This is a genomic window from Paenibacillus rhizovicinus (genome assembly GCF_010365285.1).
GTDB classification, from domain to species: Bacteria; Bacillota; Bacilli; order Paenibacillales; family Paenibacillaceae; genus Paenibacillus_Z; species Paenibacillus_Z rhizovicinus.
Genome location: NZ_CP048286.1, coordinates 6,125,067 through 6,182,737, shown reverse-complemented (window position 1 = coordinate 6,182,737; position 57,671 = coordinate 6,125,067). Strand labels below are relative to the sequence as shown.

At 54.6% G+C, this 57,671-nt stretch carries 51 protein-coding genes and 1 other annotated feature (1 of these 52 only partly in view); of the genes, 3 read left to right on the top strand and 48 right to left on the bottom strand.

Translation table 11 applies throughout. The features are described from left to right. From GZH47_RS27575 to GZH47_RS27475, 21 genes are all read right to left on the bottom strand, one after another. Positions 1-100 carry the 5' portion of a homoserine dehydrogenase gene (locus tag GZH47_RS27575; protein WP_162644179.1) on the bottom strand. The gene continues 1,187 nt to the left of window position 1, outside the view, so only the first 100 of its 1,287 coding nucleotides appear in the window; its start codon is at positions 98-100; the stop codon falls past the left edge of the window. Between the two features lie 23 nt (positions 101-123). Continuing rightward, complete coding sequence (locus tag GZH47_RS27570; RefSeq protein ID WP_162644178.1) at positions 124-561, bottom strand: ACT domain-containing protein; 438 nt, start codon at positions 559-561, stop codon at positions 124-126. Between the two features lie 173 nt (positions 562-734). Next, positions 735-2,063, bottom strand: a complete 1,329-nt coding sequence (gene obgE, locus GZH47_RS27565; RefSeq protein ID WP_162644177.1) for a GTPase ObgE — start codon at positions 2,061-2,063, stop codon at positions 735-737. 16 nt (positions 2,064-2,079) lie between these two features. Next, positions 2,080-2,811 carry a Spo0B domain-containing protein gene (locus tag GZH47_RS27560; RefSeq protein ID WP_162644176.1) on the bottom strand — a complete coding sequence of 244 codons (732 nt, stop codon included), beginning with the start codon at positions 2,809-2,811 and terminating at the stop codon, positions 2,080-2,082. A 187-nt stretch (positions 2,812-2,998) separates the two neighbouring features. Then, complete coding sequence (rpmA, locus tag GZH47_RS27555) at positions 2,999-3,304, bottom strand: 50S ribosomal protein L27 (protein WP_162644175.1); 306 nt, start codon at positions 3,302-3,304, stop codon at positions 2,999-3,001. A 14-nt stretch (positions 3,305-3,318) separates the two neighbouring features. Beyond that, the gene (locus GZH47_RS27550; protein WP_162644174.1) at positions 3,319-3,663 is read right to left on the bottom strand and encodes a ribosomal-processing cysteine protease Prp; all 345 of its coding nucleotides are present in this window, start codon (positions 3,661-3,663) and stop codon (positions 3,319-3,321) included. 11 nt (positions 3,664-3,674) lie between these two features. Continuing rightward, a complete protein-coding gene (gene rplU / locus GZH47_RS27545) occupies positions 3,675-3,986 on the bottom strand; it encodes a 50S ribosomal protein L21 (protein ID WP_162644173.1) in 312 nt (103 codons plus the stop codon). Between the two features lie 217 nt (positions 3,987-4,203). Then, entirely contained in the window at positions 4,204-5,427 is a 1,224-nt protein-coding gene (locus GZH47_RS27540) for an Rne/Rng family ribonuclease (RefSeq protein WP_162644172.1), read from the bottom strand. Positions 5,428-5,587: 160 nt separating this feature from the next. Then, positions 5,588-6,475 (bottom strand): M50 family metallopeptidase, encoded by an 888-nt coding sequence (locus tag GZH47_RS27535; protein ID WP_162644171.1) that lies wholly within the window; start codon positions 6,473-6,475, stop codon positions 5,588-5,590. Beyond that, positions 6,468-7,520 carry a M23 family metallopeptidase gene (locus GZH47_RS27530; protein ID WP_162644170.1) on the bottom strand — a complete coding sequence of 351 codons (1,053 nt, stop codon included), beginning with the start codon at positions 7,518-7,520 and terminating at the stop codon, positions 6,468-6,470. Before GZH47_RS27530 ends, GZH47_RS27535 begins: the two co-directional genes overlap by 8 nt. Positions 7,521-7,602: 82 nt before the next feature. After that, complete coding sequence (locus tag GZH47_RS27525; protein ID WP_162644169.1) at positions 7,603-8,391, bottom strand: hypothetical protein; 789 nt, start codon at positions 8,389-8,391, stop codon at positions 7,603-7,605. Between the two features lie 159 nt (positions 8,392-8,550). Further along, positions 8,551-9,699, bottom strand: coding sequence for an FtsW/RodA/SpoVE family cell cycle protein (locus GZH47_RS27520; RefSeq protein WP_162644168.1), 1,149 nt, complete (start codon positions 9,697-9,699; stop codon positions 8,551-8,553). Between the two features lie 6 nt (positions 9,700-9,705). Continuing rightward, positions 9,706-10,497, bottom strand: coding sequence for a septum site-determining protein MinD (gene minD, locus GZH47_RS27515; protein WP_162644167.1), 792 nt, complete (start codon positions 10,495-10,497; stop codon positions 9,706-9,708). Between the two features lie 17 nt (positions 10,498-10,514). After that, entirely contained in the window at positions 10,515-11,174 is a 660-nt protein-coding gene (gene minC, locus GZH47_RS27510; protein ID WP_162644166.1) for a septum site-determining protein MinC, read from the bottom strand. Between the two features lie 64 nt (positions 11,175-11,238). Then, positions 11,239-11,763: a rod shape-determining protein MreD gene (gene mreD / locus GZH47_RS27505; protein ID WP_162644165.1), complete on the bottom strand. Its 525-nt coding sequence runs from the start codon at positions 11,761-11,763 to the stop codon at positions 11,239-11,241. Continuing rightward, a complete protein-coding gene (gene mreC, locus GZH47_RS27500) occupies positions 11,760-12,617 on the bottom strand; it encodes a rod shape-determining protein MreC (RefSeq protein ID WP_225446593.1) in 858 nt (285 codons plus the stop codon). The genes mreD and mreC overlap by 4 nt, the downstream gene beginning before the upstream one ends. 131 nt (positions 12,618-12,748) lie before the next feature. Further along, a complete protein-coding gene (locus GZH47_RS27495; RefSeq protein ID WP_162644164.1) occupies positions 12,749-13,780 on the bottom strand; it encodes a rod shape-determining protein in 1,032 nt (343 codons plus the stop codon). A 44-nt stretch (positions 13,781-13,824) separates the two neighbouring features. Next, positions 13,825-14,517 carry a RadC family protein gene (gene radC / locus GZH47_RS27490; protein WP_162644163.1) on the bottom strand — a complete coding sequence of 231 codons (693 nt, stop codon included), beginning with the start codon at positions 14,515-14,517 and terminating at the stop codon, positions 13,825-13,827. A gap of 163 nt (positions 14,518-14,680) precedes the next feature. Further along, positions 14,681-15,310 (bottom strand): Maf family protein, encoded by a 630-nt coding sequence (locus tag GZH47_RS27485; protein ID WP_162644162.1) that lies wholly within the window; start codon positions 15,308-15,310, stop codon positions 14,681-14,683. A gap of 37 nt (positions 15,311-15,347) precedes the next feature. After that, entirely contained in the window at positions 15,348-15,590 is a 243-nt protein-coding gene (locus GZH47_RS27480; protein ID WP_162644161.1) for a DUF4321 domain-containing protein, read from the bottom strand. Between the two features lie 62 nt (positions 15,591-15,652). Further along, on the bottom strand, positions 15,653-17,098 hold the full coding sequence (locus GZH47_RS27475; protein WP_162644160.1) for an SPOR domain-containing protein: 1,446 nt from the start codon (positions 17,096-17,098) through the stop codon (positions 15,653-15,655). 148 nt (positions 17,099-17,246) lie between these two features. On the opposite strand from GZH47_RS27475, the gene GZH47_RS27470 reads away from it, so the two are divergent. Both GZH47_RS27470 and GZH47_RS27465 read left to right on the top strand, forming a co-directional pair. After that, on the top strand, positions 17,247-17,579 hold the full coding sequence (locus tag GZH47_RS27470) for an ArsR/SmtB family transcription factor (RefSeq protein WP_162644159.1): 333 nt from the start codon (positions 17,247-17,249) through the stop codon (positions 17,577-17,579). A 54-nt stretch (positions 17,580-17,633) separates the two neighbouring features. Continuing rightward, positions 17,634-18,137, top strand: coding sequence for an SRPBCC domain-containing protein (locus GZH47_RS27465; RefSeq protein ID WP_162644158.1), 504 nt, complete (start codon positions 17,634-17,636; stop codon positions 18,135-18,137). A gap of 148 nt (positions 18,138-18,285) precedes the next feature. Here GZH47_RS27465 and GZH47_RS27460 read toward each other — a convergent pair whose 3' ends face one another. From GZH47_RS27460 to GZH47_RS27435, 6 genes are all read right to left on the bottom strand, one after another. After that, positions 18,286-20,475: a two-component system response regulator gene (locus GZH47_RS27460; protein WP_162644157.1), complete on the bottom strand. Its 2,190-nt coding sequence runs from the start codon at positions 20,473-20,475 to the stop codon at positions 18,286-18,288. Continuing rightward, positions 20,468-23,029, bottom strand: a complete 2,562-nt coding sequence (locus tag GZH47_RS27455) for a chemotaxis protein CheW (protein WP_162644156.1) — start codon at positions 23,027-23,029, stop codon at positions 20,468-20,470. The genes GZH47_RS27460 and GZH47_RS27455 overlap by 8 nt, the downstream gene beginning before the upstream one ends. After that, positions 23,029-23,454: a chemotaxis protein CheW gene (locus tag GZH47_RS27450; protein WP_162644155.1), complete on the bottom strand. Its 426-nt coding sequence runs from the start codon at positions 23,452-23,454 to the stop codon at positions 23,029-23,031. The genes GZH47_RS27455 and GZH47_RS27450 overlap by 1 nt, the downstream gene beginning before the upstream one ends. 12 nt (positions 23,455-23,466) lie before the next feature. Then, positions 23,467-25,029 (bottom strand): methyl-accepting chemotaxis protein, encoded by a 1,563-nt coding sequence (locus tag GZH47_RS27445; protein WP_162644154.1) that lies wholly within the window; start codon positions 25,027-25,029, stop codon positions 23,467-23,469. Between the two features lie 16 nt (positions 25,030-25,045). Further along, entirely contained in the window at positions 25,046-25,495 is a 450-nt protein-coding gene (locus GZH47_RS27440; protein ID WP_162644153.1) for a hypothetical protein, read from the bottom strand. A 211-nt stretch (positions 25,496-25,706) separates the two neighbouring features. Continuing rightward, complete coding sequence (locus GZH47_RS27435) at positions 25,707-28,145, bottom strand: ATP-binding protein (protein WP_162644152.1); 2,439 nt, start codon at positions 28,143-28,145, stop codon at positions 25,707-25,709. A gap of 410 nt (positions 28,146-28,555) precedes the next feature. Here GZH47_RS27435 and GZH47_RS27430 point away from each other — a divergent pair, with 410 nt between their 5' ends. After that, complete coding sequence (locus tag GZH47_RS27430; protein ID WP_162644151.1) at positions 28,556-29,467, top strand: peptidoglycan-binding domain-containing protein; 912 nt, start codon at positions 28,556-28,558, stop codon at positions 29,465-29,467. 135 nt (positions 29,468-29,602) lie between these two features. On the opposite strand, the gene murC is transcribed toward GZH47_RS27430, so the two are convergent. The 21 genes from murC to tig form a co-directional block, all read right to left on the bottom strand. Further along, positions 29,603-30,997, bottom strand: coding sequence for a UDP-N-acetylmuramate--L-alanine ligase (gene murC, locus GZH47_RS27425; protein ID WP_162644150.1), 1,395 nt, complete (start codon positions 30,995-30,997; stop codon positions 29,603-29,605). A 7-nt stretch (positions 30,998-31,004) separates the two neighbouring features. Then, a complete protein-coding gene (locus GZH47_RS27420) occupies positions 31,005-32,381 on the bottom strand; it encodes a bifunctional folylpolyglutamate synthase/dihydrofolate synthase (protein ID WP_162644149.1) in 1,377 nt (458 codons plus the stop codon). A 4-nt stretch (positions 32,382-32,385) separates the two neighbouring features. Then, positions 32,386-35,046: a valine--tRNA ligase gene (locus GZH47_RS27415; protein WP_225446242.1), complete on the bottom strand. Its 2,661-nt coding sequence runs from the start codon at positions 35,044-35,046 to the stop codon at positions 32,386-32,388. Between the two features lie 131 nt (positions 35,047-35,177). Next, positions 35,178-35,417: a binding site (T-box leader), on the bottom strand. 205 nt (positions 35,418-35,622) lie between these two features. Further along, positions 35,623-37,053: a LysM peptidoglycan-binding domain-containing protein gene (locus tag GZH47_RS27410; RefSeq protein ID WP_162644147.1), complete on the bottom strand. Its 1,431-nt coding sequence runs from the start codon at positions 37,051-37,053 to the stop codon at positions 35,623-35,625. A gap of 193 nt (positions 37,054-37,246) precedes the next feature. Beyond that, the gene (locus GZH47_RS27405; protein ID WP_162644146.1) at positions 37,247-38,329 is read right to left on the bottom strand and encodes an RluA family pseudouridine synthase; all 1,083 of its coding nucleotides are present in this window, start codon (positions 38,327-38,329) and stop codon (positions 37,247-37,249) included. 46 nt (positions 38,330-38,375) lie between these two features. After that, on the bottom strand, positions 38,376-39,677 hold the full coding sequence (hemL, locus tag GZH47_RS27400) for a glutamate-1-semialdehyde 2,1-aminomutase (RefSeq protein ID WP_192043548.1): 1,302 nt from the start codon (positions 39,675-39,677) through the stop codon (positions 38,376-38,378). A 66-nt stretch (positions 39,678-39,743) separates the two neighbouring features. Next, entirely contained in the window at positions 39,744-40,739 is a 996-nt protein-coding gene (hemB, locus tag GZH47_RS27395; RefSeq protein ID WP_162644145.1) for a porphobilinogen synthase, read from the bottom strand. 3 nt (positions 40,740-40,742) lie between these two features. Then, a complete protein-coding gene (gene cobA, locus GZH47_RS27390) occupies positions 40,743-42,326 on the bottom strand; it encodes a uroporphyrinogen-III C-methyltransferase (RefSeq protein WP_162644144.1) in 1,584 nt (527 codons plus the stop codon). Beyond that, positions 42,323-43,294, bottom strand: coding sequence for a hydroxymethylbilane synthase (gene hemC, locus GZH47_RS27385; protein WP_162644143.1), 972 nt, complete (start codon positions 43,292-43,294; stop codon positions 42,323-42,325). The genes cobA and hemC overlap by 4 nt, the downstream gene beginning before the upstream one ends. A gap of 3 nt (positions 43,295-43,297) precedes the next feature. After that, positions 43,298-43,984 carry a precorrin-2 dehydrogenase/sirohydrochlorin ferrochelatase family protein gene (locus tag GZH47_RS27380; protein WP_162644142.1) on the bottom strand — a complete coding sequence of 229 codons (687 nt, stop codon included), beginning with the start codon at positions 43,982-43,984 and terminating at the stop codon, positions 43,298-43,300. 33 nt (positions 43,985-44,017) lie between these two features. After that, complete coding sequence (gene ccsA, locus GZH47_RS27375) at positions 44,018-44,836, bottom strand: cytochrome c biogenesis protein CcsA (RefSeq protein WP_162644141.1); 819 nt, start codon at positions 44,834-44,836, stop codon at positions 44,018-44,020. Between the two features lie 93 nt (positions 44,837-44,929). Next, the gene (gene hemA / locus GZH47_RS27370) at positions 44,930-46,315 is read right to left on the bottom strand and encodes a glutamyl-tRNA reductase (RefSeq protein ID WP_162644140.1); all 1,386 of its coding nucleotides are present in this window, start codon (positions 46,313-46,315) and stop codon (positions 44,930-44,932) included. Between the two features lie 180 nt (positions 46,316-46,495). Further along, a complete protein-coding gene (gene speD / locus GZH47_RS27365; protein ID WP_162644139.1) occupies positions 46,496-46,894 on the bottom strand; it encodes an adenosylmethionine decarboxylase in 399 nt (132 codons plus the stop codon). 335 nt (positions 46,895-47,229) lie between these two features. Further along, on the bottom strand, positions 47,230-47,820 hold the full coding sequence (locus GZH47_RS27360; protein ID WP_162644138.1) for a non-ribosomal peptide synthetase module: 591 nt from the start codon (positions 47,818-47,820) through the stop codon (positions 47,230-47,232). Positions 47,821-47,987: 167 nt separating this feature from the next. Further along, on the bottom strand, positions 47,988-48,617 hold the full coding sequence (gene yihA / locus GZH47_RS27355) for a ribosome biogenesis GTP-binding protein YihA/YsxC (RefSeq protein ID WP_162644137.1): 630 nt from the start codon (positions 48,615-48,617) through the stop codon (positions 47,988-47,990). 18 nt (positions 48,618-48,635) lie between these two features. Beyond that, positions 48,636-50,990, bottom strand: a complete 2,355-nt coding sequence (lon, locus tag GZH47_RS27350) for an endopeptidase La (RefSeq protein WP_162644136.1) — start codon at positions 50,988-50,990, stop codon at positions 48,636-48,638. An 87-nt stretch (positions 50,991-51,077) separates the two neighbouring features. Next, complete coding sequence (lonB, locus tag GZH47_RS27345; protein ID WP_162644135.1) at positions 51,078-52,784, bottom strand: ATP-dependent protease LonB; 1,707 nt, start codon at positions 52,782-52,784, stop codon at positions 51,078-51,080. 194 nt (positions 52,785-52,978) lie between these two features. Further along, a complete protein-coding gene (gene ispG / locus GZH47_RS27340) occupies positions 52,979-54,100 on the bottom strand; it encodes a flavodoxin-dependent (E)-4-hydroxy-3-methylbut-2-enyl-diphosphate synthase (RefSeq protein WP_162644134.1) in 1,122 nt (373 codons plus the stop codon). Positions 54,101-54,201: 101 nt separating this feature from the next. Next, the gene (gene clpX / locus GZH47_RS27335; RefSeq protein WP_162644133.1) at positions 54,202-55,458 is read right to left on the bottom strand and encodes an ATP-dependent protease ATP-binding subunit ClpX; all 1,257 of its coding nucleotides are present in this window, start codon (positions 55,456-55,458) and stop codon (positions 54,202-54,204) included. A 43-nt stretch (positions 55,459-55,501) separates the two neighbouring features. Then, positions 55,502-56,083 (bottom strand): ATP-dependent Clp endopeptidase proteolytic subunit ClpP, encoded by a 582-nt coding sequence (gene clpP, locus GZH47_RS27330; RefSeq protein ID WP_161744682.1) that lies wholly within the window; start codon positions 56,081-56,083, stop codon positions 55,502-55,504. A 281-nt stretch (positions 56,084-56,364) separates the two neighbouring features. Then, complete coding sequence (gene tig / locus GZH47_RS27325; RefSeq protein WP_162644132.1) at positions 56,365-57,666, bottom strand: trigger factor; 1,302 nt, start codon at positions 57,664-57,666, stop codon at positions 56,365-56,367. Positions 57,667-57,671: the final 5 nt, after the last annotated feature.

Here is a 57,671-nt window from a genome sequence, read left to right as displayed (position 1 = left end):
CCACTTGACTTTGAAGGTCCGGCTGATGACCTTCCACGATGCGAACGACACCCGTTCCTACAGTGCCAAGTCCTAGCAATCCTACTTTAATCGGTTTCATTCCGTATACCTCCAGTTATAGTTCTATCCTTGTCCGATGATGGACGCCTTTCGGACGCCGTCCTGCCTGCGGAGCGCATCCATGAATTCGGACATTGCCCCGCCCATAGTTGAAGTATCAACGGAAATCACAACATTAGCTAATCCTTGCAGCGGTATCGTTTGATGGATCGTCAGCACGTTGCCTTCTAAACCGGCTACGAGCCCGAGCACTTTGGAAAGCACGCCTGACCGATGATCCAGATCCATCGAAATCGTCACGATCGTTTCCCGTTTGAGTTGATTCTGCGTATAAACACCGTCTTTGTACTTATAGAAGGCGCTCCGGCTCAGACCTACCCGCTCGGCAGCTTCGTGAACGGTAGCCGCTTCGCCGCGGCGGAGCATCTCCTTGACCTGAATGGTCTTCACGATTGCTTCCGGCAGCATATCCTCGCGAACGACATAATATCGTTCCTCCACTGGACGTCCTCCCATCAAAGACACATGTTCTCTCATAGAGGACATTATATCTAAAAAACAGACCTGCGGCAATAGTCATTTCCACGAACTTGTCTCATTCATCATGAAAAAAGCTGCCGTCAGCCGCATCTGCAGTCAACCTGCAAACACTGCTCCGGCAGCTGTCCGTAACGCTATTCGTGGTAGTAGAAGTCGCTTCCCTCGAAGAACTCGAAGGAGAAATCCGCGATTCGAACGATATCTCCGTCTTTCGCCCCGATCTTCCGAAGCTCCGCGTCGACACCCATCATCCGCAGCGTTCTTGCGAACCGCATGATCGCATCGTAGGAATTGTTCAAGTTTACCCGCTTCATGAACTTCTCGATATACGCGCTCTCGACGTAGAAGCCTTCGTTCTCCTTGCCGACCTTGAACGATCTGTCCTCTTCCTTGTCCAGCGTGTACACTTTGCGTTCCGCCACATCGCGCACTTCTTCAATCAGACGCGTTTCCGGAACGGTTTCCAGCAGGTCTGCCGCTTTGTACAGCAGCTCCTGCACGCCCTTCTTGGTTAAGGAAGACATGGCTACGACCTTATGCTCGATCTCATCGCCGCGGGCTTCCAGCTGCTCACGGAACAAGGCGAGGTTGTCCTCGGATTCCGGCATATCCATCTTGTTCGCCACGATAATTTGCGGACGCTCAGCCAGCACCGGATTGTACAGTTCCAGTTCCTGATTAATCGTTACCCAATCCTCGTAAGGATCGCGTCCCTCCGAGCCCGACATGTCGAGCACGTGCAGGATGATGCGCGTACGTTCCACATGTCGCAGGAAATCGTGTCCGAGGCCAACGCCTTCATGCGCGCCCTCGATTAGTCCCGGTAAATCCGCCATGACAAAACTGCGGCCGTCGCCGACGTCGACTACGCCGAGGTTCGGCGAAATCGTCGTGAAATGATAAGCGCCGATCTTCGGCTGCGCCGCCGATACGATCGACAGCAGCGTCGATTTACCGACGCTCGGGAAACCGACCAAACCGACATCCGCCATGACTTTCAGTTCCAGGATGATCCAGCGTTCTTCGCCATCTTCGCCATTCTCGGCGAAGTCCGGAGCCGGATTGCTGGCCGTTGCAAACCGGCAGTTGCCTCGTCCGCCGCGTCCGCCTTTGGCAACGATGATTTCCGAGCCGTTCTGCGTCATGTCGGCAATGATTTCCCCGGAATCGTCATCGAGAATGACCGTCCCCGGCGGGATACGGATAACCGTGTCTTCCGCGTTCGCGCCATGCATCGTTTTCACTTTGCCGCGCTCGCCGCGTTCGCCTTTGAAATGCTTCTGATAGCGGAAATCCATCAATGTCCGCAGACCGCTGTCAACGCGGAAAATGACGTTGCCGCCTTTACCGCCGTCTCCGCCTGCCGGACCGCCATTCGGCACGTATTTCTCCCGACGGTACGATACGATGCCGTTCCCGCCGTCTCCGCCTTTTACGAATATTTTCGCCTTATCGACAAACATGCTTTATGTCCTCCGTTTACTTCCCAATCTGCGCTTCCAGCATTAGCATTCCTTTGCCCTCGTCCACTCCCGCTGCTTTAAGCGGCGAGCGCTGAAGCGCTTGATCGCAATTCGTCTTCCATTCGCTGCCCGGCCTGAGTTCGCCGTCTAAATGAAACGCCAAGTGCAGCTTCTCCTCATCCGCGGATACGTCCATCAGCAGCTTGGCCGCATTGCCGCTGCCCGATACCGCCGCATAACGGTACGCCTGAATAAGCTCTATGATCGTATTGGCCACCTGATCCTTCGAACCCGGAAACAGCTCGGCCAAATTCAATTCGCCATCGATCTCCAAGTCGATTACCATCGCATTGGTCAGCGTCCGGAATGACTGCAGAAACAGCACGAGTGACGGTATGCCAAGCTTCGCGAGCTTGCTCTCCGTCATCATCCGTTCCTTTATCTGTTCCACGCACTGAATCGTCTTATCCGTCTTCCCCATACGAGAATAGCCGTAAATAATCTGCAGGTCATTCATCCAATCATGTCGGTGATGATTAAGCGTTGCAATCGCCGTCTGCTGCATCGTGAGTTCCAGCTGTTCGATCTGCCAAGCCTGTTCGCGCGCGAGTGAGCGGTTCCACAGTACCGCCGCTGCCAAGGTCCATATCAGGAATATAACCAGCAACCACTGCTGCGTCGGCCATATGAGGACAGCCACCGCCGGCAAGATGACAGAAACAGCCGCATAATATCGGATGCGATTCATGATCGAGCCTACTTTCCTATTCTTTCCTAGCCTTAAACAGTATAGCATAAGAAGAACATTCATTCTATAAGGTCAAGGCGGACGGAGACGCCGTATCTATTCAGGTTTGAAATTAATCCTGCCGTTGACGAGAAAAGCCGCTAAAAAAAATAAAACCCCGGTCTGCATGCAGACCGGGGATTGTTGCTTATTCTGCTGCAGCTACAGCAGCAACTGCAACCGGGTAAACGCTGACTTTCTTACGGTCGCGTCCCCAACGCTCGTATTTCACGACGCCTTCCACTTTCGCGAAGAGCGTATCGTCTTTACCGATACCAACGTTGTTGCCCGGATGAACTTTCGTTCCGCGTTGACGAACCAGGATGCTTCCTGCCGTTACCGTTTGGCCGTCAGCACGTTTAGCGCCGAGACGTTTCGATTGGCTATCGCGTCCGTTCTTTGTGGAACCTACACCTTTCTTCGAAGCGAAGAGCTGGAGATTCAGTTTCAACATGGATGTTCCCTCCTTTATTCACGAAATAGTTGACGAATGACGACATACTTACCGTACGAGGCTGCAATCGAATCCAGCATGACGATCATACTTTCCAGGAGAAGCTGCGTTTTCGCATCCGAATCTGCAGTATGTTCTCCAGCGGGGATTTCTGATCGCAGCCAGCCGCTCTTCATCGAAGCCGGGAGCTCGACGCCCGCCAATGCTTCGATTGCATTCACCGTGCCGACCGATACGGCCGACACACCGGCGCAGACGATGTCTTTGCCGGGATTGGCGAACTTGGCATGTCCCTCAATTGCAAACGATACGATTCGGGAATCAGCAGCGGACTGCCGCGTTATGCTCACCGTAATCATAGGTTATCCTCTTAAGCTTGAATCTTGCCAATCGTAACTTTGGAGTACGGTTGACGGTGACCTTGCTTACGGCGGTAGTTTTTCTTCGCTTTATATTTATAAACGATGATTTTTTGACCTCTGCCGTGTTTTTCAACAGTCGCCGTTACTGTAGCGCCGGAAACAACCGGTGTACCTGTAACGAGCTCTGCGCCTTTGGAAACAGCCAATACGCGGTCGAATGTTACGTTCTCGCCTTCAGCAGCATCCAGTTTCTCGATGTAAAGAACGTCGCCTTCTTGCACTTTGTATTGCTTTCCGCCAGTTTCAATGATCGCGAACATGTGTGTTGCACCTCCTTATATCGAAGACTCGCCTGATTCAGGTGCCGCGTAAGCCAAGCTGACCCGGACTTATGTACCTGTTCTGCGCGGTAATTCGGACTGCAATTATCTCTCTCAATCGCAGACACCATAACATCTTAGCATACATACGTATGGATAGCAATTAATAATTTAGGCATTTGACATCATTCTTAGTCGCGCAGCTTCCGGCAACTCTCTAATCCCGATTGCCAGATGTCTCTCTCGAAGGCAGAATCTTCTGTTCGCGTACTTTTTTACGGGTCATTTCAAGCAATCCGAGCCTTGTCCAGCCGACAACCTGGCATTTCGTCCGGTCGGTCCGGACCAAACGTTCCAGCAGCTGCATGACTTGCTCGCGATGCTGTTCTTCGTCCATGTCGATGAAATCCACAATAATGATGCCGCCGATATCCCGGAGCCGCAGCAGCCGGGCAATCTGTTCTGCCGCCTCTAAATTCGTGCGGAACACGGTGTCCTCCAGATCGGAGGTGCCGACGAACCGGCCCGTATTCACGTCGATGACCGTGAGCGCTTCCGTCTGGTCCCAGACGAGATCGCCGCCGGATTTCAACCGGTACCGCCGCTGGAAAGCTTCTTGGAGCTGCTCGTGAATATGATCCTGCTGGAAGAGCGAAGCGCCGCCGATTAGCGGTTCGAATAACTGCAGGCGCGGAAGCATGGCCGGGGCGAGGCGTTTCATCATCGCCTTCGTCTTCCGGAAGACTGAACCGTCGTCGATCCATATCTGGTCGATCTCCGTCGTCAGCAGGTCCCTGACGAGCCGATGCACGAGATCCGCGTCCCGATGAAGCAGCGTCGGGGCCGAGGCCGTTTCTCCCCGATGATGGATTTCCTGCCAATGCTCCCGCAGAAACTGCACATCCTGCTGAAGCGACGCCAAGCTCTCGCCTTCGGCGGCCGTGCGCATGATTACGCCTTCTCCAGGAAGCCGGATTTTCTCGCCTACGGCGCGCATGCGCGACCGTTCCGCTTCGGTGCTGACTTTCTTGGAGACGCCTATGTAATCCGCAATGGGCATATAAACAAGAAACCGGCCGGGCAGCGAGAAATGGGTCGTGACACGCGCGCCTTTGCCTCCGAGCGGTTCTTTCATGACTTGCACGAGAAGCTCCTGACCAGGCTGAAGCAGGGAGTTGATCTGCGGTTTTTCCTTCGGTTGACGTTCTAAATGCGGGTGAAGTACATCATCAATATAAAGGAACGCATTCTTCGGCAATCCGATATCGACGAATGCCGCCTGCATGCCAGGCAGGACATTCGCGACGCGCGCTTTGAAGATGCTTCCGACCAGCTGACCCGCGTTTTCCGTTTTTTCCATGTAATACTCATACAGCGAATTGTCACTCACGATAGCAATTTGAAGCATGTCCTTCTGACCGTGAACCAGCATTTTTTTCATTCTTTTGCCCTCCTGCCTCAGACGGTCTCCACGGATATTTATTTTACCACATAAGAATTTAAAGTTTCCAAGTTTATTGGAAAAACGAATTCATATTGGCAAAAAAACAAACCTCTGCACGAGATCGCCCATTCTCGAATGGCCGAAAGCAGAGGTGTTTTCACATGAATAGCTCCAAGACTGCACGGTCTGCTTTTCCATCCGATAGAAAACCGCTGACAAGGCGCTGTTCCGGCAGTACGGCCAGCACATCCCCTTTTTCCTCCATCACGACGATCAAATGATAGCTGTCCCGCTTAAAGAGGCGCAGCGCGGCAAGCACCGTATACCCCTTCGGCACGATAATCGGAAACGCCCACGTCCCCCGCGCTACCGATTTGGAAGCCGACATGGCACGATTCGTCAGAAAACGGAGAAACAGAAAGGGAATATTGCGATAGGCTGTCCAATTGGTCAGCAGCAGAAACAGGCCGACGGCGATCAGATTCAAGTTCAAGTGGACGGCATTCTTGCTCAGCACGGCTGGCACGATGGCAAACACGACCATTAGCGCGCTGAAGAAAAGACTGATCCTGGCCCCCCAAATCAGCATGCCGTGGAACGTCAGCGTCCGGCTAAGCCCTGCCTGCATCAGTTTTCCGCCATCAAGCGGGAGAATCGGCAGCAGATTGAACAGGCCGATCATGATATTGGCCTGACAGACGTAGTCAGCCCATTCCGGCTGCCACAAGCCCAGCTGTCCGAGCAACCACGCCAAGCCTGCCATCCAAACGTTCTGCAGCGGACCTGCAATCGCGACGATCGCTTCTTCGCTTGCCGGCAGCCCGCTCCCGTCTTCGACTTCCGCCACCCCGCCGAAAGGCAGCAGCTTCACCTCCCGAACCGTCCAGCCAAAGCCCCTTGCGGCGATGACATGACCAAGTTCGTGAACGAGTACGATCGCAAACAGCGTCAACAGCTCCACGAAGGACCCCGTAAAGACGGATGCGAGCATAATGAGCACGAAGAGCGGATGAACGGACCACCGGATGCCGCCAATCTTAATCAATCGGAACGACGTCCGCAGGGTCGACGTATCGGCCTTTCTCCTTCACTGCAAAGAACAACAAACTCTGTCCATTCTCGTCCGCCTTCGCCGAAGCCAGCTTCCCTAGCGTCTTGCCCGCTTCTACCCAATCGTTCGCCGCGACGATAACGTTGAACAAGTGGCTGTAAATGGTCACGCGCTCGTTGGCATGCTGAACGACGACCGTTGCTCCATCCTCGCTGTCTTCCGTAACGAGCGTGACCCGCCCCGTCTCCGCGGCCAGCACCGTCTGGTCCGGCGTGCCGGCAATTTCGACACCGCTCAGCGTCTCCGCGAATGTCTGTACGACCGAACCTTCCGGCAGCGGCGACACGATCGGCAGCGTGACCGATCCCTCGGCAAACCGGGACTCCTCGTCCCCTTTTGCGCCGAAGAACGGGATGAAGGACGGAGCGCCGGCGAACCATTTTTGATATAGCGACGACGCCGCATGAAAGTCCATATTCTCGGTCAAGGCCGCCGTTACCGCTTCTTGGCCTTTCTTGGCGGCGGGCTGCTGCACGTTGAACATCAAATAGACGATAGCGAATACCGCAGCCGCAATGACCGATTGGATAAACAACCCCCGTACGATAAACCGGGCGTCGTTCTTCGGCGGATCTGGAGGAGGACCTCCCTGCTTGCTGGCCCGGACGTCCTTGCTCGGAAGCGGCGCGATATTCCAGCCTGCGGTCTGCCAAGGATTGGGATTCGCTTTCCACAACCGTTCCGGATCTTCCTCGCGCTGCACGGCCGGCTGAACGAATTGCCCCTGTTTGCTTTCACGAGGATCGCGCGCCGAAGCAGGAAGCAGCAGCCCCTGCTGTTCCGGCTGATGGGGCTGTTGCTGCTGATGATGTTGCGGCGCCTGTTGCTGCATGGACAACCTAGGTTGCTGTTGGTGCTGTTGGTGCTGCTCGTACTGCTGTGCACGTTGCTCGGCATGCGCCGTCTGTTTCGCATTATGCTCAATAATCCGGCGAATGCGTTCCTGCCTGCGTTCACGGATGCTGTTTCGGGTATCCATCGCCAATCCCTCCGCCTTTATACAGCTTGTTCACTCCAGTATATGAAGGCGTTGGACGGGTTATGAGAGTTGGCCGAAACGATTAAAGCACGCCGAGAATCCACCCTTCGAGCGGTACGACCGCGGCCAATCGGCCGCGGTCGAGCGTCACCAGGCTCATATAATGGCGAAGCGTTCCGCCGTTATCCTGCTCCTGCAGCCACTTGGCGATCGCATAAGCATCCTTCTCGTCCCGTTTCGTCAGTTCGGGCGGATAGTCGAATCGATGATGCAGCATCGAAGGATACACCTCGGCAATAACGCTCATCCCCGCTTCAGGAACGAGTCCGTCATAGGGCCATACATGGAGCACATCCGCATATTCGTTGCGAAGTTCGTAGATCCATGGGAGGCCGGCATGCGTCGAGAAGGCGACCGATATCAAGGTGGGATTCAAGTTCAGGACGCTCTTGGCCGCAGGCGTGAACTTCTCCGTCAGCCGCAGCTCCGTCGGATTGGCATAGGGCAGCGTCGGTGCCTGAACGGATGACACGGATTCCGTCTTGACGCCCTGCCACATGTCGTGGAAATGGGCCAGGAACGAAATCCAGGAATGGAATTCCGGCTTGGACGGCGATGCTTCCCGGAAATACGAGAGCGGAAACGACAGCCCATGGTCCATGCCGACGATCATCGGCTCCAGGCTTCCGGCCCGCTGCGCTTCCAACCGTTCCGCTAAATAACGATAGACCCCTTGGCGTGACCAGCTGCTCTTGTCCTGCGCCCGAACGGGCATTGGGCCAGCGGACGCCTCGAAGACTTGGATCGCTGTATGCCGCTGGCTGGGCAGCCCCTTGCCGGAATAATCAATGCCGATATAATGCGAGAACATAGGTTTCTCCTTCTTCTTCTTACTTTTTTCTTCTTACTTTTTTCTTCTTACTTTTTTCTTCTTACTTTTTTCTTCTTACTTTTTTCTACTTTCTTCTTTCTTCTTCATCCTTTCAAACGGCTCTGAACGAAGAGAAAACCGTCCGGCAGAGCCGGACGGTTAGGTAGCCAATTCGTATTTTTCCTGGTGGACTTTCACGCTGAACACGATGCCGATGCAAAGCATATTCAGCAGCAGCGACGTCCCGCCGTAGCTGATGAACGGAAGCGTGATGCCCGTAATCGGCATCAGACCGATCATCATGCCGATGTTCTGGAAGACTTGGAAGACGTACATCGATACGATTCCGATCACGATGAATGATCCTCGCAAGTCATAACACTGGAAGGCAATAATAATCATCCGGTAAATCAGCAGGAAGTATAGCATCAACAAGATTGCCGCGCCTTGGAACCCGAACTCTTCACCCACGACGACGAAAATCGCATCCGAATACGGATAGGGAATGAATTTGCGGTTCTTGGACTCGCCCTTCATGTAACCGTCGCCCGTAAGGCCGCCGGAACCGATGGCGATTTTGGCTTTGTTCGCTTGGTATACTTCTTTCTCGGAAGCCGTTTCCGGATTAATGAAGCCGTTGATCCGTTCATACCAGTGGAGTTTACTATGATCCTCCATGTAATCGTGAATCTGTTTATTGTAGGTATTGAACAAGAACATGAACAGGATGATACCGCCCACCACGATCGTAAGGCCGAGAAGCACATGCGTGTAGCGAACGTTGCCAATCCAGAGCATGCCCAGCACGATCACGAGATAAATGATGGCATTGCCCAAATCCGGCTGAATCATGACAAGCGCAAACGGCACGAACGAGAAGAAGGCGACGACGAACAAGTCCTGTCTGACCCGGAGCGGATCGCCCTGTCTGCGGCCCATCAAGTATGCGACCGTGATGATCAGAATGATCTTGACCATCTCCGCCGGTTGAAATTGAAGTCCCCCGGGAAGCGGAAACCAGCTCTTCGCTCCATTGATCTCCGGCGCTGTCAAATATACAACAACGAGCAGCACGAGCCCGATACCGTACAACACGTACCAAGCCTTCAAATAGACACGATAATCGATCATGGCCGCGACCAATGCAACGAAGAAACCCAGACCGAAGAAAATAACCGTTTTGACGTCATAATTGGCATACTCCGGGTTGCCGTACGTCGCGCTGCGCACAAGCATCGCACTGACAACCGTGAAGGCCAGCAAAATGATAATGATGCCGACGTCGATTTTTTTCAGTTTATTCAACACTCACAATCATCCTATTCCAAGAAACTTGCGGAAGCGTTTCATGACGCCCGCTTTCTCTTCCAGCGGCATAAGGGGAACCATATCGCCCAGCATCCTTCTGGAGATATTGCGGTAAGCGATCGCGGCGCGGGAGGACGGATCCATGACGGTCGGCTCTCCGGCGTTCGCGGAACGAATGACCTTCTCGTCATCAGGCACGATACCAAGCAAATCAATCGCAAGCACTTGGCAAATCTCGTCGATATCGAGCATTTCACCCGAACGCACCATATTCGCGCGGATACGGTTGATGACGAGACGCGCAGGAACCTGAGACTGCTCGAGCAGACCGATTACCCGGTCGGCATCGCGTACGGCCGCATTCTCCGGCGTCGTCACGACGATCGCGCGATCGGCCCCCGCAATGGCGTTCCGGAACCCCTGCTCGATGCCCGCAGGACAGTCGATAATGACATAATCGAACTCTTTCTTAAGCTCCAGTATCATTTCCTTGACCTGCTCGGGCGTGATCGCGCTCTTGTCCTTCGTTTGGGCAGCCGGCAGCATGTACAGTTCTTCGAACCGCTTATCCTTTACCAGCGCCTGGTTCAGTCTGCAGCGTCCTTCCGCGACATCGATCAAATCATAAATGATGCGGTTCTCCAAACCCATGACCACGTCCAGATTGCGCAATCCGATATCCGTATCTACCATGCAAACCTTCTTGCCAAGCAAAGCAAGCGCAGTGCCGATATTGGCTGAAGTCGTCGTTTTGCCGACTCCGCCTTTACCTGATGTAACTACAATCGCTTCTCCCATGACCTCACACTCCCCGCTCAAGCTCTAAACACGACAGGCAGCTTCCGCAGACGCTGCAGCTGCGTCATTTTATCGATTTTCATTACGCCGTCGCTCAAAAACGCATACTCCATCAGCGCGTCCCCCGTCATCCATTCATCCGGCGGACGGCTGATGACCTCATCGATGCGAAGCTGCGTCGGTCTCAGCAAAGAAGCGGCGATGATGGCTTCTCTCTGCCCTTTGAATCCCGCATGGGCTAATCCGCGGAGCGCGCCGAGCACGTAAATATCGCCCGTGCAGTACACGGTGCCTCCGGGATTAACGTCGCCCAGCAGCAGCAGATTCCCATCATGTTCCAACGTTTGGCCCGAGCGGACGATCCCTGTCACTACTTTTAAATTATTGCCGTCTTCAAGCTTCGCTTCCGCTTTCACTTCGCTCTCGACAGACTGCACGAGCAAATTGCCCTGCTGCCTGATCGCTGCCTTGATCCGTTCCTTGTCATCCTCGTCCACTTGACGGGTGCCGAGCTTCACTTGCACGTGAACAATGGGACCTGTCAGCAGCTGTTGATGCGACTTTTCCAATTTGTACTTCAGCTCGTCCAACAACGTGGAAAACTCGCAATTGTCGTCAAGAAGGAAGATCAATCCATCCTTGACGCCTTTTATCGTAATATGCTGCTTCTCGGTCACGCTCGCACCACCCCTCTTAATACGATTCTTTCATTCACGCGCGTATTCCTGCAACGGAACCGGGTTAATCTTCTTCGTCTTCGGTCTTAGGCGTCTTGCTTCCCTCGAACCAACGTCTTGCGGGTACGTACATCGCCAAAGCGAATAATAGCTGAAGAATGAGGCTCGGGATAATATGGTGCGAAAGCGCCCATTCATAAGGCTGGCCCGTAAGCCGGAACACCCGGTAAATGAAATAGACGACCGTATCGTAGACGAGAGTGGACAGCCCGATCATGGAGAGCGCCATCATCAGCGTGCTGCGCTTGCGCTCGAGCATAAGTCCCGTCATATAGCCGACAAGGCCCATAGAGAAAGAATGGACGCCGATGATCCGGCCATAGAAGGCCAGATCCTGCAGCAATCCAAACGACAAGCCGAGCAGGAGCGCCGCATGGCGTCCCCTGTAGAGAGCGGCGAACAGCACGAAGGCCAGCGTAAAATGAGGAACGATGCGGCCAACCAGGCTATCCGGCAGCAGCCAATAGAATATCGTTCCTTCCGAAAGGAAGAAGAGCAGCATGACGCCGATTATGCGCTGCAGTCTCATGGCGAGATATCTCCCGTATCCCCGAGATCAGGCGTTTGAACGACGAACACTTCGGTCAGATGGTTGAAATCCGCCGCAGGGGTAATCGTTGCCGTATACGTGAGACCGAAGTCGCCGACTTGCGTGCTGTCGACCGTACCGATGACGATCCCGCGCGGGAATACGTTTCCTTTGCCGGAAGTGATGATCGTGTCGCCTTTCTTGATCGGATCATGCTCGGAAATCTTCGACATGGACAGCTTGCCCGTCTCGGCATCGTAATTATCGACAATACCGAATGATTCGCTCTCCTTGCCGAACACGGTTGCAGCAATCAGTTTGGTATCTATCGAATTTACGTTTAACTTGGTGATCGGCATGACGGACGAGAAGAACGGATCCACTCTGGTGACCAAGCCGACAAGCCCTTTGTTCGTCACGACGACCATGTTGAGCTTAATGCCGTCTTTGGAGCCTAAATTAATGCGAATCGTCTCATCGTACGGATCCGTGCTGACAGCGACGACCTGCGCGATGAGATAATTATAGTTATCCAGCGATTTCTGGCGTTCCGTAAACTTCAATTCTTCCTCAAGCGTCTTCAATTTCGTTTCCATCGAATTGTACTTGATGCTGTCGCGCGCATAGGCGGCGGCCGCGATGCGCAGCTGCTCGTTTTCCTTGTATACCTCCCGCATGTGGGAGAGATCGTGAACGAGGCCCGATACATATCCGGCCGGCCTATATAGCCATTGCTGGAAAAAGCCCGACGTATCGAGCGCGAAATTTTCCGGCCATGTCAGCTTCTTCCGGTCGCCGATGGTGAAACCCATAACGGCGACGAAGAGAATAAATACGATCATGAGCACAAACATCCGTCTGTTGCGCATCCAATTAAACACTTCGCTTCACCCGCCCATTCCGTGCCGATGGGTTCGAACGGCCCTCGGGCTCGTCCAAACCGATCAGCGTCGCTCATCCGTTTTCCCCACGCATCCAGCCCGGATTACTTCTTGGAACGGGATACCGGGCCTCCGCGTGTTTTGAACAGGTCGATGTTATCGAGCGCTCTGCCTGTTCCGATGGCAACGCAATCCAGCGGGTTCTCCGCCACGATGACTGGCATACCCGTTTCGCGGGCAAGCAGCTTGTCCAGGTTCTTAAGCAGCGCGCCGCCGCCGGTCAGGACAATGCCGCGGTCCATAATATCCGCAGACAACTCCGGCGGACATTTCTCGAGCGTGACTTTGACGGCGTCGACGATAGCGTTGACCGTATCCGTCAAGGCGTCGCAAATTTCGTCGGATGAAATCGGGAGCGTCTTCGGCAATCCGGAAACAAGGTCGCGGCCGCGGATTTCAATCGTTTCCTGCTGCTCCAAAGCCAGCGCCGAACCGATTTCCATCTTCAATTGCTCCGATGTCCGTTCCCCGATCATCAGATTGTACATGCGTTTGATATACTGCATGATCGCTTCGTCCATTTCATCGCCGGCGATGCGGATGGAACGGCTCGTTACGATGCCGCCGAGCGAAATAACAGCGACTTCCGTCGTTCCGCCGCCGATGTCGACGACCATGCTGCCCGTCGGTTCCCAAACCGGCAGGTTTGCGCCGATTGCTGCCGCGAACGGCTCTTCGATCGTAAACGCTTCGCGCGCGCCTGCCTGCACGGTCGCGTCCTTGACGGCGCGCTGTTCAACGGCCGTTATGCCCGACGGCACGCAAACCATGACGTTCGGATGACGCGGGAACAAAGAACGGCTCTTCTGAGCCTGACGAATGAAATATTTGATCATCGTCGAAGTCGTGTCGAAATCCGCGATAACGCCGTCTTTCATCGGACGAATGGCGCGAATGTTGCCGGGCGTACGTCCGATCATCTTCTTAGCGTGCTCACCGACGGCTTCGATTTTCTTTGTATCGGTACGAAGAGCAACCACGGAAGGTTCTCTTACGGCAATTCCTTTTCCTTTGACATAAACGAGTGTGTTAGCCGTACCCAAATCAATTCCTAAATCTTTCGAACCACCAAACATGTGCGTATCTTCCTTTCTTTCGTAAGACAATCCCTCTTATTATATTACATGTGGCCTTGCTCCTTCAAACTTATAAAGCGATTGTCACCTATTACCAAATGGTCCAGGACTTCAATGCCGACAAGCTCGCCCGCTTCGACGAGCCGTCTCGTAAGCGCGATATCATCGGGGCTTGGCGTCGGATCGCCGCTGGGGTGGTTGTGCATGCATATAAGCGAGGAGCTGCTGCATTTCATGGCCGCGCGAAACACCTCGCGAGGGTGAACGAGCGTCGCGTTCAATGTGCCGACGGATAACGTTTCGGTCATCATGACCTGATTTTTCGTATTCAAGAATAAGCATACAAAGTGCTCCTGCTTCAAATAGCGGAGCTCTTCCATCATTAAGTGAGCGGCATCCGCAGGCCGGCGGATCGTTGGCAGTTCGCCCTGCTGGCTGCGAGCCAACCGGCGGCCAAGCTCGATGCCGGCACGGATTTGAATGGCTTTGGCAGGTCCGATTCCGCGAATTCCGGTTAACTCCGCAATGCTCATATCGACTAGCCCGCGCAGGCTGCCGCACTGCTTAAGAATGCGGGACGCCAGAATTACGGCGGATTCGCTCCTCGTTCCGGTTCGCAGCAATATCGCAAGCAATTCCGCATGGCTAAGTGCATCGGCCCCAACGTTCATCAAGCGCTCTCTAGGACGGTCTTCGTTTGGGACATGTTTAAGGACATAAGATTGGTCTGCCTCCATGAACGTTCCCTGCTTTCTGCTAGGTTTGATCGTTACGTGAATCCGGGATCGCCCCGGCGCTCATGGCGAACCGACTGTCGCCGTCCTCGTTGGCGATGCAGTGCGATTCAATTTGGAAAACTCCAAGTCTGGCAAAGACGGATAAATCGATGCTGCGCGGCTATTAAATAACCGTGATTCGAAATTGTGCGAGCATATCCGAAAGCAGGGAGAGCGGCAGACCGACGACATTAAAATAACAGCCTTCGATCCGGTCAACCAGAATGGCGCCCCGTCCCTGAATGCCGTAACTGCCTGCCTTATCCATCGGTTCGCCGGAATCCACGTAGCGCTCGATCAGCGCGGGATCCAGACGTTTCATGACGACTTCCGTCATCCGATGGGCCACCAGCTCCCGGCCGCCATGCGGATCGACGCATGCGATGCCGGTGAATACTTGATGGCGTCGGCCTTGCAGCCGGGTCAGTGCGGCAATGGCATCCGCGCGGTCGTGCGGCTTGCCCAGAACTTCGCCGTCTAGGACGACGATCGTATCCGCGCCGACGATCAGCGAACCCGCCTTGTCTTCTGCCGAGAGAAGCTGGGCGGTCGCCTTTGCTTTGCGCAATCCGAGCTGTTCGACGATTTGGGACGGCGTCCATTCCGGCGGCGTCCATTCGTCCGTATCGCTTGACAAAATGAGAACCGGCAAGGAAAGGCCGAGTGAAGCGACCAATTCCCGCCGGCGGGGAGAAGATGAAGCCAGCACGAGCTGGCGCAAATGTTCGGTTTGATAATTGCAAGTTTGTTCCATTCGTAAGCAAAGCTCCTTTGTGCTTCCAGCCGGTTTCTTACAGTTTGCGGTACAGCCAGATTGCGAACGCAACGCCGGCGATACTGAGCAGACTGAGATGAAGCCGCAGCGTGAATGCATAGCTCAGCACGAGCAAGTCCGCGGAGGGCGACCAGAGAATCGTGGTCGTATTCGTTAGAAACGAAAGTCCTGGGAACGTCGTCAGCGAACGAGCGATAAGCGCGCCGGCCAGCAGGCCGATCAGCATGAACAGCAGCAATACCCAGATATTTTTCTTCATCTTCCAACGTCCCTCGCCATTTTTTGACACGTACATTTTATTATACGCGGACGGGAAACGGTTTACAATGATTCGATAGATGCAAACCAGTCTTTCTGAATGAAGACAGCGTTCATGAGAGCGGTCTGCATGGACCATAGGTAGGTCTCGGAAGGCTTCTTGGCGTATTCGCCCGCGGCGACGGTGGCTGAGTTCACGGCTTGGATCAGCTTCAGCAGCGGCGCTTTGTTCGTCCCGTCCGTCATGCCCGATTCCAGGCGGGATGCGGATTCTGTCCACTGCTCATGCAGGGCTTGCCAGTCTTTATCGAGCGTCCCCGTTTGACCGCTTAAGCGGGCGACCGTCATATCATCCAGCTTGGCTAGCAGACCGGACGTATCTTCGAAGAATGTTTGAACGTCGGCAGGCTTGCCACTATATACCATGGAATTCAGCGCAGGCAGGTCGACCTGCTTGACATAAACATCCATCCCTGTCAGCGTCTGTCCCAGAAGATCGGCCGCATTTCGGTCTGTGGTCATGCCCACGTAGATCCGAAAGTCATTGCCGGACGTCAGAGATGCGGCTGCGAGTCCTTTGTTATGCAGTTCCGCAGCCGCAGTCGTCAATCCGTCTTTGCTGCTGAACACGCCGTATTGCAGCATGTAATACGACGCAGCCGGCACGTCGATCTTCACGGAGCCGGAAGCAGTCTCGCCCGTCGAGCCCCCCGTTCCTTTCTGATCGCCTTTCGCGCCGGCAGCATTCGATGATATTTTGCCGCCGCTGCCTTCCGCGACTCCGGTATCCGTCTTCCCGGTACCGGTCACGCCGCTGCTGACAGCAGGTACGGATCCGGTGGAGTCCGTCTCGTCCGATGCCCCTCCGCCCGTAAACAATGTCAATACGAAATAGCCGAACAAGGCGCCGGTTGCGATCGCGCCCGCTACCGAAGCAAATACTTTAAACCAGGACGGGCCTTGCGCCGGACGTTTGCCTGCGCCGGATCGCGAAGAACCGAAGGAAGCATTTCCTCCCCGCCCGCCGGGATGATTGTATCGTTCTAACTCATCGTCCAACTCGATTTGCGGATACATATCGATGACCTGCGGAGCAGCCGCTCGTTTGGAATAGGGCTGGCGCGGAGCGTCGAATTCGGCTTCGGCACCTGTTCCATATGGAGCATCCTCGTCTCCGAGCAGAATCGTATCATGTGTCTCCAACGGCATCAATTCTTCATCCGATGTATCGATCGGCAGGCGTTTTGCTTCAGCCTGCTCTCTCATGCCCGGCTTCGGCTGGCGTTTCGGAAGCTGGCCGTCGGCTTCGCGGATCAGCTGTTCCAGCGCCCCCGCGTCGTTCTGAAAGGGGCTGTTCCAGGAACCGATATCGGATGTGAATTTCATTTCCTCTTGAAAGTAGGGCACGCCGTCGGCGCCCGATGCGCGCTGCGTCTCCTGCCGCGGCGACTCCACGCGGGCCCCGCTCTGTTTATCGAATCGATAGGTAATGCGTCCTTTCGTACTCATCGCACTCTCTCCTTGTCCGCGTACTCTAGTACAAGTCTATGAGAGAGTTGAGAGAATTATGACCGCTTAACAGATCACGGACGCCGCGCGCGATTGGATGCCAAATCATTCCTTTACACGAATATTCCGTTTAGGGTATGTTAATGCCATGAATGCAACGTTAAGCGCTCTTGCAGAGCCAAACCGGTTTCACATCGTCGAGCTGTTGCGGGACGGTCCGCTGCCAGTCGGCGACATCGCCGATCGGCTCCACCTCCAGCAGCCGCAGGTGTCCAAGCATCTTCGCGTGCTTCACGATGCCGGATTGGTCGAGGTGCAGCCTGCGGCCAACAAACGGATCTACAAGCTGGAAACGCGTCCGCTCCAAGAGCTGGACAGCTGGCTGGGATCCTTCCGGCGCGTGTGGGAAGAACGCCTCGATCAGTTGGACGATTATTTACACGAGCTTCAAAGCAAGACCAAGGAGCCCAACGGCGATTAGGAGGGCCGGCCAGCGGCTTACATCATGCACTTAACTTCTGGAGGTTACTATCGAATGTCACAGCAAAACGTGGAAGAACTCGTATTAGTCCGCACGTTGAACGCTCCCCGCGAACTTGTGTTCAAGGTTTTCACCCAAGCCGAGCATCTGGTGAAATGGTGGGGCCCGAAGGGACTGACAATGAACGTCGCAACTGTCGACCTTCGCCCAGGCGGCTTGTTCCACTACAGCATGAAATTGCCGGACGGCCAAGAAATGTGGGGGAAATTCGTCTTCCGTGAAATCGTAGAGCCGGAGCTCCTCGTGTTTACCAATGCGTTCTCCGACGCGGAAGGCAACACGCTGCGCCATCCGGCAAGCCCGTCATGGCCGCTGGAAATTCTAAATACGCTTCTCTTCGAGGACGACAACGGCAAAACAAAACTGACGATGCGAGGCATTCCATATGCCGCATCCGAGGAAGAACGCCAAACTTTCGATGCCAACCGTTCCAACGTACAGCAAGGTTTCGCAGGCACGTTCGCTCAGCTTGACGAGTACCTGGCTACGCTCGTTTAATACGTTCGTAAGCTTGAAGCCTCCCCCCATACGCCCGTTGTGAAGACGGGCAAACGAAAAGCAGCCATCTTCTCCTGGAACGCAGCCCTTATGAGGGGCACCGTTCCAGGGCTCGATGGCTGCTTTTTTATGCCGATCTTTCGCTCGTTCAGAGCCATTCATTGCCGCCTGCGTTGAATTTGGCAATAAAGTCGGGCACGCGGTTCGCTTCAAGCGGATGACTGAACCAATAGCCTTGCATGACGCCGCACCCTTGCCCGCCCAGGAAGACCAGCTGTTCCATCGTCTCCACGCCTTCGGCAATGATCTCCAAATTCAAACTGGCGGCCATGGAAATGATCGCGCTAACGATGGAAGCGTTGGCCGGATGATGGCGAATGCCTTTGACGAACGATTGATCGATCTTCAGTTTATCGATCGGGAACTCTTTCAAGTAGGCTAGCGAGCTATAGCCGGTGCCGAAATCGTCCATGGCGACATGTACGCCCAACGATTTAAGGCTGCGCAAAGCGCTCAGCGCCTTCTGCACGTGCATCGTCATGCTTTCCGTGATTTCCAGCACCAAATATTGCGGGTCCATTCCGGTTTCCGTCAATATCGCTTCGATGCCTTCTTTCAGCTTCTGATCGTAAAATTGCCGGGAAGATAGATTCACCGCGATCGGCACATGAAAGCGTCCCTCTTCCTGCCAGCGCGCATTTTGATGGCAGGCTTCGCGCAGTGCCCATTCTCCGATCAAGTAAATCAGCTCCGACTCTTCCGCGACGGGAATGAATTCAGCTGGCGAAATACGGCCGAATTCCGGACTTTCCCAGCGAATCAGGCTTTCCAGGCCGATCACCCGATTCGTTCGCGTATCGATTTGCGGCTGGTAGTGAAGCACGAATTCCTTCCGTTCGATCGCTTTGCGCAGATTATGCTCGATCGTTATGCGCCGCTGGATTTGTTCATGGAATGAAGGTTCGAACGACTGACAGCGATTGCCTCCGCCTTCTTTGGCTTTCGTCATGGCGATGTGCGCATACCGCAGCAAATTCTCATGCTGCTGAAGATCGTCCGGACATAAACAAATCCCGATGCTCGACGACATATGAATCTCGTGCCCGTCGATTCGGACCGGATGCCGGAGCGACCGCAAGATTTGCGTGCCCAAATGTTCGGCAGCCTCGATCGTGGTGTCCAGGGTGAGCAGGATGAATTCATCGTTACCGGCGCGAAACAGCACCGATTGTTCGCGGGCGAAGCTCTTCAGTCGCCGAGCGACCAAGATGAGCAGCCGATCGCCGACCTCGTGCCCAAACGTATCCGTCACGAGTTTGAATTGATCCAAATTAATGCATAGCACCGCAAAAGGGCTGCCCAAGGCGGCCAATTCTTCCATTGCGCCTGGCATTTGCCGCCGATCAGGAAGTCCTGTCAACGAATCATGGTTCGAAATATATTCGACTTGATCCTTCAGCCGCTTCTGTTCGGTCAAGTCGATGAGGATACCGTATACTTCCACGACGCGGCCGTCTTGTTTGACCGGCTGCAGGATGCCTTGCACGGCGATGCCGCGCCATTCCAATTCATAGCTAACATATTCTTCTCCGCTCCAGGCTCTGCGGTAAAGCTCCAGCAACCGTTCGAGAAAGTCGCCCGTGAAGAGGTCATCCGTCCGTTTGCCGACAAGATAAGAATCAAGAAAACCGAATCGATTGGTGAAGCTGCCGGAGCAAGCGGCATAATAATAGTTTCCAGCTTCGTCTCTCTTGAGAGTAATCGCCAATCCGCTCAGTTTGTCGATGGCCCGGTTCAGCGACGCGGTCACCGATGCTTCTTTGTTATAGCAATCCACCATGAAGCCGATCATCTGCCGCAGCGTTCGTCCTATGCCGTCCCAGCGCTCCCGAAGCCGCCAGAATAGCCTCGTTCCGAGCGCCGCCTTGCACCGCATCAGAAACTCTTCGACCGACTGCCGTTCGGCGGATTCGCCGAAGAGCTTATCTTTATGGAAGAAATCGGCAGCGCCGAGGGCAAGCGCTTCGAAAGCAATCGCAGTCCCTTCTTCGGTATGCGTGCTCAGGACGATAACGGGAACCGGATTCTCGGCCATGATGTATTGCAGCGCCGATACGCCGTCCATGACGGGCATCTCCACGTCCATCGTAACCAGGTCCGGGAGCAGTTCAGCGATGCGTTCAATGGCTTCTTGTCCATTCGACGCGGTGCCGACGACCAAGAATTGCGGATCCTGCTCCAGGATCGATTGAATAAGCGTGCGCATGACGGCGGAATCGTCCACGACCAGTACTCTTTTCCGGGAGCCCTTCATTTCATGGATCGATTGATCAGGCATAACTCATAGTTGCTCCTTTCAACCGAACGATCGCGTTCATGTTCATGAGTGTCACCAAGTTGCCGTCCTGCTTGCAAATCCCTTGCGCATAAGCAGCGGAGCTGCCGAAGATGCCTTCCGGCGCCGGTTCCACTTCATCCATCGGCACATGAATGACTTCCGTAACCTGATCCACCAATATCCCTGTCATTGAACCGTTCACGTTCATGATCATGATGCGGGAAAGTTCGCTTAGTTCAGCGTCAGGCATGCCTAAGCAAGTGCGAATATCGACGACCGGCATCAGTTCTCCCCGAAGGTCGATCAGGCCGCATATTTCCGGTGCCGGCGAAGCGACGCGGTGCAGTTCGGGCACTTTAATGATCTCTTTCGTTTCCCGGATATCGAGCGCGTAGCGTTCGCCGTCCAGCATGAAGACCAGCAGCTTGACGATGCTCGAAGGGTCCTTGACGTTCGACTTCGCCATTCGCCATACATTCGTGCCGGCTTCGCGCATGACCGCATGGATGTCCAGAATGAGCGCGATGCTGCCGTCGCCCAGCAAGGTGGCGCCGGATAAATAAGGAATTCGGCCCAGATACGCGCCTAACGGTTTCATAACAATTTCCTGGTTCGCGATAAGACGGTCGACGAACAGGCAGACGCGCTTCTCCGCCGCCCCGATCATAACCGCATAACCTTGTCCTTCGCGGACGGCATTCAGTTTGCGGTGAAGCCTGATCAGAGGCAGGATCTCTCCGCGAACGCAGCAGACTTCCTGTCCGTGAACCTGCTGGATGTCGGCATCCGATAAACGGAACGTTTCAATGACATTGACCAGCGGCAGGGCAAGCGTATGCTGGCCAAGTTGAACGAGCAGGCATTTGGAAATCGCCAGCGTTAGCGGCAGTTTAATCGTAAAGACCGTTCCCTTGCCGAGTTCGGTGTCGATCTCGATCAAGCCGTTCAGCTTCTCGATGCGGGCTCGCACGATATCCATGCCGACGCCGCGGCCGGACAGCTCGGTCACCTGCTCTGCCGTGGACATCCCGGAGTGGAAGATGAGCGAGATCGCTTCCTTATCCGTCATATCGGCCGCCGCTTCTTCGGAAATAAACCCTTTCTGAATCGCTTTGCGTTTGATCCGCGCAGGATCGATGCCCCGCCCGTCATCCGAAATCCGAATCATGATCGCGTTCTCCCGATGGCTGGCCTGCATGGTCAAGCGGCCTTTGCGAGGCTTGCCTTTCGCCTCCCTTTCATCGGGCGCTTCCAAGCCATGATCGGCCGCGTTGCGGAGAATATGTATGAGCGGATCGTTGATTTCCTCGATCAGCGTTCGGTCCAATTCGGTTTCTTTGCCTTCGATGATGAAGTCGATCTCCTTGCCGGCTTGCTGCGACAAGTCGCGTACCAGGCGCGGGAAACGGCTGAATAAGTGCTCGATCGGAAGCATCCGGGTCTTCATCATACCCGGCTGAAGCTCGGAGATGATCCGTCCTAATTGATCGGATACCTCGCTCAACACTGCCGCTTCCGGCTCGTGCTTGAACCGGTCGTTGAAACGCTTCTTCAAATCTTGAAGCCGCGTGTTGCCGATAATCAACTCGCCGACGAGGTTCAGAAGATGCTCCAGCCGGTCGACGTCTACGCGAACGGTTTGCTGGACAAGCGCTTTGGATTGACTTGTCTGCGCTGGCCTGGAAGCATTGTCGAGATCGAAACTCGATTCTTCCGCGCTGTTGCGGGCATCCGCTGCAGGATCTGCCAATACCAGCGGAGCGATCGACACCGATTTCACTTGCGAAACTCGTTCCAGCCGCTGCCGGATTTCGTCTGCCGCCGTGCCCGTTGCCAGGGCGAAGGTTAATGGCTCCTTGACGAGCAGGCCATCCGTATCCCAATCGGCCAAGGGCGGCTGGACGCCGGCTAAGTCGCCGGATTCGGTTATGATGCGATGCAGGAGCGTCGCCCGGACGCGGGGCATCTCCGTATCCGGAGCTAACGATACTTCAATCCGATAGAGAGACGTGCCCTCCTTGCGATGCCGGAGAATGACGCTTCGTTCCTCGTCCGTCCAGATCGTCTTGCGGCCCGCTTCAGGTTGATGGATATTGGCGTCGATCGCGGTTGCTGCCGCGTTCACGAAAGGTTCCTTCCGCTCTGCGTTCCCTTGCTCTGCCGGCGGAGAACCGGATAGGCACTGCTGCAGCCGGCTGATTAATTCGTCGTCGCGCCCTTCTTCCAGCTGGCCTTGTCTGAAATGCGCTTGCTGTTCTTTCAAATAGTCGATGCACTGAAACAGCAGATTAATCAAGCCGGGCGTCACGTTCAACCGGTGCTGGCGCAAAGCGTCGAACACGCTCTCCAGATGGTGGGTAACGTCTTTCAGATAATGAAATCCCATCGCCGCCGACGATCCTTTTAACGTATGGGCAGCGCGGAAGATGGTTTGGATCGTTTCAAGGCTCGCGGATTCGCTTTCCAGCTCCAGAACGGACCGGTCCAATATTTGCAGCTGTTCCTCGAGTTCATCCAAGTACACGCCCAAGTACGTCATCATGAACGATTCCATTATCGCCCTTCACCTCCCAAGTCTAATAAGCGGTTTAAATCAAGCAGGCAAACCAAATCTTCGTTCGAACGGCCAACTCCTGCCAGCAGCCCGCGTTCAACGGCGTCGGTGCCCGATGGCGGGGGTAGAATTTCTCCGAACGAGGAAACTTTAACGACGCGATCGACCAGCAGACCTACGACCTCGGCCTCCGTCTTGACGATCACGATACGCATATCGTTGCTCGTTCTCGGGTTCGGCATATGGAACCGTTCCCGTAAATCGACTACCGGGACGATCAGCCCGCGCAAGTTGATGACGCCGCAGACATACGCTCTGGCGTTCGGAATTTCGGTAATGGGCTGCAAACGGATAATTTCCTGCGTTTCGGACAACGGCAGCGCATACGGCTTCTCATTAAGTTCAATCTCGATATATTTCATCATGGCATCATCCTCTTATACTTTAAAAACAGCGACATTTTGATTAAGCTCGTCTGCCAGATGGGCAAGCGCCTGCGATGAACTTGCCATCTCTTCGGCAGCTGCGGCTGCTTCTTCACTGGACGAAGCGATCGTCTCTACGGCATGCATCACATCGCCTGTCTGAGCCGACTGCTCTTCGCTTGCTGCGGCGATTTCCTGGATGCGGGACGCCGTATCCGAAACCATGCGAACGATATGCTCGAACGTGCGTCCCGTGCTCGACGACAGCGCCGATGCCTCTTCGACCGCTTTCACGCTTTGAACCGTATTGTTCTGCATGCCTTTAATAATGGTTGCAATTTGCTTGGTCGCCTCGCCGCTGCGTTCCGCCAGTTTCCGCACTTCGTCGGCGACGACGGCGAATCCGCGGCCCTGGTCCCCCGCTCTCGCAGCCTCGATCGCGGCATTCAATGCAAGCAGGTTCGTTTGCTCGGCAATCTCGTTGATGACTTCGATGATCTGACCGATTTTGTGCGAATCCTGTTCCAGCAGCTGCATTTGGCCAGAGACGCGCTCCATGCTTTGGATGGAAGAATGGATCGCTTCCGCGCCTTTCTCCGCGCCGCGGCGCGTCTCATCGGAAATCCCCGCCACGGTTGTCGCATTATTCGCGACGTTGGAAGAGGCAATCGACATTTCTCTGACGAGCTCATTGATGGTTTGCGCCGATTCCGCTTGGTCTGTACTGCCTTTTGCGATTTCCTCCGTCGTCGCGGAGATTTGCTGGGCAGCCGCTGCTGCACTTTGCGCGGAATCCAGCGTCTGCCCGATCAGCTTGCGTAAATTATCGATCATCGTATTGAACGCGGCAGCAAGTTCACCGATTTCGTCCCTGCTCTTGACGGCTGTCTTCTCGCGCAAATCGCCTTGCGACACTTTAATCGCGACGTCGACGATCTTGCGGATCGCCCGAACGACGCTTTCCGAAATGAAGACAGCAAGGGCTAGTCCCGCAAGAACCGCCACGATACCGAACGCGATGATCAACGTTCTTCCGTCTTGGTTGCTCTGATGCGCTTTTTCCACTTCCGCTTCGGAGCCGTCATTGTTAAAATCGATCCATTTCGTTAACCCATCCGAGACTTGCTTGATTGCCGCTTTCGCATTGTCTATCGTCGTTAATCTCTCCGCGTTCGATTGCGTCTCTGAAATGCCCGAGACTAGATCCGAATAGTTCTTGGTGTTCCGGACGACCGCATCGTAAATCGTACGTTCCGTCGGAGAAATGATCAGCTGTTCATATTCGGACAAATTCTGGTTCAAGACATCGATATTGTTGCCTATCAATCGTTTCGCTTCGTTAAACTTGGCGGAATCCTGCTGAAGCGCCGCATTGTAAGCGCTGATCTGAATGGCGGAGAAATTATCTTTCACTTCATTGATTTTTTGAATGCTAGGCAGCCAATTTCCTTGTACGACAGAGACGGACGTCTGTAAGGCATTCATTTTGACAATTGATATAAAGGCTACGGTAACCAGTAAAATAAGAATCAACGAAAAGCTAGCCAATAACTTGATGCGCATGGAAACCTTCATTTTTCTCTCTCAGCTCCTAATCGGTATTGGGTTTGCAGTCGTACGTCGGCCCTCCGGCGTTCATCGGTATCTCGATCGTCATCTCCAGGAGACTCAGAATCTCGCTGCGCACCTGATGAAGATGGCCCATGACCGTATGCTGCAAATGATCCACTGAAATGACGGCGCTCAAGAACATTTTCTTGCAGCCGGAAGAACCGGATGAAATAAATAAGTCGAACCGAGATGAGCTATTGGCTACTTCCTCGATCAGAGACGTATTCATGTATTGCTCCGGAAGTTCGATGGAAAACGAAATCTTGGGGTGGGCGTCCACTTGCTCTAACAGTTGAAACCGTTCCGTGTACGGGTAGTTCCGTTTCACCCATTGGTACTCGCTGCCGCTCTTGAATTCTTGTTCCCAGACCGGCTCGAATTTGCTTGTCGCTTCAACGAAGGCGTCCCTGTAGTAATCAAGGAGGTTCATGATTTCCCTCCGGCCGTCTTGTCGATTTCGGTAATTGGCGATTTGACTTGCGCAGCATGCATGTCCATGCATGGCATCCACCCTTCCTCTTCTAGTTGCAGCTTTATCATATCGAAGAAATGTTTGGAAATTTCCTATGAAAAAGTTCGATTTCTGTTATTTTGTTGGGAAAGTGTTTGATTGTCCCGCAATTGCTGCCGTTTATGCGCCTTTATTCTTTCTTCCACCGCAAAAGCAACGCGTCCAGCTGCTCCTCCTCGATCGGTTTGGTGAGGATTCCGTTCATTCCCGCTGCCAGGCAGCGCTCATGGGTCTCCACCTGCGCGTCCGCCGTCAAAGCGATAATCGGCAAATCGTCATAGCGGCGATTCGCTCTTATGGCCGCCGTAGTCGCCATTCCGTCCATTTCCGGCATATGCAGGTCCATGAAGATCAAATCGAATTCGGCTCGTTCCAGCAAAGCGAGCAGTTCGATCCCGTTCTCCGCCATCTCGACGGCGTACCCTCTTCGCTCGAGCTGACCGCGCGTGACGATTTGGTTGATTTCATTGTCCTCCGCCACGGCGATTCTGAGAGATGGCCATTCCGCCTCCCGCAACGCGGCAAGGCTGTCTGATCTCCTGGCCGTCCTCACGGCTCCGCTAACCGTTTCTAACGCCTCGCGAAGCCCCAATCGGCTGACAGGCTTAATCAATACATGGTCCATCTCTTGCAGCAAGGGCGCTATCGCCCTGTTCTGCAGCGTCGTGAGCGCAATGATCTTGGCATCGCTGTTCTTCAGAAAAGCGGCTTCTTCGGCGAAGCGGAACGGTCCGCTTTCGACCGCGTCTACGATGATGTACGCGCCTTGCCCGTCCAGCAGGAAATTCCTTAGTTCAGCGAACGAGGCGACCTGCCGGACCTCATGGCCGAGAGAAGTTAACATGCTGCTGATCGCCTCTTCCAGGAGCGGATGCGACAGATAGAGATAAACGATGACGGGAGTCTGCAACTCCATCTTCGTTTCCTGCTCCGGCAGCCGGAAAGGGATCGTAAACGCGACACGGGTTCCCGTACCCGCTTCGCTCTTCAATTCAAGACTTCCGCCCATCGCCTCGACAAGCAGCTTGCAGATGACCAATCCCAGACCTGAACCGCCATACTTGCGGCTGGTCGAGCTATCCCCTTGGAAGAAGGGCGTGAATAAGCGGTTCGAATGCGCCTCGGAAATGCCGATCCCCGAATCCTCCACCGCAAATCTGACGACTGCAAAGTCCGAACGGCCGACGACCAGCTCCGCCTGAACAAGGACATGGCCGGATTCCGTAAACTTGACCGCATTGGCGATCAGGTTCATAAGAATCTGCTGGATTTTGTGCGGATCTCCGATTACAACGAGCGGAAGGTTCATGTCCGTCTTGATAATCAATTCGATCGGCTTATTGCCTACCGCGGAGCTGACGGTGTTCGCGATTCGTTTCATGACCTCTTCCAGTTGAAACTCGGTTTGTTCCACGCCGATTTTCCCGGCTTCGATCTTGGCAAAATCGAGGACGTTGTTGATCGTTTGCAGCAGAACTTTCGAAGACGAATCGATCTTCTCGATATAATCGCGCTGGACCGCAGTCTGCTCGGTTTCCTGAAGCAGCGAGGAAAGTCCGATAATGCCGTTGAGCGGCGTTCGGATTTCATGGCTCATCCGCGCCAAGAATTCGCTCTTCTCCCGATTGGCCTTCTCCGACTCTAATCTTTTCTTGTAATCGGTGATATCGACGCCGCAACCGATAACATCTCGAATCATGCCCTTGCTCCATTGGGGACGCATCGTTACAAGCACGTGCCTGTCCGCGATTTCGATCTCGTGATGGACGGTTTCTCCGTTCCAGGCCCGCTCGTAATAGGAGGTAAGCATTTCCATCGTTTCGGGTCTTCCTCCGAAAATGTCTTCCATGGTTTTCCCGTTAAAATCCGCTGAAAGCTTGCCTAGCTGCTTGGCTAGTTCCCCTTCAACCAGCACGTATACGAATCGTCCTCTATGCTTATGGAATTTGAACACGAACCCTGGATGCAACTGCAGCATGTCGGCCATTTCGGCCTCCATCTCCTTAGCCATCACCTTGTAAGCATTCACGCGAAGCATATATTGCAGCAAAATCGCGCCGAACAAGGCAACGATCCATTGGTACGCAAAGTATGCGGCGACATCGCTCAATCGGATATAACCGAACAGCCACGAAGTGCCGTAATAGAAACCTTGAATAAATAAGGTGCCGGCCACCCATTTCTGCCAATAGCCATGGAAACGGGACATGAATGCGCCCGTTCCGAATGCCGATACGAGGGAAATCGCCACTTGAAAGGGATCCAAGTTGCCGTACATCAATTGACGGATTGTCAGCGAGAACAACGAGACGATCACCGAAGCAAACGTCCCGCCGAAGAATGAAGCCAGCAAGTAGGCATTCGCGCGAAAATTCAGCGTGACGCTGAGAGAAACGACGACGCTAAATACAGTCAGCAAAGCGGCCAACAAGCCATGTACCACGCCGACCAGCAGTTTATCTTTCCATTCCGATTCCCGAGATTCTTGACGCCGTTTGATGAAGAAAGGCTCGATATATAATACAAACATCAAAATGATGAAAAAATTTAAAATCAGATCTTTGAACATAACGATTCCGCCCTTCGCTCCGCCGATAGCAGCATCGCTGACCGGCTAGCAATCGTATTCTCACTTCTTAATATCGTAACAACGGCACCGCTTTTGAAGGCGAATAGACGGGTGAGACCGCTTAATTTAACCGGATGTAAACTTATTGACACAAACCAATACGTATGTATCGACTCCCGCATATGAAGCCGGACGCAGTTGCAGCAATTGGAGGTAGGAGCGATGCAGGAGCGATGTACAGTAGGAGATGCTATTCATTGATCTCCTCTCGTTCTAGTATTCAGGCCTATGAATGGTTTTTTTTGGATGTGAATATCAGGGTATGACTTCGTATATTGGAAAACCCGAGGGGTATAGTAAGGTCGGCGGCAAATGCGGCACATACTTATTAAGGCAGGTGTCTTGTTGTAATGAAAGAAATCCATCAAGCTTCTGAACGAAAATCGTGGGGCTTGCGCAAAGCAAGCAAACTGCTGGGAATTGCGATGCTAGCACTCGTGCTGCTATTGGGCATGCCAAACGTCAGTTCCGCCATCGGCAAAGGGGCGCACGGACCGGATGTATACGTCATCCAAGGGATGCTGAAGTCGCTTGGGAGCTATTCCGGACCAATCGACGGTAATTACAACGATCTGACGGTACGCGGCGTAAAGTACTATCAGAAGAAACACGGTCTTCCGGCCACGGGCTCGGTTGATCCTCGAACGTTCAAATCGGTCGTCTATGCGTACCACACCAAAAAAGCGATGCAAATGCGGACAAAAAGCAAAGGCATGAGCAGAGGCCACGGAAAAATAATCGGCAACGCTAAAGGCCGCGGCGCTGGCGGCGCTAAAGGTCGCGGTGCTGGCCAAGGCGGCGGCGCTGGCCAAGGCGGCAGCGCCGGTCAAGGCGGCGGCGCCGGTCAAGGCGGCGGCGCCGGTCAAGGCGGCGGCGCTGGTCAAGGCGGCGGCGCTGGTCAAGGCGGCGGCGCCGGTCAAGGCGGCGGTGCCGGCCAAGGCGGCGGTGCCGGTCAAGGCGGCGGTGCCGGTCAAGGCGGCGGTGCCGGTCAAGGCGGCGGTGCTGGCCAAGGCGGCGGCGCTGGTCAAGGCGGCGGCGCTGGTCAAGGCGGTCGTCAAGAACAAGGAGGCCAACAAGAGCAAGGCGGCAAGCAAGAACAAGGCGGCAAGCAAGAGCAAGGCGGCAAGCAAGAGCAAGGCGGCCAACAAGAGCAAGGCGGCGGCAAAGAACAAGGCGGCCAACAAGAGCAAGGCGGCGGCAAAGAGAACAGCGGCAGCCAAGGCCAAGGATCCGGAAACGGTAAAGACAAGCAAGACGATTAACCGAACAACAAGCCGTAAAATACCCACCAGGGATTTTACGGCTTGTTTGTCAGTCGGCGTCTTTCAGGCATAAGGCGGAAATAAATAAGGCCGTTGTCCCGAATCCGGGACAACGGCCTTTTACCTAGCATTATATCATGCTTTTGCGCGAAGCGTCTTCGCGAGCGCGTCGGCCACTTTCCAGATGTCGCCCGCCCCCATCGTAATGACGAGATCGCCGGGCTTTACCCGTTCGGTCAACACCTCAAGCACTTCTTCCTTCGTCGGATAATACGAAGTGTTTGCGTTGCTGTTCTTGATAATGAGCTCGACAAGCCGCTTCGAATTGACGCCCTCGATCTGCTGCTCGCCCGCCGGCGAATAAATATCCGTAATCAACACTTCGTCCGCTTCCGGGAACGCGCGGCTGAACTGCTCCAGCAGGAAGAACGTTCGCGTGTAACGCTGCGGCTGGAAGACGGCGATGATCCGTTTGCCCGTAGACTTGGCTGCGCTGATCGTCGCTTGAATTTCCGTCGGATGATGGGCGTAATCGTCGATGACAAGAATATCGTTCACTTCGCCCAACACTTGAAACCGCCGTTTCGCACCGCGGAAATCAACGATCGCTTCAGCGATGGACGCGAACGGAATGCCCGCTTCCAGACATGTAATGACCGTCGCCATCGCATTGTACACGTTATGGCGTCCCGGTACCGAGAGGCCGATTCGTCCGAGCAGCCGGCCTTGCTTCGTCATATCGAACGAAACCTTCCGGTCTCCCAGCTCGATGTTGCTGGCACGATATACGGCCTCGTGATCGATGCCGTAAGACAGCACGCCTTTATCGCCTAGTGGTCCGGACACTAATTGGGGCAGCATTTCCTGGATGTTCTCGTCGTCCGCGCAGACGATCGCGCTTCCGCCTTGCTTTACCTGGCTTAGGAACTGTACATAAGCCGTTTTCAATTTATTGAAGTCACCGTCATAATTTTCGAGATGATCCGGTTCGATGTTCGTTACGATCGCGATCGTCGGGTGGTACTGCAGGAAGGAACCGTCGCTCTCGTCCGCTTCCGCCACAACGTATTCGCCCTTGCCTGCTTTTGCGTTGGTGCCGACATTCACGATCTCTCCGCCGATAATGAACGTCGGATCAAGCTTGCACGTTTCCATAACGAGCGCAATCATCGACGAGGTCGTCGTCTTGCCGTGCGCGCCTGCAACGGCGACGCCTTTCCCGTTATTCATCAGCCTTGCGAGCATCTGAGCACGGTGCAATATCGGAATCTTCAGGTCCTCCGCCGCTTTGCGCTCCACGTTGTCCCGGGACAATGCCGTCGAATAAACGACGAGATCCGCTCCGGCAACATGCTCCGGCTCGTGGCCGATGTAGATGCGCGCGCCTTTCGCCGCCAGCTTCTCAGTCAATTCCTGCCGGGCAACGTCGGAGCCGGTCACCTTATACCCCATCTCCAGCATGACACGCGCGATTGCGCTCATGCCGTAACCGCCGATTCCGATGAAATGAACGTGTTCTGCTGTATTCAAAGACGGTTCACCAACCTTTTTCAGAATCCTTATTGTAAAGCAATTGGGAGCGGACGTCGGCAATCAAATAGAGGGTGCCGGTGACGACCGCCAAATCCGCCTTGCTGGTCGACATCTGCAGACGTTCCAGCGCCTTCTTCCAATCCGGTTCCACGATGAGCTCGAAAGAATACCCAGCTTCCTCGCGAAGCTCTTGAACGAGGGAAGCCAAATCGGCGGCAGGCAAAGCCTTGCGGAAATCCGCTTCCGTCACGACAAGCGTATTCACTAGAGGTAGTATATGCCGCAAGGCATCGCGATGATTCTTATTCGCCAGCATCCCGATCATAAGGTGAAGACGCTCGTACGAATACGTCTCTTTTAACGCCGCAGCGAGCATCTCCGCGCCTTCGGGATTATGGGCGCCATCGACCAGAATGCGCGGGGAATCCCCGATCATTTCCAGACGGCCGGGCCATGCGGCGCTGCGCAGCCCTTCGCGCAAATCCTCGTCTTCCAGTATCAGCGCGTAATACTGCCGCATCACTTCAAGCGTCATGACGGCTACAGCCGCGTTGGTCCGCTGGTGCGCGCCGTTCAGCGTAATGGTCAGCTCGTCGATGGAACGGAAGATGCCGTCGAAACGGAAGGTCTGCTCATTCTCCTGGACATGCGTCGTGACTTCATGAAACTGATCGCCGAGCATATAAAGCGAGCTTTTCTTCGCTTGCGCGGTTTCGCGGATAATGGCCGCTACCTCCGGCTGGCTGACCGCAGTGACGACAGGCATGCCCGGCTTAATGATGCCGGCTTTCTCGGCTGCGATTTCTTCGAGGGAGTCGCCCAAAATATCCATATGATCGTGACCGACGTTCGTAATGACCGAAACGAGCGGCGTGACGATGTTCGTCACGTCCAAGCGGCCGCCAAGACCGGTTTCCCACACGACGAAATCCGGATAGGACACGGTGCCGTAATACAGGATCGCCAGTGCCGTCGACACTTCGAACATGGAAGGCGAGCCGAGGTCCGTGGCCGCAATCTCATCGCAAAGCGGCTTCAGCCGGTTCGCAAGCGCCATCAGCGTCTCTTCGGGAATATCCATGCCGTTATATTGGAACCGGTTCGTGAATTTCGTGATGTATGGGGACGTAAACGTCCCCACGTCATAACCGCAGCGGATCAATACGCTGGTCAAGTAGGCGCATACGGAGCCTTTGCCGTTCGTGCCGGCCACGTGAATGAATTTAAGCCGGCGTTCCGGGTGTCCCGTCATCTCCATCAGCTTCTCGATCCGTTCCATGCCGGGGCGAATTCCGAACGGAATCAGCCCCTCGATCCACAGCCGCGCTTCTTCGTACGTCGAGAACGGCTTCACTTCTTGATTCTGTTGTTGTTCGCTCATTAGGTTAGCCTCTCAATTCCGCGATCCGCGCATTAACTTTATCGCGCTTATCGGCATAGTCGGCCATTTTCGCTTTTTCTTCTTCGATGACCTTCGCTGGCGCTTTGGCAACGAAGCCCTCGTTGGCGAGCTTCTTCTCCACGCGCTGGACCTCGTTGTCCAGATGCTGGATTTCTTTCTCCAGGCGGGCGATCTCCTGCGCAATGTCGATCAGGCCTGCTAGCGGCAGGTACATCTCGGCACCTGTTACGATCGCTGTCATCGCTTTGTCGGGAGCCGTCAGATCGAGGCTGATGTCCAGCTTCGACGTGCCGCAGAAACGAACGATGAACTCTTCGTTGCGGGCAAGAATGGCCGCTTCGTTCGCGCCGGACGGTTTGATTTGCAATTCGATCTTCTTGCTCATCGGCACGTTCACTTCGGCGCGAATATTCCGAACGGAACGGATCATTTCCATCAGCAGTTCCATCTCGGCAACGGCATCCGGCGCTTCGAACGCCGCATCGTATGCCGGCCATGGCGCGAGCGTGATCGTTTCGCCTTCATGCGGCAGATGCTGCCAAATCTCTTCGCTGATAAACGGCATGAACGGGTGGATCAGGCGCTGCGTGCGGTCCAGGACATAAGCGAGGACCGATTGCGTCGCGCGTTTCGCCTCGGCATCCGTGCCGTTCAGGTTCAGCTTCGCGAACTCGATGTACCAGTCGCACAAGTCATCCCAGATGAAATTGTACAGGACGCGGCCCGTTTCGCCGAAATCGTAGCTGTCGATCAGCCGCGTCGTGTCCGCAACCGCCGCATTCAGGCGATGCAGGATCCAGCGGTCGGCAGTGCCAAGCTTCACGTTGATGTCGATGTCGGCTGCTGTCACGCCTTCCAAGTTCATCAGCGCAAAGCGCGACGCGTTCCAGATCTTGTTGGCGAAGTTGCGCGCTTGCTCGACCCGCTCCCAGCGGAAACGCAAATCCTGGCCCGGCGTGCTGCTCGTGGAAATCATATAACGCATGGCATCCGCGCCGTATTTCTCGATCACTTCCAGCGGATCGACGCCGTTTCCGAGCGATTTGGACATTTTCTTGCCGTTCTCGTCGCGAACGAGACCATGCATCAGAACGTCTTTGAACGGAATTTCATCCGTGAATTCGATGGCGGTGAAGATCATCCGGGCAACCCAGAAGTAAATAATATCGTAACCCGTAACCAGGACATCGGTCGGGTAGAAGCGTTTCAGATCTTCCGTTTGTTCCGGCCAGCCAAGCGTGGAGAACGGCCATAGACCTGAGCTGAACCAGGTGTCGAGCACGTCTTCGTCTTGACGGAGCGATTCGCTTCCGCAAGCCGAACACGCCGTTTGGTCCTCGCGCTCGACATGCATCGCGCCGCAAGCGTCGCAATACCAAGCCGGAATGCGGTGACCCCACCAGAGCTGGCGGGAAATACACCAGTCGCGTACGTTTTCGATCCATTGCAGATACGTTTTATCGAACCGATCCGGTACGAAATTAACGCCTTTGCCGCTCTTCTGCGCCTCGATCGCCGCATCAGCCAGCGGTTTCATGTCGACGAACCATTGCGTCGACAAGTAAGGCTCGACGACCGCGCCGCTGCGCTCGCTGTGTCCGACTTGATGGACATGGTCTTCGATTTTGATGCAAACCCCGCTGGCTTGCATATCCGCTACGATGCGCTTGCGGCAATCCGCGCGGTCCATGCCGTTATAGGGTCCGGCTTCCGCGTTCATCGTGCCGCTTTCGTCCATGACGACGATTTGCGGCAGCTGATGGCGAAGGCCGACCTCGAAGTCGTTCGGATCGTGCGCAGGCGTAATTTTGACGGCGCCGGAGCCGAATTCCTTCTCGACGTATTCGTCGCCGATAATCGGGATTTCCCGGCCGATAATCGGCAGTACGATCATTTCGCCGATCAGGTGCTTGTAGCGCTCGTCTTCCGGATGTACCGCAACCGCCGTATCGCCGAGCATCGTTTCCGGACGGGTCGTAGCGACCGTAATGAAACCGGAACCGTTCTTCAGCGGATATTGCAGATGGTACAGATGTCCGTTGACTTCTTTATGTTCAACCTCGATATCCGAGAGCGCCGTGCGAGCCGCCGGATCCCAGTTGATAATCTTCTTGCCGCGGTAGATTAAGCCCTTCTCGTAGAGACGTACGAAAACTTCGCGAACGGCGCGGGAGAGACCTTCGTCCAGCGTGAAGCGTTCGCGCGAGTAATCGAGCGAGAAGCCCATTTTGGCCCATTGCTCATGAATGGTCGCAGCGTAGCTGTCCTTCCACTCCCACACCTTCTCCAGAAACTTCTCGCGGCCCAGATCGTACCGGGACAATCCTTCTTCGCGCAGCTTCTGTTCAACCTTCGTCTGCGTCGCGATGCCGGCGTGGTCCGTACCCGGAAGCCACAACGTGTCAAAGCCTTGCATCCGTTTCGCCCGAATCAAAATATCCTGCAGCGTAAAATCGAGCGCATGCCCGATGTGCAGCATCCCCGTGACGTTCGGCGGCGGTATAACGATCGTGTACGTCTCGGCATCCGGGCGCTTGCCCGCTTCGAAAAACTTGCCCTCCATCCAGTAAGGATACCATTTGGATTCCGCGGCCTTAGGGTCATAGGTCGTCGGCATTTCAGTCATCGTTTGTTTCTGCGACATGTCAGTTCCTACCTCCATAATATGTCCTCATCCGGTTCCTGACGCGAATCGCGCATGACCGGTCGTTGATCGCTAATCGAAAACCGTTTCCCCTCGTAAATCGAAAAAAAAATAAACCTCTCGCCCTTATAGCAAAGGACGAAAGGTTCTGGCTTCCGCGGTACCACCTTTGTTCCGAAACGACGGTCTGCGCCGATTCGACAACTTATTAACAGATAACGGCTGCTGCCGGCCGAACTACGCGAAGGAATTCGCTTCATTCCAGCGACTCAGGGGCGACCAGTCACAGTATATTCCTGCAGAACCTCACAGCGCAATCGGTTCCGCTCTCTGAAGGTATTCCTGCCACTCTTCCCCATCAACGTCATTTAAAATAATTATTGCCTTATTTTTTCTATCATACACGTTTTGATTTATAATCGTCAATCCCAATGGGCTTCTCCCTGGCGTTTTACGCAATTATGGAAATGAATTCGATATAAAGCCTTCCATGAACGTTAAAAAAGCCTGCCGGATAGCCTCTCAGAGGCTCCGGCAAGCTTATCCGGGCTTTGTTTGCGCCCGTCCTGTCCCGCGTCAAGGGATGTACAACACTTGGCCTTCGCTGACGCTTTGATCGTTAAGCCGGTTGTAAAGCGCGATCTCCCGCGCCTGCAGCTGATACCGGCCTGCGATGAGGTCAAGCGTTTCCTCGCGCTGCACGATGCAGATGCGCATTTTGCGGAAGGCGTTATCTTCGCTCGGCCGCAGCAGGTTCTTCCACTCGATTTCGTCGCCCGAAGTACGGCGGCTCTGCGCAGCTTCGCGCTCCGCATGCAGCTCGGCTGCCGCTTTGGCTTCCTGCTCGCGCCGGCTCGACTGCAGCAGGGACCTGAAGCTGACGTTGCCGGCGCCTTGCTGCGCGGCGTCGTCCTCGGCAGGCTTGCCGGCCAATGCGACGCGGATTTCCTTGCGTTCTTCGGCATCCTGCACGGATACTTCGCCGAAGGTCTGCACGGATTCCGAAGCGTTAACCGACGGAGGCACCGCTTGCTGCCGGATTGACGGCTCGAGCTCGGACTGGGCGAAGGAAGCGGATTCCGACGCCGCCTCTTCGGCAGCAGGCGGCGCCGCTTCCGATTGGAGCGCTTGCGCCTCCGGCTGGGCGAAGTCCTGCTGCTCGACGCCCTGGAAGGCTTCGCGTTCCGCGCCTTGAGCGGCTTCCTGACGCGTCGCTTGCTCGAAGGCCGCTTCTTGCCTTGCCGCTTCCAGGAGAGCGGCTTCTTGACGAACCGCTTCCTGTCTCGCCGCCTCTTGACGGGCAACCTCCTGCTGGGCAATCGCAAGCAGTTCCTGCTCTCTTGATCTCGCGGCGCGGGCTAACGCTTCGCGCGCTTCCTCAGCCTCTACCTGGGCGGCTAAAGCGCGCTGCGCCTCCCGTTCCGCCGCTTCGCGCTGCTGCTCTTCCTGCCAGAACGACGGCTGCTCTTGCGGCGGCGTAAAGAATGGCGGCTGTTCCTGCGGCGGCTGGGCAAAGAACGGCTGCGCCTCCGGCTGACCCGCGAAGAACGGCGGCGCTTCGGATTGATATTCTTCGTCTCCCCTGCTGTGAACGACCGTATAAGGCTCTTCCCGCTGCCAATCCGCCTGCGAACTGGGCTGCTCGATTTCAATGCCGAACAGCGACAATACGCCCGTAATGTTGAGCGTCCTCGTCGACAATACATCCACGTCGAAGTTGTCGATCTCCACGGAAATGTCGTCCAACCGGTGAATCCGATTGAGCGGCAGCGTGATTTCGACTGGAATCCAATGCTCCAGAGCCTGCTCCGACAGCGGCTGCTCTTCCGACCGGTATACCCCCGTCAGCAAAAGATGCCCCTTCAGCAGAACCTGCTCGTCTTGTTGTACGATGCCAATGCGGGGAACGAGCTCGATTTCATCCAGCTCGTCGATCGCCGCCACTTCATCTGGCAAATGAACCCGCTCGTAAATATCAAATCGCAAACCGTTTGACTGGCTTGGCACGTTAGTCGTCCTCCTTTCCCCTCATAAAAAGCTTGAATCCAGCTTCTTCAAATACAAGAAAGTATAAGTTCACTCATACTTTGCTTATATTTCTATGGGATGAAACTTGCAGACGCCAGCCTAATAGGCGCCAGCCGTTTCATCTTGCCTATTTATCTATATGGCAAGGGGTGGGCAGGCATGACTACGATTTTCACAGGGAAGCGAGGCGGCGCCGGACTTCACTGAACCAAGCAGGCTCGGGTGCCGTTAACGTCATTTCGCGGCTTCTCCACGGGTGCCGGAAGGAAAGCTGCTCGCCGCGCAGCGCCTGGTGGCGCAGTATCGCGTCGCGGCCGCCGTAGAGCGTGTCTCCGATGAGCGGATGACCGAGATTGCTCATATGGACGCGAATTTGATGCGTTCTGCCCGTTTCCAGCCATACGCGCACAAGCGAAGCATCCTTGTAGACCTCGACGGTCTCGTAATGCGTCACCGCGTGATCGCCGTCCGGGGTCACTCTGCGTCTGGAACGGTGATGGCGGTCTTTTCCGATCGGCGCGTTCACGGTGCCTGTCCGCTGTTTCAGTACGCCATGGATAATGGCGGCATACTGCCTGCCGATCGTTTTCTCGCGCATCGCTTCGTCCAGCCGCAGCTGCGCCAGCTCGTTGCGCGCATACAAGACAGGCCCTGCCGTATCGTCATCCAGCCGATGAATATGTTTGGCCGGCTGCAGATCTCCATGAAGGATCCCGTCTCGAACGGCCGCTTCGTCCAGCGTTCCTCGTTGTCCAGGCGCCGAAGGATGGACAGGCATCCCGGCCGGCTTGTTCATCACCAGGCACCAATCGTCCCGAAAGAGAGCCTCTGCTTGTTCTGTATAGGTAGGCTGAGATGGTTGAGCTGCTTGGGTTGCTGCTGGTTTGGCCTGGGGCGTTGCTGGTTTACCTTGGGTCGCTGCTGGATTGGCCAGGCTGGCTTGCCCGTCCGCCAGTGCCATTTGCGCCATGCGGTATGCAGCGTCCTTCCCAGGGTCCCCGGGCAGAAACGTCTTCAACCGGATGACGCCTTCTTCGAACTGAATGCCTCCGACCGAAAACAGCCGGTTCAGCCATTTCTCCGGAAATAAACCAAGGGCCAGCAGCCAAATCCGCACATGATGCGGATGGCTCCCGGCCTCGATCGGAGAAGCAGCTATGCCTGCGGCATGGGCGAAACGAAGCAGTTCTTCGCTGGATAGCGACAGCCACTCTCCGTCCCGCTCATAGGGCAGCGCTTGATGATCATGGATCATGCTCAGTCATCTCCCGTACTTGCTATAACGTTCTGGTCTATATGTTCTATAGACGCCGCAGCGCCTCGTCGTGCGCCTCGATTGTCGCGTCGATCGCCGCTTCGTCGTGGATGCCCGATACGAACATGCCTTCGAACTGCGATGGAGCTACGCTGATGCCAAGGTCGAGCATGGAGCCGAAATACGCTTTGAACCGCTCCAGATCGGCTGTCTTGGCCGTTTCGTAATTGATGACATGCGTGTCCGTAAAGAACGGGCACACCATGGAGCCAACGCGGTTAATCGTGCTGGCGATGCCGTGCTTCGTCGCATTCGCTTCGAAACCGAGCTGCAGGCGAACGGACATCCGCTCCATCTGTTCGTACGTTTCCGGCGTCAGCAGGCTGAGCGTCGTATAGCCGGCCGCCATAGCCAGCGGATTGCCGGACAATGTGCCCGCTTGATAGATCGGTCCGCTCGGCGCCATCATTTCCATGAATTCGCGTTTGCCGCCGTAAGCGCCCACCGGCAGGCCTCCGCCAATGACTTTGCCGAGGCAGGTCAGGTCAGGGGTAATGCCGTAAAGTCCTTGCGCGCAATGATAGTTGACGCGGAAGCCGGTCATAACCTCATCGAAGATAAGCAGGCTGCCGTATTGCGTCGTCACGTCCCGCAAGCCTTGCAGGAAGCCGGGCAGCGGCGGAACGACACCCATGTTGCCGGCTACCGGCTCGACGATAATGCAAGCAATCTCTTCGCCGAAGCGTTCGAAGGCAAATTTCACCGACTCCAGATCGTTATAAGGAACCGTGATCGTATGCGAAGCTATGCTTTCCGGTACTCCTGGGCTGTCGGGCAGGCCCAGCGTTGCGACGCCGGAGCCGGCTTTGATCAGCAGACTGTCGGCATGGCCGTGATACGAACCTTCGAATTTCAAAATCTTGCTGCGCTTCGTGTAGCCGCGCGCAAGGCGAAGCGCGCTCATCGTCGCTTCCGTGCCGGAATTGACCATGCGCACGACTTCGACCGACGGCACGCGCGAGCAGACAAGCTCCGCCATCAGCGTTTCCAATTCGGTCGGCGCGCCGAAGCTCGTGCCTTTCTCCGCGGTTTTCTTGATCGCTTCAATGACTTCCGGATGGGCATGGCCCATAATAAGCGGTCCCCAGGAGGCGACATAGTCGATATAGCTGTTGCCGTCGATATCGAAGACGCGGTATCCTTCGCCGCGTTCCATGTATACAGGGGTGAGGCCGACGGATTTGAACGCGCGGACCGGCGAATTGACACCGCCTGGAATCACCGTTTTCGCTTTCGCGAAGGCGGCTTTGGACCGCTCGTCCGACCGTTTGCGATTGTTATCGATCATGATTGATGGACACCTGCCTGTCTGTAATTGTGGGCCTGCTTGCGTTATTTCCGATTAGCCGGCGAATTATTCGCCGCGCAGCCAGCGTGCTGCATCGAGCGCATGATAAGTAATGATAATATCCGCGCCTGCGCGCTTCATGCCCGTCAAGGTTTCCAATACGATGGAGCGCTCGTCGATCCAGCCGTTCGCGGCGGCTGCCTTCACCATCGAGTATTCCGCGCTGACGTTGTACGCTACAAGAGGCAGATCGTATTGATCCTTCAGTGTGCGAATGAGGTCCATGTAAGCAAGCGCAGGCTTGACCATCAGCATATCCGCGCCTTCGAGGACGTCCGACTCCGCTTCGCGAAGCGCTTCGCGGGCGTTGGCCGGGTCCATCTGGTATGATTTGCGGTCGCCGAATTGCGGTGCGGAATCCGCGGCTTCCCGGAAGGGGCCGTAGTAGGCGGAAGCGTACTTCACGGAATAAGACATGATCGGCACCATCTCGAAGCCCGCCGCATCCAGTCCTTCGCGGATCGCGCCGACGAAGCCGTCCATCATGTTCGACGGGGCGATAATATCAGCCCCTGCGCGCGCCTGCGATACCGCCGTCCTGACGAGGATCTCAAGCGACGAATCATTGTCGATTTCGGCGTTGCCCGTACGCGGGTCATGATGGATCATGCCGCAGTGGCCGTGATCCGTAAATTCGCACAAGCATGTATCTGCGACAACCAGCAGATTCGGCGCCCATTCCTTGATCGCGCGCGTCGCTTGCTGTACGATGCCGTCGTCTTCGAACGCCGACGTTCCGATCGCATCCTTGGTGGCCGGCAGGCCGAACAGCAGCACTGCTTTCAAGCCGGACGCCACGATCGCGTCGATTTCAGCCTTCAGCATATCGATTGACAGCTGGTACACGCCGGGCATCGAAGCAATTTCGGTTTTCGTGTTCGTGCCATGCGTAATGAAGAGCGGATAAATCAAATCATCTACGCTCAGCTGCGTTTCGCGAACGAGACTGCGCATTGCGGCCGTTCTCCGCAGCCGGCGGTGTCTTGTGATTGGAAAAGCCATGGTTTAAACGCCTCCTATTTCATTTCGATGCGCCAAACGGGACTCGGCAATAGCGTCTATGAGCCCGTCGATCGTTGCATCCTCGGGTTGTATCGTAACGGTCAAGCCTGCCTCGACAGCTGTTTTGGCAGTGACAGGACCTATGCAAGCAATATCGATGCCTTTCAGAAGCTCTAACGGCTGTTCGACACCCATACGGCGCAGAACTTCCAGCAGATTCGTCACCGTGGACGAGCTGGCGAACGTAATCACGTGAATGCCGCCGCTTCGCAGATGCTCCAGCACTTCTTCGTCTTGATCCTGCGCGATGACGGTCTCGTACACGTCGATTTCAACAGGCTCCAAGCCGCGAGCCTTCAACTCGCGCGGCAGAACTTCGCGCGCCAAGTCGCCTCTAGGCAGCAGCACGCGCTGACCTGGCTCCAACTGGTCGTACAAGCTGACGAGCAGATCTTCCGCTTGAAACTTCACCGGCAGCACATCAACGGCCAAGCCGCGTTTCTCCAGCGCTTCCGCCGTCTTCGGTCCGACTGCCGCGATGCGCGCGCGATGAAACTTGCGGATATCGATGCGCAGCTTCTTGATCGATTCGAAGAAATAATCGACGCCGTTCACGCTCGTGAACATTAACCAATCATACCGTTCGGCGTCCGCAAGCGCCGCCTCAAGCTCCGCAACCGCATCCGGCTGCGAAGCAGGCCGCGTTTCGATAACCGGGAATTCGCAAGGCTCGCCGCCAAGCGCTTCGATCCGCTCGCTCAGGTCGCTGCTTTGCGCACGAGCCCGCGTCACGAGCACGCGCGTACCGAATAGCGGTTTGCGCTCATACCAGTTCAGCTTCTCGCGCTGCAGCACGACGTCCCCGACGACGATAACAGCCGGCGGCTTGAAATCCGCTGCTTTCACGATCGCCTCGATCGTTTCGAGCGTTCCCGTCACCGTACGCTGTTCAACGCGCGTGCCCCAGCGAATCAGTGCGACGGGCGTATTCGCCGGCTTGCCGTTGTTCATGAGCTGTTCGGCGATATAGCCGATTTTAGCTACGCCCATCAGGAATACAAGCGTGCCGGTAGCCAGCGTCACTTTATCCCAATGGATCGAATAGTCGAGCTTATCCGGACTTTCATGTCCGGTTATGATGGATAAGGAAGAAGCCAAGTCTCTATGCGTGACCGGAATGCCTGCATAGGCCGGAACGGCGATGGCGGACGTAATCCCCGGCACGATGTCGAATTCGATGTCATGCTGATGCAGCAGTTCGGCTTCTTCGCCGACGCGGCCGAATATCGTCGGATCGCCGCCTTTGAGACGCGTGACGATTTTCCCTTGCAGCGCCAAATCGACAAGCAGTTGATTAATGTCTTCCTGCTTCATCGTGTGACGGTCAGGCAGCTTGCCGACGTAAATCTTCTCTGTTCCCGGCTTCAAATACCGCAACAGGCGCGGACTTGCCAGCCTGTCATATACGATGACGTCGCAAGCGGCGATGCATTCCATGCCGCGAAGCGTAATCAGCTTCGGATCGCCCGGCCCCGCTCCGACCAAGTAGACCTTCCCTTTGCTTTTCCCCGTATGCAAATCGATCATCCTCTCACTTCCGCCAGAATGCGGTCCGCTCCTTTGGCTTTCAACAAATTCGCGACTTCTACGCCAAGTGATTCGGGATTAAGTCCGCGAACCGTTTCTTTCAGAAGCACGGTTCCGTCCGGCGAACCGACGATGCCCGTAAGCTCGATCAGTGCCTCGCCGTTCGCTTGACCGCCCTCATCGACAAGCTTCGCATGTGCGCCGATCGGAATTTGGCAGCCGCCGTTCAGCGCGCCGAGGAAACTGCGTTCGGCCGCAACAGTCAGCGCGGTCGCATCATCGTTGAGCAGCGATAGCAGGTGACGAACGTCGGCATCGTCCTCGCGGCACTCGATACCGAGCGCCCCTTGTCCCACTGCCGGTACGCAGAGCTCCTCGGACAGGAAGGATGAAACTTTCTCGTCCCACCCCATTCGGTGCAATCCGGCAGCCGCCAGCACGATCGCATCGAAGCCTTCCGTCTCCAGCTTCTTGATGCGGGAATCGATATTGCCGCGAATCGACTCGATTTGCAGGTCAGGCCGCGCATGCATAAGCTGGCTGGAGCGGCGAAGGCTGCTCGTACCGACTTTCGCGCCTTGCGGCAAGTCCGCGAATGCGATGCCGCCGGCCGTAATCAGGCAATCCCTCGGATCGACGCGCTTCGGCACTGCGCCGTTCATCAAACCTTCCGGCAGCTCGTAGGGCATATCCTTCATGCTGTGGACGGCCAGATCGATCTCGCCGTCGAACAAGGCCTGTTCGATTTCTTTGACGAACAATCCTTTGCCTCCGACCTTCGACAGCGTCACGTCCAGAATCCGGTCGCCTTTGGTAACAATTTTGCGAATTTCAAAATCATACGGCAGTCCGTGAGTCTCGCTCAGCGCCTTCAATTGATCGATGACTTGTCCGGTTTGCGTCAGCGCGAGCGCGCTTTGCCTTGTTCCAACGACGATAACTCTCCGTCCGTTTACGATATACGACATGATTCAACGTCCCCTCTCAGCCGCCTGCAGCAGCCTGATCATCCATTGTTCGATTTCGAAATCGGAAGCTGCATCGGCAACCTTCCCTCCGCCGCCTTCGATCGTTTCTTGCCCCGGCTCCGTTGGCAGTTCCTCGGCGGCAAGCCGAAGAACGGCGGCGCGCAGCTCCGAATCCCCGACCTCGGCCAATACCCGCTTGCGCAGTGCATGCAGCCGATCGATGAACGCCCCGTATGCCGGTCCATATTGTTCCGCGAGCCGCCGTTTGAGGAGCGCCGTTAAGGCTGGACTAGCGCCGCCTGTCGTCAAAGCGATGACAAGCTCGCCCCGCCTCACGACAGAGGGGGTGATAAAACTCCCCGTTTCGCCAAGATCGGCCGTATTGACGAGCAGGCCTCTTGAGTCCGCATATGCGGCAATCCCGCTGTTCAGCTGCCGGTCGTTCGTGGCTGCGATCAGCAGGAAGGCTCCTTCGCTATCTTGTTCTTGGTATTCCCTGCGCCAAAGCGCAATACAACCTATTGCGGCCAGCTCTTCCAAGTTGGCCGTCGCATGGGGCGAAACGACAATCACTTCATCGGCGCCCCCTTCAAGAAGCGCCGCGACTTTCCGTTCGGCCACCGTACCGCCGCCAACGACGACGCAGCGTTTGCCGGACAGCCTCACCATGATCGGATAATAAGCCGCCACAGCCGTCCCTCCCCCGCAAAGTCGATCTCCGCGTTACGACCAGCCGTGAAAATTAGAGGCTTGGTTCGTAAAAACATTCAATAGCAGAACAGCATAGCAGAGCAAGTTGACCCTCGCGAACTTCAAGCCGGTTCCATCAAACCATTGATGCTTCATGACGTTCCAAATATATAAGCCGAGCGCGACGAAAGAAACCACGACTTTCCAATCGAGCAGCAAGCTATAGCGCCCTTCGACGAGAATGGACGTTACGGCAATCGCCAGAGACAGCATAAGCAGCGGCGTACCGATCAAGGAGACGCGAAACATAAACCGGTCCGCCGCATCGAGACTCGGAAGTCGCTGCATCCGTTTCGTCCACTGCTTGCCTTTCAGCCGCGCGAACAGAAACAGATACATGCCGGAGAAGATCGCACTGATCGTGAAAGCCGTATAAGCCAGAATCATAAGGGCGATATGAACGATCAGCATATCGTGCGCAAGTTCCCATCTGGCAAGCGACGCGCCTGACCCGATGCGGAACAAATTGACCGTTAAGACCGCAAACCCAATCACATTGACGAAGAATACGATGAATTCCATTCGAAAAAAACGGCTCATCGCTAATGAAATCGTGATAAGCAGCCAAGAGAATATGAGCAGGTATTCAAATAACGTCATGAGCGTCATGTCCAAATGGGAAATAATGCGATGTACAAGAAAACCCGTTTGCAGCACCCAGACGAAAATAAGCAGCCCTGTTCCCACTTGTTTCGCTTGCCGGTTTCGATCAACGAAATCCGAGAAGTAAAACAGGAGGCTCAGGGCGTAAACATACAGTATTCCATCATAGAACCAATTGTGAGTAACCATAGCCGCCTCCGCAAACTGCCAGGCTGGTCGTACCTTATACGAGTTTCCCCTTCGTATTGAGTGGTACTGCTCGCCTATGCCACCTAGGCTGATTTAGGTCAAAAGGGCCGGGAACGCGCCTTTCCCAAGCTTCGGCTTGGATTCCGCTGCCGAAGACGATTCCGTGCGCACGGAAGGCTTCGCGGTTACTGCCTTCTGCTCCGCCTGCTCGACTTCTTCCTCTAGTGCGAATAATTTCACAAACATGTCCATCGCTTGATCCGCGTGCTTCTCGCCGGACATTTCCTTAATCCGCAAAATCGGATCATGCATCATTTGGTTTACGATGCTCTTCGTCAGTTTATGGATGATCTTGAGCTCGCGATCGCTCAAATCAGGCAGCTTGTTAGCCAGACTGCCCATCGTTTCCGCATGGATCGAGGAAGCTTTCGTTTGCAGCGCTTGAATAAGCGGCGCTACGCCAAGCGTCTTGTACCATTGGCGATAGGCTTCCAGTTCGGCTTCGATGAACGTCTCGATCTTCGCCGCTTCCTGGCGACGCTGCTCCATGTTGCTTTCGACGATGCCCTCGAGATCATCGATATCGTACAGAAACACGTTCTCTACAGCCGCGATGCCAGGATCCAAGTCCCGCGGAACCGCGATGTCGATCATGAATAACGGACGGGATTTGCGTTTGCGCATCGCCGCATCCACCTGTTCGCGCATCAGCACGTAACCGTCCGAGCCTGTCGAACTGATCACAATATCCGTCTCATGAAGACGCGCGATGGCTTCTGTCATGTTAAGCGGCGTTCCGTTAAATTTATCTGCGAGCTGTACCGCACGATCGTAGGTCCGATTCACGACGAATACGCGTTCCACGCCGCTGGCGTACAAGTGTTTCGCCGTCAGTTCGCTCATCTTGCCGGCTCCGACGATCATGACCGTCTTGCCGCCGAACTGTCCGAATATCCGTTTGCCAAGCTCAACGGCCGCATAGCTGACCGAAACTGCCGCTTCGCCGACTGCCGTATCGGAGTGGGCTTTCTTCGCAAGCGTCACTGCCTGCTTGAAGATGGAATTGAACAGCGTTCCCGTCGTTTTGTTCTCCTGCGCCATCAGGAACGCGTTCTTCACTTGACCGAGAATCTGCGTTTCTCCGATGACCATGGAATCCAATCCGCAAGTAACGCGGAACAGATGCTCAATCGCCCGCTCGTCTTCGTACATATATAGATCCGAGGTAAATTGCTGTCTCGGCGTTCCGAACCATTTCTCCATGAAGCTGCGAATGTAGTGGCCGCACAGTGTCGGACGATCTACGACAGCATAGAGTTCCGTACGGTTACAGGTCGCTACAATGACACATTCCATAATGCTCTTGGTTTGTTTAAGCTGCTTCAGCGCTTCGGGCAAATCCCGATCTGCGAATGTAAAGCGTTCCCTAACCTCAACCGGGGCCGTCCGATAATTCAGTCCGACAACGATAATGTGCATGTGCGTTCACCTGCCCTTCATCTTGATTTCCATCACTTAGTATAGCACGTTTCAATAACCTGTACCCCTGCAATTATGAAAATTGTTTGAAATCGCGTCATCCGTTTTCAAGCATTGAATTTGCATACAAAAAGACCGCGAACGAGAGCCGCGGCCTTCATTACTCATTATTAAAAAATGCTACACAAGCTCGGCTTGCTTCATATCTGCTTCTACGACTTGTAATTCACCCATGCCGCGGACAAGCTTCTTAGCATGCATCATTTTCGGTTTCAAAACAGACATCATGTAGTCGATCGCAAGCTGCGGATCCACTGTTTCTCCACAAGTATAACAATCAAGAGCAGCGAAGCCTCTCTCAGGATACGTGTGAATGGAAAGATGACTTTCGGACAGCAGTACGAGTACAGTTGCCCCTTGTGGTTCAAATTGTTGGGCTTGCACTGAGAGTACGGTAGCGCCGCAAGCTTCAGCCGCCTCTACCATTTGGGCTTGTAAAAATTCCGCATTGTTGAGCAGGTCAAAATCCACACCCCATGTGTCAACAGCTACGTGTCTTCCGAAAGTTGAGTATTCCATCTTTCGGTTCCCCCTTCCTAGGAATAAAATGTTTAGTAATTTCATCCGCTAGGACCTACGTCATTCACTGCCCGAGGGACTTTCCTCTCGCAACATTCCCATGTCCTGAGTGAATCCTGGTTCCTAATATTCTTTGCAACGAAAATAAAAATACCATCTATTGCGGATAATTGCAATAGTTTTTTTTAACCCGAAAAGTTAGGAGAACGAACCGTAAACTCCAATTATAAGGGTATGTAGCTCGATCCGTTTCTGTGTTCGTCCATATCGTGGAAAACAAATAAAAAAGCCGCATGGAATGCGGCTTTCGAATAATGGCTGAGGCAATGTTCTGATCATGCTTCCAGCATGAACAACTGCCTAGTATATGAGGCTAAACGTGCGTCGATTATAGCGGTATGCGTACGGTCGCTGCATTGGTTGCGCAGATCAAGCAGCTGATCAATCGCGCCCTGTACGGCTTTGATTTCATTCTCGACGTTCATGGCAAGAAAAGCCGCTTCAAGCTGGCCGATCGTGTCCTTGAACTCGAAGATCACCTTCGCTTCATTGTTTTTGTTTTCTACAATTTTGCGAACATTACCTTGGACGTAGTGGTACGTCATCGTATAGTTCGGATAAATGCGATTAACGACTGCGTCGCCTCGGAACGCGGCCACGGCTTTACGCATGGCATTCGTCAATTTGGGGTGCATGATTCGGCAGGAAAGCAAGCTGATAAACTGATCTTGCTGACGCTCGAAAGTTAAGCGGACCTCTTCTCGTCCTGCGTCGTCCTCGAGAACCATCTCGTGATTGCCGTTTTCCAATACCCGCACTTGATGCTTGATGTGCTGGTCTTCGAAGAACCGGACAAATCCCGCCATCTCTTCAGCCGTTAATTGCAGAGAAGCATTGACATACTCTGTGGCTATCCGCTGAGCCATAAAAATCTCCTCAATTCTTTAAGTAACGCGTTTGTAAATCCACTGCTTAGGTATATTATACCCGATCGAGGTCTTTTATTCCTGCCGCCCAGCCGCGATATTCTCGCATATTTCTGAATAATTAAGGAGATTTCACAATGAGTCCGTGCTTTCTTGCATTATCCTCGCTATTCGATTGAAACTTCTTCGGTTTCTTCCTGTTCTTCGTTTGTTTCTTCGATGACTTCATTGATGAGGTCCCACAGTTCTTCGCGGCCAAGCCCCGTTTCGGACGAGAACAGCACATGCCTGTCCTCGGGATGGAAGCCAAGCTCCTGCTTGATCATCTTCACATGCTTCGGCCACTGGCTCTTCGGAATCTTGTCCGCCTTCGTCGTAACGACGCAAACAGGAATTTCGTAATGTTTCAGCCAATCGTACATCAGAATGTCGTCCTTGGACGGAGCATGCCGGATATCGACGATAAGCAGTACCATTCGGAGGGGCTTGCGATCGCCGAGGAAAGTTTCGATCATCGTTCCGAATTGCTGACGCTGCACCTTGGACACTTTCGCATACCCGTAACCGGGAAAATCGACTAAATACACGCGTCCGTTGACGCGATAATAATTGAGCTGCTGCGTCTTGCCCGGCTGCGCACTGGTGCGCGCCAATCCTTTGCGCATGATCATCTTATTGATCAGCGAGGATTTCCCGACATTAGAACGCCCTGCCAGAGCAAACTCTGGCAAGGCATCTTCCGGATATTGATCTGGCCTTACGGCGCTAATAACAAATTCCACGTTCATAATTTTCACGTCTTCGCAACCTGCTTTCTAATGCGTCTCTACCGGCGCCGGCGCTTCAGTGCCAGCCAATGCATGCTGGAGCACTTCGTCCATCGTACCGACCGGCACGAATTCCAAATCGGCTTTTACGCTGTCCGGAATGTCGCGCAGATCACGCTCGTTGTCTTTCGGAAGCAGCACCTTCTTGATGCCTGCCCGGTGTGCGGCGAGCGATTTCTCCTTCAGACCGCCGATCGGCAGTACCCGGCCGCGCAGCGTGATTTCGCCGGTCATCGCGACTTCCTTGTTCACGTACCGGTTGGTCAGCGCCGAAATGAGCGCCGTTGCCATCGTAATGCCCGCGGAAGGTCCGTCTTTCGGGATCGCGCCTTCGGGAATATGGATATGAATATCGTTCTTCTCATGGAACTGCGGGTCGATGCCGAGCTCGATCGCCCGCGAACGCGTGTAACTGAAAGCGGCCTGTGCGGATTCTTTCATCACGTCGCCCAGTTGGCCCGTCAACGTCAGCTTGCCGCTGCCCGGCAGTACCGTTACTTCGATGACGAGCGTGTCGCCGCCAACTTCCGTCCAGGCAAGGCCCGTGACGGCGCCGACTTGATTCTCGACTTCGGCCGTGCCGTAGCGGAACTTAGCCGGTCCGAGCCATTCTTTCAACTTGGCCGAATCGACCTCGATCGATTCCGTCCCCTCGATGGTGACGATCGCTCGCGCCGCCTTCCGGCAAATCGCTGCGATTTGCTGCTCGAGGTTGCGGACACCGGATTCGCGGGTATATTCCCGAATGACCTGCAGCAGACTGCCTTCGGCCATTTGCATTTGCTCATCCTGAAGTCCATGTTCCCGCTTCTGTTTCGGCAGCAGATAGCGCGAAGCGATTTGAAGCTTCTCTAATTCCGTATAGCCGGGAATGTAGAGCACTTCCATCCGGTCCAGCAGCGGACGCGGAATGTTATGGATCGCATTCGCCGTCGTAATGAACATGACCTTCGACAGGTCGAACGGGACCTCGATAAAGTGATCGCTGAACGTATTGTTCTGTTCGGGATCGAGCACTTCCAACAAGGCTGAAGCCGGATCGCCGCGGAAATCCATCGCCATCTTGTCGATCTCATCCAGCAGGAATACCGGATTAAGCGATCCTGCCGTCTTCATGCCTTGAATGATTCGGCCCGGCATCGCGCCGACGTACGTCCGGCGGTGACCGCGAATCTCCGCTTCGTCGCGCACGCCGCCGAGCGAAATGCGAACGAACTGGCGGCCGAGCGACTTGGCAATCGAACGGGCCATGGACGTTTTACCGACGCCCGGAGGTCCGACCAAGCAGAGGATCGGTCCTTTCAGCTTCTTCACGAGCTGTTGGACGGCCAAATATTCGAGCACCCGTTCCTTGGGCTTCTCGAGACCGTAATGATCCTCGTTCAAAACGTCTTCGGCCTTATTGACGTCCAAGTCGTCCTCGGTTTGATTTTGCCAAGGAAGGGAAAGTAACCAATCGATATAATTGCGGATGACGCCGCCTTCAGCAGATGTGGAGGGCATCTTCTCCAGACGGTCGATTTCTTTCTCGACCTTCTCCCTGACCTTCTCCGGAATGCCGGATTCGGCCATTTGGCTGCGAAGCTCCTCCACCTCGCCTGCTCGTCCTTCTTTCTCTCCGAGCTCTTTTTGAATGGCTTTCATTTGCTCGCGCAAATAATATTCCTTCTGCGTCTTCTCCATCTGCTTCTTGACGCGCTGGCTGATCTTGCGCTCGAGCTCCAGCACTTCACGCTCGTTGTTCAGGATATCGAGCAGCCGCTCGAGACGTTCCCGAACATCGATCGTTTCCAGGATATCCTGCTTATCCTTGATTTTGAGCGACAGATGGCTCGAGATGACGTCCGCGAGCCGCCCGGGCTCGTCAATATCGGATACGGCCGCGAGCGTCTCCGGAGTCACTTTTTTCGACAAATTGATGTAATGCTCGAACTGATTCAATACGGTCCGCATGAGCGCATCGATCTCGGGGTCCGTCGTTTCGGACTCCGGCAGTTCCTTGATCGAGACTTCGTAAAATTCGTCGTTCGGCAAGTAATCCACAATCTCGGCGCGAACGACGCCTTCTACGAGGACGCGAATGGTACCGTTGGGCAGTTTCAGCATCTGTCTGACTCTTGCCACTGTTCCGACACGGAAAATATCTTCCTGCGACGGTTCTTCGATATTCACTTCCGACTGCGAACAAAGCAAGATCATATGATCGTCCAGCATGGCGCGGTCCAGCGCACGCACGGATTTATCGCGGCCGACATCCAAATGCAGCACCATGCTTGGGTATACAAGAAGCCCCCTTAAGGGCAGCAGGGGCAATCGACGACCTTTCCATTTAGCAGGTCCCATTCCAGCACCTCCGTCGTTGAAGTTTCCTGTTCACCCTATCGTGACCGAAAACCCCGGCCTTAAGTCTTAAAGCCTTTCTCCATTTTATCACTCAACGGAATCCGCCTGCAAATAGGGCAGGCTCGAAGCGATAAAAACGTCCGCCGCTTGAACGGGTGCCGAGGCAGGCGCATCCATATATTCCGCACCGAATACATGACGGAATACTTCTTCCACATGGTCAACCGGAATAACCTGAACGCCTTGCAGATCGGCAAAAATCGCCTGCCAGTTCTCGCGCGGGATAATAACGGTATCCGCACCCGCTTGGAAAGCGGCTTCCACCTTGGCCAGCACGCCGCCGACCGGTTTGACATTCCCGTGAATGCCCATTTCGCCGGTCATAGCCAGCTTGTTGCTGATCGGCTCGCCTTTGATCGCAGAAGCGATCGCTGTCGCCATGGCAATGCCTGCGGAAGGACCGTCAATCGGCGTACCGCCCGGGAAATTAATGTGCAAATCGTAATTTTCCGGTTTCATGCCCATTCTCCGCAGCACGGTCAGCACGTTCTCGATCGAACCCTTCGCCATGCTTTTGCGCCGGAGCGTCCGGCTGCTGCCTCCACCGAGTTCCTCCTCGTCTACGACACCGGTGATGGTGTAGACACCTTTCCCCGGACGCGCGCCGATGGCGCTCACTTCGATTTCAAGCAGCGTCCCCATATTAGGACCATAAACCGCAAGGCCGTTTACGAAACCTACTTGAGGCGCCACAGGAACTTTACGATCCGGACGAGGCGGGATTTGACTGCTGTTTACGACCCACTCTACGTCCGCGGCCGTAATGCTGTCACGCTTCTCCGAAAGCGCCAGCCCGGCGGCAAGCTGAATGACGTTGACCGCTTCGCGGCCGTTCGTAGCATAACGCGTAATCACGTCGATCGCTTCTTGCGACGGAGGCAGACCGATTTTTTTCAGCGCGTTCACGGCGATTTGCGATATTTCATCCGGAAGCAGCGGCCGGAAGTAGATCTCCATGCAGCGCGAACGGAGTGCCGGCGGCAATTCTTGCGGCGAACGCGTCGTCGCGCCAACGAGCCTGAAATCCGCAGGAAGCCCATTTTGAAAAATATCGTGAATGTACATCGGAATGTTGTTGTCTTCCGAATTGTAATATGCGCTCTCCAGGTACACCTTGCGGTCTTCCAGCACCTTTAACAATTTATTCATCTGGATGGGATGCAATTCACCAATTTCGTCAATAAATAGCATGCCGCCATGCGCTTTCGTCACCGCGCCCGGTTTCGGCTGCGGAATACCCGCCACGCCCATCGCGCCGGCGCCTTGATAAATGGGGTCATGGACGGAGCCGATTAACGGATCCGCAATGCCGCGCTCGTCAAAACGCGCAGTCGTCGCATCGATCTCGGTAAACTTCGCATCGACCAGAAACGGTGACGTCGGGTTCTTCTTCGCTTCTTCCAGCACGACGCGGGCGGCAGCCGTCTTGCCTACGCCTGGCGGGCCGTATATGATGACATGCTGCGGATTAGCGCTGCACAGCGCGGCCTTAAGCGCGCGGAGGCCATCCCTTTGACCGACGATGTCGTTGATCGTCTGCGGGCGCGTCTTCTCCGATAACGGCTTCGTAAGAGAGACGGAGCGCAGCTTGCGCAGCTTATCCATTTCCTTACGGGACTCCCGGTCGACGGCCGTCCGGTTCGTCTTCTGATTGCGCAGCAAATTCCAGAAATAGAGACCGATCACGATCGCAAAAAACACTTGAATAAACATCAGTATCACACTCAAACTCATATGCGATTACTCCTCTCGTCACGGAAAAGACAGCCTCGGCCGCTCTTCCCGAACTTAAAAAAATCCGGCCTATACAGGGCGTATACTGTTCAGTATTGCCCCCGGCCGGATGGAATAATCGCGCTATGCAGGAACTTAATGAAATTACATCGTCATTTCGTTAAGTGTCCCTATCTAAAGTTTGAAAGAGCTGCCTATGCGGTCGCAGGAGCGCCTGGCTGATGCTTGCGCCCTGGAATTTCGCCGGTCTCCTCGAAGACGCGCACGATTTCGTCGATTTCCTTCTTCAGCTCGGACAACAGCTCCGCTTCCGGAACTTTGCGAATCATTTCCCCGTAGCGGAACAGCATGCCTTCCCCGCGAGCGCCGGCAATGCCGATATCCGCTTCGCGCGCTTCGCCCGGGCCGTTAACCGCGCAGCCCAGTACCGAAACTTTGATGGGCACCTTGATCTTGCTGATGTAGTCCTCGACTTCGTTCGCGATCGAGAAGAGATCGATATCCAATCGGCCGCAAGTCGGACAGGACACAAGCGTCGCTGCGTTCGTAATGAGACCGAATGTTTTCAATAGCTCGCGCGCAACTTTGACTTCCTCTACCGGATCGGCGCTCAGGCTGATTCTGACCGTGTTTCCGATACCCATAGCCAGCAAAGCGCCGATGCCAGCCGAGCTCTTAATCGTGCCCGTGTGCAGCGTTCCTGCCTCTGTAATGCCAAGGTGAAGCGGATAACGGATAACTTCCGCAGCCATACGGTACGCTTCGATGGCCATCGGAACGTCGGAAGCTTTAAGCGAAACGATAATATCGTGGAAGTCCAGCTCCTCCAGAATGCCGATGTGGAACAACGCACTCTCCACCATCGCTTCGGGCGTCGGATAGCCGTACTTCTCGAGCAGATGGTTCTCCAGCGATCCGGCGTTAACGCCGATGCGGATTGGAATGTTATGCTCCTTGCACGCTTTAACGACCGCTTCGACCTTCTCGCGGCGACCGATATTGCCCGGATTGATCCGGACTTTATCAACGCCGTTCTCTATGGCCGCAAGAGCAAGGCGGTAATCGAAATGAATGTCCGCGACAAGCGGTATATGAATGCGTTTCTTGATTTCTTTGATGGCTTCCGCCGCTTCCTTGTTGTTCACTGTCACGCGGACGATCTGGCAGCCCGCCTCTTCAAGACGCAATATTTCGGCGACAGTCGCTTCCACGTCTGCCGTCTTGGTCGTGCACATGCTTTGAATGATAACCTCGTCGCTGCCGCCGATCGTCAGAGGGCCGACTTTAACGGGTACCGTATCCTTGCGCAAATACATGATATAACCTCTCCCATGAACGTCAAAGTCCACCCCTGCAAGCCGCAAAATAGGAAGCAGCGGCAGCAGAGGTGGAAACATTTGAGGTGTTATTTAGTGGATCAGGCGCTTTCTTCCTTCTTCTTGCCCTTTTTGGAAACAAGATCCGGCATGATCCGGTCTTGAACGACCTTCTCCGTAATGAGGCAGCTGCTCACATCGTCACGCGACGGAACCTCGTACATCACGTCGAGCATCAAGCCCTCGATGATTGCACGCAGACCCCGCGCACCCGTGTTCCGCTTGATTGCTTCTTTCGCAATCGCTTCGAGCGCAGCCGTTTCGAATTCAAGCTTCACGTTATCCATCTCCAGCAGTTTCTGATACTGCTTCACGAGCGCGTTCTTCGGCTCGGACAGGATACGGACAAGCGCGCTCTCGTCAAGCGGCTCCAGCGTGGAGATGACTGGCAGACGGCCTACGAATTCAGGGATAAGCCCGAATTTGAGCAAATCTTCAGGCAGCACCATCGACAGGTATTCGCCTGCTTTCAGGTCCTTCTGGCCATCGCCCGCTGCGTTGAAGCCTATAACCTTCTTGCCGATCCGGCGTTTGATAAGCTGCTCCAAACCGTCGAACGCTCCGCCGCAAATGAACAGAATGTTCGTCGTATCGATTTGGATGAATTCTTGATGGGGATGCTTGCGTCCGCCTTGCGGAGGTACGGAAGCGACTGTGCCTTCAAGGATCTTCAAGAGCGCTTGCTGCACGCCTTCACCGGACACGTCGCGTGTAATCGACGGGTTCTCGGATTTACGAGCCACTTTATCGATTTCATCGATGTAGATGATGCCGCGTTCGGCTTTCTCCACATCGTAATCTGCCGCTTGAATCAGCTTCAGCAAAATGTTCTCGACGTCTTCGCCGACGTAACCCGCTTCGGTGAGCGAGGTAGCATCCGCGATTGCGAATGGAACATTCAGAATCTTAGCCATCGTTTGCGCAAGCAGCGTTTTACCGGAGCCCGTCGGTCCCACGAGCAAGATATTGCTCTTCTGGAGCTCGACGTCTTCCAGTTTGTTCTGCGAATTCACGCGCTTGTAGTGGTTGTAAACCGCTACGGAAAGCGACTTCTTCGCTTGTTCTTGGCCAATGACGTACTGATCCAAAATATTGCGGATATCGCGCGGCTTCGGAATGTCTTTCAGATCGAGCTCTTCTTCGTGCCCGAGCTCCTCTTCGACGATTTCCGTGCACAGCTCGATACATTCATCGCATATATAAACGCCCGGTCCGGCAACAAGTTTGCGCACTTGATCCTGCGACTTGCCGCAGAACGAGCATTTCAATTGGCCCTTCTCGTCGTTGAATTTAAACATGAGTTTTCACCCCTTCTTGTTGGTTCGCCTGTCTTTATAGGGACTAGAGAGACGTAACGACTTTATCAATCAGGCCGTAGTTCAATGCTTCTTCGGCACTCATGAAATTGTCGCGGTCCGTATCGCGGTCGATACGTTCATAAGGCTGACCCGTACGGTCGGACAAAATTTGATTCAGCTTCTTCTTCGTCTTCAAGATCCAGTCTGCATGGATCGCGATATCGGAAGCTTGCCCGCGTACGCCGCCAAGCGGCTGATGGATCATGACTTCGCTGTTCGGCAGCGCGAAACGCTTGCCTTTGGCACCTGCCGTAAGCAGCAGGGAACCCATGCTTGCAGCCAAACCGACGCAAATCGTGGAAACGTCCGGCTTAATGAACTGCATCGTATCAAAAATACCCATTCCTGCAGTTACGGAACCGCCCGGTGAGTTAATGTACAGATGAATGTCTTTCTCCGGATCATCGGCGGCTAGGAAAAGCAGCTGAGCGATGACGGCATTAGCAACATCGTCGTCGATCGCACTTCCTAGAAAAATTATCCGATCCTTCAAAAGACGGGAGTAGATATCGTAAGAACGCTCTCCCCGATTCGTTTGCTCAACGACCATAGGTACCAGATTCATGCGACCAACCTTCTTTCGTTATCGACTTGTAAATCACAACTTATTCTAACATGTTCCGAATGCAATGTCATTTTTCTGAATACTACATTATACGATACGGGTATTGACATATGTACGCGTTTGCTTCTTCATCGTGCAAGAAAAACTGGAAACCGCCGTTTTCGCAACGACGCAGGACGTATGCCCCAACTCCCCAGACCCCGAATAAACACGATGAGGATAAAATAAGGCACGTGATTCACGTGCCTTATCCATAGATTCATTTTAATTAAGTTTAACGATTAAGCAACAACGGAAACTTCTTTGCTGTTGTCAAGAAGGAACTTGATTGTTTTACGAAGCACGAGGTCTTCCTTGATGTTGTCAAGGTTGCCGTTGCTTTCGAAAATCGTGCGAAGCTCTTCAGCGGAACGGCTGTATTGTTTGGACAGGTTCTCGAGCTCTTCGTTCAGATCCTCGTCGTTCACGACAATGCCTTCGTTCTTCGCGATTTGCTCAAGAACAAGGTTGTTGCGAACGCGCTTCTCGGCATCCCCGCGCATTTGACCGCGAAGCGCCGCTTCGTCTTGGCCGGAGAATTGGAAGTACAGTTCAAGGTTCATGCCTTGCATTTTCAGACGGTTCTCGAAATCGCGCAGCATGAACGAAGTTTCGGAATCGATCATGGCTTCCGGAATATCGATGACAGCCGCTTCAGCAGCTTTCTCAACTACAGCCGCTTCGCGAGCGGATTCGTTTTCTTTCGATTTGCGGTCAGCCAATTTCGATTTCAGGTCCTGCTTGTACTCTTCGAGCGTATCGAATTCGCTAACGTCTTTCGCGAACTCGTCGTCAAGCGCCGGAAGGTTTTTGCGTTTGATTTCATGCAGCTTCACTTTGAACACGGCAAGTTTGCCTGCCAGGTGCTCGGCATGGTAAGTCTCAGGGAATGTAACTTCGATGTCTTTGAAGTCGCCTGTTGCCATGCCAACGACTTGCTCTTCGAAGCCCGGGATGAACGAACCGGAACCGAGTTCCAGGGAATGACGCTCGCTCTTGCCGCCTTCGAACGCTTCGCCGTCTACGTAGCCGTCGAAATCGATGACAGTGATGTCGCCGCTTTCTGCCGCGCCTTCTTCAAGGACAGTCAGTTCAGCATGGCGCTGTTGCAGGCGGTTAAGCTCAGCCGCAACTTCTTCATCCGTAACTTCTGCGTCCGCGGAAGGTACTTCAAGGCCTTTGTATTCGCCAAGCTCAACTTCCGGTTTAACCGTTACTTTAGCCGTGTATTTGCACACTTGGCCTTTAGCGAATTGTTGAACGTCGATTTCCGGACGGTCGACAGGGAATACGCCAGTCTCTTGCAGCGCTGCCGAGTAGGAATCAGGAAGCAGGATGTCGATTGCGTCTTGGTACAGGCTTTCGATGCCGAAACGAGCTTCGAAAATGCTCCGCGGTACTTTGCCTTTACGGAATCCTGGAACGTTTACTTTCTGAACGACCTTCTTGAATGCTTTGTCGATTGCCTCGTTTACTTGTCCAGCTTCAACCTCAACGCTGATCGAGACAAGATTCTTGTCTATTTTTTCCCAAGTTGCTGTCATGTTAT

Coding starts and splice junctions, on each gene's coding strand:
- obgE (WP_162644177.1), bottom strand. CDS start 2,063: ATGTTTGTCGATAAGGCGAAAATATTCGTAAAAGGCGGAGACGGCGGG.
- GZH47_RS27560 (WP_162644176.1), bottom strand. CDS start 2,811: ATGAATCGCATCCGATATTATGCGGCTGTTTCTGTCATCTTGCCGGCG.
- rpmA (WP_162644175.1), bottom strand. CDS start 3,304: ATGTTGAAACTGAATCTCCAGCTCTTCGCTTCGAAGAAAGGTGTAGGT.
- GZH47_RS27550 (WP_162644174.1), bottom strand. CDS start 3,663: ATGATTACGGTGAGCATAACGCGGCAGTCCGCTGCTGATTCCCGAATC.
- rplU (WP_162644173.1), bottom strand. CDS start 3,986: ATGTTCGCGATCATTGAAACTGGCGGAAAGCAATACAAAGTGCAAGAA.
- GZH47_RS27540 (WP_162644172.1), bottom strand. CDS start 5,427: ATGAAAAAAATGCTGGTTCACGGTCAGAAGGACATGCTTCAAATTGCT.
- GZH47_RS27530 (WP_162644170.1), bottom strand. CDS start 7,520: ATGGATACCCGAAACAGCATCCGTGAACGCAGGCAGGAACGCATTCGC.
- GZH47_RS27525 (WP_162644169.1), bottom strand. CDS start 8,391: ATGTTCTCGCATTATATCGGCATTGATTATTCCGGCAAGGGGCTGCCC.
- minD (WP_162644167.1), bottom strand. CDS start 10,497: ATGGGAGAAGCGATTGTAGTTACATCAGGTAAAGGCGGAGTCGGCAAA.
- mreD (WP_162644165.1), bottom strand. CDS start 11,763: ATGAGACTGCAGCGCATAATCGGCGTCATGCTGCTCTTCTTCCTTTCG.
- mreC (WP_225446593.1), bottom strand. CDS start 12,617: ATGTTTGTGCTCATGATCGTATTTATTCTCTTCGTCGCCGTTATGGGT.
- GZH47_RS27495 (WP_162644164.1), bottom strand. CDS start 13,780: ATGTTTGGTGGTTCGAAAGATTTAGGAATTGATTTGGGTACGGCTAAC.
- radC (WP_162644163.1), bottom strand. CDS start 14,517: ATGGAGGCAGACCAATCTTATGTCCTTAAACATGTCCCAAACGAAGAC.
- GZH47_RS27485 (WP_162644162.1), bottom strand. CDS start 15,310: ATGGAACAAACTTGCAATTATCAAACCGAACATTTGCGCCAGCTCGTG.
- GZH47_RS27480 (WP_162644161.1), bottom strand. CDS start 15,590: ATGAAGAAAAATATCTGGGTATTGCTGCTGTTCATGCTGATCGGCCTG.
- GZH47_RS27475 (WP_162644160.1), bottom strand. CDS start 17,098: ATGAGTACGAAAGGACGCATTACCTATCGATTCGATAAACAGAGCGGG.
- GZH47_RS27470 (WP_162644159.1), top strand. CDS start 17,247: ATGAATGCAACGTTAAGCGCTCTTGCAGAGCCAAACCGGTTTCACATC.
- GZH47_RS27465 (WP_162644158.1), top strand. CDS start 17,634: ATGTCACAGCAAAACGTGGAAGAACTCGTATTAGTCCGCACGTTGAAC.
- GZH47_RS27460 (WP_162644157.1), bottom strand. CDS start 20,475: ATGCCTGATCAATCGATCCATGAAATGAAGGGCTCCCGGAAAAGAGTA.
- GZH47_RS27455 (WP_162644156.1), bottom strand. CDS start 23,029: ATGGAATCGTTCATGATGACGTACTTGGGCGTGTACTTGGATGAACTC.
- GZH47_RS27450 (WP_162644155.1), bottom strand. CDS start 23,454: ATGATGAAATATATCGAGATTGAACTTAATGAGAAGCCGTATGCGCTG.
- GZH47_RS27445 (WP_162644154.1), bottom strand. CDS start 25,029: ATGAAGGTTTCCATGCGCATCAAGTTATTGGCTAGCTTTTCGTTGATT.
- GZH47_RS27440 (WP_162644153.1), bottom strand. CDS start 25,495: ATGAACCTCCTTGATTACTACAGGGACGCCTTCGTTGAAGCGACAAGC.
- GZH47_RS27435 (WP_162644152.1), bottom strand. CDS start 28,145: ATGTTCAAAGATCTGATTTTAAATTTTTTCATCATTTTGATGTTTGTA.
- GZH47_RS27430 (WP_162644151.1), top strand. CDS start 28,556: ATGAAAGAAATCCATCAAGCTTCTGAACGAAAATCGTGGGGCTTGCGC.
- GZH47_RS27420 (WP_162644149.1), bottom strand. CDS start 32,381: ATGAGCGAACAACAACAGAATCAAGAAGTGAAGCCGTTCTCGACGTAC.
- GZH47_RS27415 (WP_225446242.1), bottom strand. CDS start 35,046: ATGTCGCAGAAACAAACGATGACTGAAATGCCGACGACCTATGACCCT.
- GZH47_RS27405 (WP_162644146.1), bottom strand. CDS start 38,329: ATGATCCATGATCATCAAGCGCTGCCCTATGAGCGGGACGGAGAGTGG.
- hemL (WP_192043548.1), bottom strand. CDS start 39,677: ATGATCGATAACAATCGCAAACGGTCGGACGAGCGGTCCAAAGCCGCC.
- hemB (WP_162644145.1), bottom strand. CDS start 40,739: ATGGCTTTTCCAATCACAAGACACCGCCGGCTGCGGAGAACGGCCGCA.
- cobA (WP_162644144.1), bottom strand. CDS start 42,326: ATGATCGATTTGCATACGGGGAAAAGCAAAGGGAAGGTCTACTTGGTC.
- hemC (WP_162644143.1), bottom strand. CDS start 43,294: ATGTCGTATATCGTAAACGGACGGAGAGTTATCGTCGTTGGAACAAGG.
- ccsA (WP_162644141.1), bottom strand. CDS start 44,836: ATGGTTACTCACAATTGGTTCTATGATGGAATACTGTATGTTTACGCC.
- hemA (WP_162644140.1), bottom strand. CDS start 46,315: ATGCACATTATCGTTGTCGGACTGAATTATCGGACGGCCCCGGTTGAG.
- speD (WP_162644139.1), bottom strand. CDS start 46,894: ATGGAATACTCAACTTTCGGAAGACACGTAGCTGTTGACACATGGGGT.
- GZH47_RS27360 (WP_162644138.1), bottom strand. CDS start 47,820: ATGGCTCAGCGGATAGCCACAGAGTATGTCAATGCTTCTCTGCAATTA.
- lon (WP_162644136.1), bottom strand. CDS start 50,990: ATGGGACCTGCTAAATGGAAAGGTCGTCGATTGCCCCTGCTGCCCTTA.
- lonB (WP_162644135.1), bottom strand. CDS start 52,784: ATGAGTTTGAGTGTGATACTGATGTTTATTCAAGTGTTTTTTGCGATC.
- ispG (WP_162644134.1), bottom strand. CDS start 54,100: ATGTATTTGCGCAAGGATACGGTACCCGTTAAAGTCGGCCCTCTGACG.
- clpX (WP_162644133.1), bottom strand. CDS start 55,458: ATGTTTAAATTCAACGACGAGAAGGGCCAATTGAAATGCTCGTTCTGC.
- clpP (WP_161744682.1), bottom strand. CDS start 56,083: ATGAATCTGGTACCTATGGTCGTTGAGCAAACGAATCGGGGAGAGCGT.
- tig (WP_162644132.1), bottom strand. CDS start 57,666: ATGACAGCAACTTGGGAAAAAATAGACAAGAATCTTGTCTCGATCAGC.